Origin of the sequence: Trinickia terrae, assembly GCF_005144415.1 — a bacterium.
In the GTDB taxonomy this organism is placed as follows: Bacteria; Pseudomonadota; Gammaproteobacteria; order Burkholderiales; family Burkholderiaceae; genus Trinickia_A; species Trinickia_A terrae.
This window is the reverse complement of sequence record NZ_SWJE01000013.1, coordinates 1-54,913: the sequence shown is the minus strand read 5'-3', so window position 1 is coordinate 54,913 and position 54,913 is coordinate 1. Positions and strand designations below refer to the sequence as shown.

Sequence of the window (54,913 nt, the reverse complement as noted above, 5' to 3'; positions counted from 1 at the left end):
GATGTCGCCGTTGATCGACCCGAGGCGGGCACGGTGCGGCTCACGGTCATGTCTGCGAGAAACGATGGTGTCCCGGATCAGGCGCTGCTGGACGTTGTTCGCGTCAAGGTCTCGCCGGAGACGGTTCGTCCGCTCAACGATACGGTCTTGGTCGAGCCAGCAATCAAGGTCGAGTATGCGATCGACGCGCAGATCTATGTCGGAGGCGGGCCGGATCCGAGCATCGTGCTCGACGCTCGGCGAAAGGTGCTCGGCGGGGTGGTCGCGAAGTCTCGACGGCTTCGTGCAGGCATGCCGCGATCAGCTATCGAAGGGGCGCTGCACGCACCGGATAGCGGAGTCACGCGCATCGAGTTGCGTGTCCCTGTCGACAACATCGTTTGCGGCACGCGCGAGTTCGCGCACTGCACGGGCATCAATCTGGAGGTGAAGGTCGATGATGCATGAACCACTTCTACCGTCTAACCAGACACAACTAGAGGCGGCGCTCGCGCGCGTGATGCGACCGAGCGTCGGTCCCGAGATCTTGCGCGTGCTGTGGGACGCCGATCGATGCCCGACCGCATGGTTGCCGTGGCTCGCGTGGGCGTTCGCCGTCGATGGGTGGGAGCTGGCGGAATCCGAGGACGCGCGGCGTGCGCTGGTGAAGGGCTCGATGGCGCTTCACCGGAAGAAGGGTACGCCGTGGGCAGTGCGTGAGGTCATTCGCCGGTTGGGCTTTGGCGAGGTCACGATCATCGAAGGTCGCAGCGGTCGTCGACGTGATGGCTCGATCCTGCGCAACGGTGAACAACTGCACGGCAAGGCGAGTGCGTGGGCGGAATACATCGTGAAGCTTGGTGTGCCGATTACGCGCGATCAGGCAGACAAGCTCTGGCAGGCAATCGAGCGCTACGCGCCTGCGCGCAGCAAGTTGGCCGCACTCGACTATGCGGCCGTTCCGATTCGCCATAACCGCGTTGCGCGTCGAGACGGGCAATACACCAGAGGGAGCATTACAGTATGACGAACCTGATAGAGGCTGAGCGATGGGAAGACGGGGTCTATCAGCTTGAAACGTCGGACCCGGTAGTGGGTGGTCCGGACGGTATCGACAACCTGCAGGCGAAGCAACTCGCAAACCGCACGCGCTATTTGAAGAGGGCAATTGAGACCGGGCAAAGTGACTTGGAAGCGCACGTCGCGGCGGGCGACCCGCACCCCCAATATGCAACGCACGCGGATCTCGCGGAGAAGGTCGCCGCACTCGTTGCGCAGGCTCCCGAAACGCTCGACACCTTGAGCGAACTCGCGAAGGCACTCGGCAACGATCCAAGTTTCGCGACGACGATCACCAATGCGCTTGCGCTGAAGGCGGCGCTCGATTCGCCGGCGTTCGCGGGTACGCCGACGACACCGATGCCGCCCGTTGACGACGACAGCCTGATCGTGACGAACACCGCATGGGTGAAGGCGCAGAACTACCAGCCTGCGCTTGGTTTTACGCCCGTTCAGCAGGGGGGTGGAACAAATCAAGGCGATAACAAGGTCAAAATCGGATGGAGCCTCGACGGTTCCGGATTGAAATGCATGGTCGACGCGAACGACCTTGGGAACTTCGTGTTCGACGGCGCGGTGATCGGACAGATTGTGTTTGAGCCACGCACACAGGCGCGCGTGGGCTTCCTGAAGTGCAATGGCGCACTGATCAAGCGTACCGACTACCCAAAGCTTTGGGCCTATGCGCAGGCCAGCGGAGCGCTCGTTACCGATGCTGCATGGGCTGCGGGGAGCAACGGATGCTTTTCGCAGGGTAATGGTGCAACGACCTTTCGTTTGCCAGAGTTGCGCGGCGAATTTCTGCGTTGCTGGGACGATGGGCGCGGCGCGGATGCTTCGCGCGGGATTGGAACATGGCAAGGTAGTCAGAACGTGTTTCACGCACATGGCGCATCTTCTGGCGCAGCGGGCGCGCATGGGCATTCCGCGTGGACCGATACGCAGGGATGGCACGGCCATCACGGGGCAACTGCGGGCGCTGGCGCGCATAGCCACCAACTTGCCTACAACACCCCGCAACGCATGGGCGATGTCGATCGGGGCGGCAATAGCAGCGTGTTTTCGATCGATAACGAAGTACAACCGTGGACAAGCGTCGTCGGAGATCACGCGCACGTATTTGATACCGAAGGCGCAGGCAACCACGCTCACAACGTTGGAATCGGCGCTGTCGGCGACCATATCCACGCCATCACAGTGAACGGCGACGGCGGCAACGAAGCGCGCCCGCGCAACCTCGCATTACTGGCAATGATTCGCGCCTATTGAAAGGAGTTGGACATGTTTCTGCATCAGTACGACAGTCAGACCGGGCAATATCTGAACAGCTTCCTGGCTGATCCTGATCCGCTAAACGCCGGTCGGTGGCTTGAGCCGGCATTTGCTACGTCCGTGCCGTTGCCGGAGAGGCCGCGCCTCACGTGGCCGGTCTTCCGCGATGGCGCGTGGTCGTTGGTGCCGGACTATCGAACGCTGCGCCTCTATCGAAAGGACGACGGCGATGTGGCGGAAATCTTGGTGATCGGTATCACGCCGGACGAGGCCGGCTTGACGGATACGCCTCGTCCGTCTGACGAGCATACCTGGAGCGAGGTGACAAAATCTTGGGCAGTCGATCCGTCTATCGTCGCCAAGCGTGCTCGCGACGCCGCGATGGCCGCATTCGAGAAGCGACGGGCCGTCGCCGTGCAGAAGAATTTCGGGAAGGCGGACGCGTTTTCCGCTGGGATGATGACGGCGGCCGAGGTAGCTGTCTTCAAGGCGTGGGCGGCCTATCAAATGGCTTTGGTGCGCATTGTGAGCGCTCCGAATTTCCCGGACGACGTAGTCTGGCCAGATGAGCCGGATGAGGCGGTCACCATTGCGCAGGCGGAGGAAGCCGCCGCCGCCGTGAAGGCCCAACTGGAAGCTGATGCCGCAGCGCGACTTGCTGCGGCTCAGCCGCCGGAATCGGTCCCGGTTGAGAAGGTAATCGATGTACCAACGGATTGACGGTGGGCGGGGATTCGCCGGCCGGAAATCACGGGGATTCGCACAAAATTCCCCATCCGGAATCCGAGTGTCGATTCATCCGAATGTCAGGCCGCTCATCGAGCGGCCTTTTTATTTGTAGCTTTCTCGGAGATCTGAATGGCTGCTACTTCTTTCTTTCACGGCGTGACGACCGTGCTGGTCGACACGGGGCCGCGCACGATCGCGGTGCCGTCGACGTCGGTTGTCGGCATTGCCGACACGTACGCGCCGGGTGCGGGTCGTGCTCAGCCGAACGTGCCCGTGCGCATCACGAACGAGTATGACGCAGTCGCCGCGTTCGGCGAGACGAGCGCGATCACGCGCGCGATTCAAGGCATCTACAAGCAGAGCAAGACGGTCATGGTGGCGGTCGGCGTCGCGGCCGATCTGGCCGACGCCGAGCTGACGTCCGCGATCATCGGTGGCGTGTCGGCCGGAGGTGCACGCACGGGCATGCAGGCACTGCTCGATGGCAAATCGCTGTTCGACCTGAAGCCGCGGCTGCTGATCGCACCTGGACACACGGCGAAGCAGCCTGTCGCGACCGCCGCCGACGAACTGGCGGCGAAGCTGCGCGCGATCGCGATCATCGACGGCCCGAACAAGACCGACGAGGATGCGCTCGCGTACGCGAAGAATTTCGGCAGCAAGCGCCTGTACATGGTCGACCCCGGTGTCCGGTATTGGGATACGGCCGCGAACGCCGACGTCGATGCGCCCGCATCCGCATACGCTGCCGGCTTGTTCTGCCAGACCGATGCGTCGATCGGTTTCTGGGCGTCTCCGTCTAACAAGGAAATTGTCGGCATCAGCGGCACGAAGCGGCCGATCGAATTCCTCGACGGCGATGAAACCTGCCGTGCGAACTTGCTGAACAACTCGTTCATCACGACCATCATTCGCGATGGTGGCTATCGCCTGTGGGGCAACCGCACGCTGTCCGCAGATCAGAAGTGGTCGTTCGTGACGCGCGTGCGCACGCTCGACATCGTCATGGACGCGGTGCAGGCAGGCCACAAGTGGGCGGTCGATCGCGGTATCACGGCAACGTACGTGAAGGATGTCTCGGAGGGCCTGCGAGCGTTCATGAGCGATCTTCGTCTGCAGGGCGCCATCATCAACTTCGAGGTGTACCCGGACCCGAAGCTCAATTCGGCGTCGCAGCTTGAGCAGGGCAAGGTGTACTGGAACATCCGCTTCACGGACGTCCCGCCGGCAGAAAACCCGATCTTCCGCTTCGAAGTCACGAACGAGTGGCTGACGGAAGTTCTCGATACGCAATCGTAAGAGGTGATGCATGGTCCCGGAAACGCTTAACAACATGGCGCTGTACGTCGACGGGCGCGGCTTTGCCGGTCGGGCGCCGGAACTCAGCCCGCCGAAGCTGAAGATCAAGACGGAAGACTATCGCGCTGGCGGCATGGATGCGCCCGTCAAGGTAGATCAGGGCATGGAGGGTTTGCAGGCGGCTTTCTCGATGGGGAGCGTCGAGCGAGACGTGTTGAAATTTTTCGGTCTGGCCGATGGAAACGCGTTCAATGCGACGTTTCGCGGCGCGTTTCGCGATACGCGCGGCAAGGTGAAGTCGGTCGCGCTAGTTATGCGCGGGATGTTGTCCGAATACGACCCCGGCAGTTGGAAGCCGGGTTCGGTGTCGGAATTGAAGTACACGGCCGAACTGACGTACTACAAGGCCGAGATCGACGGCGCGGTGATTTGCGAAATCGATGTGCTCAACATGATCCGCATCATCGACGGCGTCGATCAGATCGCCGACGTGCGCAAGGCGCTCGGCATGTAAGCGCAGCGGTCGGCGGCAATGTCGACCAAAGTCACTTTTCGATTTATTTAGGGGCGGTCAGGAGACCGCCCTTTGTCATTTATGAGGTGCTGAATGGAAACCATGAAGGTAAAGCTGAAGTATCCCGTGGCATTCGACGGTGTTGTGCGCGACGAGCTGGTGATGCGGCGCCCGAAGGTTCGCGACATGCGTGGCGCGAGCAAGCAGGCGCAGGGCGACGACGAACTGCGCGAGATCGTGCTGTTCGCGGCGCTGGCTGGCGTGGCTCCCGACGACATCGAAGCAATGGACATGGTCGATTACGACGCCATGCAGCGTGCGTACGAATCCTTTCGATCCGCTCGTCCGGCTCCCCATCGCGACGGTGAAGGCGCTGGCCCGGCGGCTAATGAAGGAGTGCGGGACGCAGCCGCAGTCGGTTGATGACATGACGATCGACGATTTGCTGTGGTGGCTGACGGATTGAGCGAGGACTGACATGGCACGAGATATTGCACTTGGCATCGTCATCGGCGGTACGGTGTCGGCGACGCTCGGTAAGGCGTTCGCCGACACGAATTCGAAGATCGTCGGGCTGCGCAGGACCGCGAGCGAGCGCGGCATGTGGCAGCGGCAAATTGGCGAGACGATCAAGCTGCAGGCCGAGTTTCAGCGCCTGCACCGCTCGGGTGACAGTGCAGCGGACGGGATCCGGCGCAAGCTGGATAACAATCTGCGTTCGCTGCGCGATGCTGGCATCGAGGTCGACCGGCTCGATCGTGCCTATGCCCGGCTCGGCCGGACCGTGCGCGGTCTCGAACTGAAGGCAGCCGGTCACGAGCGTTTGGCGGCCGGCCGCGAGGGCATGCGCGATGCGGTCGGCGACTCGGTGAAGCTCGGGGCTGCCGTCGCGGTCCCGACCGCAGTCTCCGCGCAGTATCAGGCCATCATCCGCGATATCGCCATCAAGGCCGGCATCGCGCGCACCGGGCAGGAGCGCACGATGTCCGAGCGCATTCGCCGCGATGCGCTGGCGAACGGCATGGGACGCAACGAGCTGGCGGACGCGGTCAACCAGATGGTCGCTGGCGGGATGGATCTCGATCGTGCGATCAATTTCGGCCCGGCGGTCGCGAAGTTCTCTGTCGGGCAGGGCGCGTCGAGCGTCGAGACCGCGCAGATGATTCAGGCGCTGCAGCAGAACGCGGACATCACCGCCCCGAAGGAGATGACGAAGGCGCTGGAAGCGATCGCGTATCTCGGCAAGGAAGGGTCGTTCGAATCGGTCGACATGGCGCGTTGGTTTCCGGTGCTGCTGGCCGAGATGAAGAAGATCGGCATAACGGGGCAGGATTCGGTGACGCAGCTCGGCGCGATGCTGCAGGTCCAGATGAAGACGGCCGGGAGCGCCGATGAGGCGGCGAACAACCTCAAGAACTGGTTTTCGAAGATCGGTTCGGGCGAGACAGAGAGCAACTACAAGAAAGCCGGCGTCGACTACGAAGCCAAGATGAAGGAGGCAATCGGCAAGGGCTGGTCGACGCTGGAGGCGTCATTCGTGCTTGCTCGTGCCTACATCGAACGCGTCGACCCGAAGAAGGCGGCACAGCTCGCGGCGGTGGCGAAGCAGCTCAATAGCGAGCTGGATCCGGCCAAGCGTCAGGCGCAGATGCGGGCCTTCGAAGACACGATGAAGACCGGCGACCTGTTCAACGACATGCAGGTCAAGGCAGCGTTGACGGCCTACATGCAGAACGCTGATCTGTACCAGAACCTGAAGCGAAACGCGGCGCAGGCGAACGGGGAGATCGAGAAGGATCTCGCGGATCGGCGCGCAACGTCGAAACAGATCTGGAGCGAGGTCGTGCAGCAGTGGGACGACGCGATGCGCAGCATCGGCGACGCCCTGCGGCCGGTAACGGATCTCGCTGGCAAGGTGGCGAAGCGGGCGGGGGAAACGGTGCAGCACGCGTCGGACGCTGCGCCGCGAACGACTGCGGCAGTTGTCGGCGTCATTGGTGCCGCTATTGCTGTTCGAGGCGCCCGCGCCGCGTGGAACGTCGGTCGCGGGGTCTTCGACATTTTGCGCGGCGGTTGGATGGCGCGACGAGGGGGCAGTGTTGCGTCCGGTGGCGGTGCGGCCGGCGGGCGGCTTGGCAAGGCGCTCGACGCATTCAGCAGTGCGGCCGGGGGCGTGCAACGCGTGTTTGTGGTGAACCTGCCCGGCGGAGGGTTGGGCGGTGGCCTCGGTGGTGCGGCCGGTGATTTGCTCGGCGACCTGGCCGGGAGCGGTTCGGGCGGTGGTCGTGTTCCGCGCGGTCGGCTCGGGCGTGTCATCGGTGCGTTTCGCGCAGTCGCCGGCCGCTTTGCACCCTATGCCGGAAAACTGGCGGTCGCCGGCAGCGTCCTGAAGGTCGCATTCGCCGCCAAGGACGCGTATGCGATTGCACGGAGCGACCAGCCGATCGGACGGAAGGTCGAGGGGTACGCCGGCATCGGCGGCTCGCTTGCCGGGGGCGTGGTGGGCGCGAAGCTCGGGGCCGGGATCGGCATGCTCGGCGGGCCGATCGGCGCTGCTGTCGGTGGTGTCCTCGGCGGTGCAATCGGTACGTTCGCGGGTGGGAAGTTACTTGGGGCGATGGCTCGTTGGGTGACCGGATCGAAGGACGGCGACAGCGACAAGGCGAGAGTCGCCGCGAAGGCGGCGACGGCAGGGCCGGATTCGCCGCAATCGCGGCCGTTCAAGGTCGAGCAACAAAATTCGTTTGCCCCGGTATTCCACATCAAGGTCGAAGGCGGCACGGACGCGGAGATCGCGGACAAGCTGCTCGCGCGTATCAATCCGCTGATTCAGCGCACGATGACCGAGTCGATGGGCAAGAGCAACCGGTCGGCCATGTTCGACGCGCCGCACCTGTAAGGAGTAGCAGATGAATTTCATTTCCAGTGTGACGCAGGCGGCAACGCAGGCGAGCATTGCGTCCGAGCGCGTTCGGCACGTCGTGCGCGTGTTCGATCGGAACCGGAGCGCGAGTCAGAATACGGTCGAAACGTTGACGAAGCTCGCGACGGGGAATCTCACGTCGGCCGCCGACCTGCTGCGCGGGGCGACGAGTTTGCTGTCGGTGGCCGGCGATCTGAGTCCGCAGATCGGCACGGTGATGCGCAGCTTCTCGGCGACCGGCGCGGCCGTGAGCAGCGTGCTGAAGATGATCGGCGGAGTGAATCATCCGCTGATTCAGTCGGCCGCTCAGACGGTCATGGGCGCGTTGGGCGAAGCGAAGACACAGTTCACCGCACTCGTCGGCGAGCAGACGGGCGGGGCGTTGCAGTCGTTTGCGCAGACGACGGGCCTGAGTTCGGTCTTCTCCGGCCTGTTCGACAGCGCGAGGTCGTCTACCCCTCATCTGCTGACGCTTTCAACGGATGACGGGGATGCGTTCCACTTCGGACTGTCGACGGCGGCCTACGACAAGCTGCGGCGCTCGACGCGGTTCAAGATCGCTTCGCAGGAGCGTCTGAACCGTGAAGAGGCTCAGCAGCCCGTGAGTCAGGGCGGGGACTCGATCACCGTGTCCGGTGTCGTGTTCCCGTCGCTAGGCGCCGGCTTCCGCCAGTTGGAGGCGCTGCGCGCGATCGGTGCCAAGCTGAAGCCGGTTCAGTTGACGGCCGGCACTGGCGATGTGCTTGGGCGGTGGTATTTGCACAGCGTAGACGAAGAGCAGGAGGCGTTGATGTCGGACGGTGCGCCGCGCAAGCAAACCTACAGTTTGGAGCTCGGCCGCTATGGCGAAGACTTTAAGAACCTGTGACGGCGACATCCTCGACACGCTCTGCTACGCCCATTACGGGACGTTGAACGGCACGGTCGAGGCTGTGTACGAAGCCAATCCGGGTCTCGCGCGCGAGGCGCAGCCGTTCCGATCCGGCGTCGTGATCGTGATTCCGGATCTCGACGTGCCGCGAGACGAACCGATTCAGCTCTGGTCGTAAGGGAGGCGCGATGCGGGCAATTTTTCAGGTCGTCGCGAACGGCGACGACATCACGCGCGTGATTCAGGACCGCGTGTTGCGGATCCAGACAACCGATAAGCCGGGTCTCGAAGCGGACGAATGCGAGATCGAGTTGGACGACCGGGACGGCAAGGTCCGGTTCCCGCTGAAGGGCGCGACCCTGAAGGTCTCGCTCGGATGGGAGGGGCAGGGGCTGTCGCTGCTCGGCGAGTACGCCGTTGACGAGATCGTGTTGCGCGGGCTGCCCGCGACGATCGTCATCCGCGGCCGGCCGGCCAACATGCGGGCGACGTCGAAGACGCAGCGCAACGGGAGCTGGACGAATGTGACGCTGGCCGACATCGTCGGTGACGTCGCGCGGCGTAACAAATGGGCCGCTGCGTGCTCGGTCGACGTGGCGGTGCCGCGTGCGGACCAGTTCGGCGAGAGCGATCTGCACTTCATCACGCGGATCGCACGGCATTACGGCGCGACTGCGACGGTGAAGGCCGGGAAGCTGATCGTCGGCCCGATCGGTGGAGGCAAGAGCGCGAGCGGCAAGGCGTTGCCAACGATCATGTTGATACCGAGCGACCTGACCGACTACGAGATCTCGTTTCCGGACCGTGCGAGTTTCGCGGCAGTGCGAACGAAGGTGCACGACAAGAAGACCGGGAAGAAGATCGACCTGACGATTCCGAATCCCGATGCGCCGCCAGGCGCCGCAGCGGTTCACACGGAGCGCCACGCGTTCGCCAGTCCGGAGGCGGCCAAGGCCGGCGCGAAGTCGCGTCTCGCGAAACTGAATCGGCACACGGCGCGCAGCGTGCTGCGGATGAAGGGACGTGCGGATATATCGGCCGAGAAGACCGTGAAGCTGTCGGGTTTCAAGCAGGAGGCGGATGGCGAGTTTCTAGTCGATTCCGTGCGGCACACGTATTCGGGCAATGGGTGGGAGACGTCGGTTGAGCTGAACGCCGGCAACAAGGGGAAGGCGAAAGTCGGTCATGGCAAGAAGCCGACGAAGAAGGTCGATCTGGTCGTGGCGTCGCCGCCGAAGTAACGCGCGCGAGCGTCGATTGTGGCAGCCGCCTTGAGGCAACTCGGGCGGCTTTTTTCATTTTTACGGGGGTTTGATGGGTGACGAAAAGCAGGAGGGGCTGGCCGTCCAGATCGCGACCTTGACACAGCAGGTGCGGTCCGTCGCGGCGAGCGTCGAGGAGATCAAGCGATCGGTGCAGCCGGTGGCGGCGCTCGATCGGCGGCTTGCCGAGATGGCCGTGCGCGCCGAGACCATGCGCGAGGACGTCAGTGTGCTGTGGAGCAGTTCGCGGGCGGACGAGCTTGCGCGCAGTGAGTTGGGTGACGATATCGCCGACGTCGACCGGAAGGTCGATGCGATGAAGAACAAGGCGACGGGCGCGATGTGGGTACTCGGCGTGTGTTTGGGTTTGGTGCAGACGTTTCTGGTCGGCTCGATCGTCTGGGTCTTCACACACATCAACGAGGGCGATGCGCTCAACCGGCTGCAGCAGCAGCGCATCGATTTACTGGAACAGGCCATCGGCCGGGGAGGGAAGCAGTGAACGTTACTTCGAAGATCGACGCGCTGATTGGGCGCGAAGGTGGGTATTCGAGCGATCCGAACGATCGCGGGAATTGGTATCTCGGCAAGCTCGAAGGAACGATGTGGGGCGTGACGGCGGCCGAGGCCCGTTCGAATGGCTACATGGGACCGATGCGGGACATGCCGCGCAATACTGCCGTCGCAATCTACGAGGCGCGGTACTGGTCGAGGCCGAAGCTCGACCAGGTCGACGCGATCTCGCCGCAGCTCGCAGAGAAGCTGTTCGACATTGGCGTCAACGCGGGGCCGGCGACGGGCGTGAAGTTCATGCAGCGTGCGCTGAATGTGCTGAATCAGAACGGCAAGGCATTTCCGGACATTCGCGCTGATGGCGGAATCGGCACGATGACGCTTGGGGCATTGAATGCGTTTCTCACCGCGCGCGGTGCGGACGGCCATCGCGTGCTGTACGGAATGATCGCGGCACAGCAGTCGGTCTTCTATATCGAGCTGGCCGAGACTCGTCCTGATAATGAGAGGTTCGAGTACGGCTGGCAACTCAATCGCGCGTTGGGGGTGTAATCATGCTGGACATTCTGAAGACGGTCGCACCGTGGCTTGTGACGGCGCTAACGGGGGGCGTGCCGGGCGTCGCGGTCATGGCTGCGTCGGCTATTGCCGAGAGGCTTGGGCTTGGCGGTGACTCGGTCGAGGCCGTGAAGGCCGCGCTGACAGGCCAGTCGATGACGCCGGACCAGTTGCTCGAACTGAAGCAGGCCGATGCGGATTTCGAACTGAAGATGCGGCAGGCCGGATTCGCGCACGTCGAGAACATGGCTGGCATTCAGGTGCAAGCCGACAAGGTAGCCGCTGACGATCGGTCCAGCGCTCGGCTGTACGCGGCGACCGAACACGATCACACGGCACGGAACCTCGCCTATATGTACACCGTGGCGCTGTTCGTGGTGATTGGGCTGGAGTTCTATCTCGCGATCTGCGAGATCAAGATGCCCGACGTCGTGAAGAGCACGCTCGACACGCTGCTCGGCGTGCTCATCACGATGGTGATTGGCTCGAAGGAATATTTCTTCGGCTCGTCGTCGCGGGCAGACAAGCAGGCGGCGGCCATCACGAAGTTTGCGGTGTCGCCGGACATCACGGTCAGCTCGGACGGCAGGGGTGCGGCACCCGAGTCTGCGGCAAGGTCACTTTAATAGCGCATCGGCGCGTCTGAAGAAACAGGGCGACCGGGTGGATGTTCGCGCATCTTCCCCGGCCGCTTCAACACTGTCTGTGCCAGTGAATCAGCCAAGGCCCTGCTTACCTACGTAGGCGGGCCGGATTCTACACGAAGTTTAAAAACGGCTTTCACAATGGCAAATCCGATTATCCCGTGGATTGGCGGCAAGCGCCGTCTTGCGGATCAACTCATTCCACGTTTCCCGGCGCACGACTGTTATGTCGAAGTGTTCGCAGGCGGGGCGGCGTTGTACTTCCTGCGTCCGCCGGCGAAGGTCGAGGTTCTCAACGACGTCAACGGCGAGTTGGTCAACCTGTACCGCGTCGTGCAGCACCATCTGGAGGAATTCGTGCGGCAGTTCAAATGGGCACTTACGAGTCGGCAGGTGTTCGAGTGGCTCAAGCAGACGGTCCCGGAAACGCTCACCGATATCCAGCGTGCGGCACGGTTCTACTACCTACAGAAAAGTTGCTTTGGCGGGAAGCTGGAAGGGCAGACGTTTGGGACGGCAACGACAACGCCGCCCGGCCTGAACCTGCTGCGCCTCGAGGAGGAACTGTCGGCAGCGCATTTGCGTTTGGCGAACACGTTTGTGGAGCGCCTGGATTGGGCCGCGTGTATCGATCGGTATGACCGGCCGCATACGCTGTTCTATCTCGATCCGCCATATTACGAGACGGAAGGCTATGGTGTGGCGTTTCCATTTACCCAATACGAAACGATGGCGGAGCGGCTACGCTCGATCAAGGGGCGGGCGATCGTAAGCCTGAACGACCATCAGGACATCCGGCGCGTGTTCGACGGGTTCCATATCGAAACCGTTCCGGTGCAGTACACGGTCGGAGGCGGGAAGGGCGTCGACCGGAATGAGCTGATTATCTTCAGTTGGGATGATGCGGCGCAGCCGGTCGGGCTGTTCTGACGGGATCTCGCCGGTGCGGCTAGATGCTTGAGTATGTCGGCAGCAAATCTTGGTCGACGAGGCGAATCTCGATGCGATTTGCTGCTTCGACATGCTCGGGGTCGTCGATCGAGAACGGGGCATCGGTCACGCTGACGATGATCGTGCCGGTTTGCTTTCCGTCGGCGGGAACGGGGATGAGGGCGCGAGCCTCAGGCACTTGCTGTTGCGTGACGATCTTCGGCAAGTACAGCATCCAGCCGACGCCGGGCTTGTCGTCGAATACCTGCTTGTCGACGTACCCTTGCGGCTCGACGGTGACATAAGCGGGCGCGGTGATTTGGGCGACGGCGCTGACGACGGCGGCGGCCTGCTCAGCTGAAAATACGTGTTCGTCGTTGAAGTCCGCTTCGACTTTTTTCGGCCGCTCTTTCGTGGCAACGAGATAGCTCAACGTTGCGCCGGTTCGCTGGTCATCGCTGCCGTCCCATAGCGAGATAATCTGTGGGCGATGCTCCGCACCCTCAAACTCGGTTCGCAAAACTGCCAGCGCAGCGGCTGTCGGCTTCCAGCTTTCGAAGGCTGGATACAGGTGTGCTTCCTCTTTCGAGTCGCCGGTCAGAAACCATTGTGAGAACTGGTGCGCGTGCGCATGGATCGCCTCGGCGACCGACCCAAGCTGTTCGAACACGAGGGGCAGGTCAGATGCGTCGTGAAGCAGATCTCTGAAGCGGGACGTGATTTTCATATTCAACCAGTGACAACGTAGGGAATCCCGTTTTCCGCGAGCGTCGTGCGAAAGTAGGACGCGGTGAGCGGAGTCTGAAAATAGTATTTGAGCTTGGTCGGCGGATTGCCGTGTATCTTCATTGCCCGCTCTTCGATTTCCACTGCGATCTTATTGAGTCCGTTGAACCATGTGGCGGGCTTCTTCGTGTCAGAGTCGAAGAACTGATCATAGTCACCTTTCGCTTCTTGCAAGAGGCATTCCGGCTGCTGAAATCCGTCGAAGTCAGTACCGAGCCAAGCCCATTCCTCGCTCCAACCATCCTCGACGCTGAATGCCCGGCCGGTAACGCGGCCCTGATACTCGCGCGGCCCGCGATTCATGTGATAGTACCGGCGAGCGGCTGCGCCGGTTTGTTCCGGCGGGCATTGCTTGCATTTCTCGCCGGTGCGCGGGACCGCACGGACTGCAGGTGTCGCTTGGCTATCTTCTTTCTTCGTGTCAGCCGACAGAGTTGTTGCGCCTAGCAATGCCGAGCCAGCGGCCAACAAGGTTGGCCCAAATTCCACCGCTGCTCCCTCGATTAATGGAATCGCCAGTACGGCCATTCTTAAATCCTCCGCTGTACTCGGGATGTTCGATGCGCCATTTCATGACGCGAAGGTAATCGTGAAATCGTTCGTCGGCCGAGCGGCCCGGCCGGGTCAGCCATCTACGTGTTGCCGGTCTCGTGTAGAAGTCACGTTCATATGCCTCGAGTCTCAGAAACGCGTTGACGTTTTCGTCAGACCGGATGCAGAACTCGCGTGCGGCGACGTACGCCTTCCATAGGCGCATCGGCAGTGTGCCGTCGTTGCCGAAGGTTGGGTTCTCTTTCACGAGGTCTCGCCGGACGCGCTCGACATAGCCGCGAGCGTCGATCTCGGCAAGGCCGGTGACCTGTTCGGCTGTCAACTCAAGCATGGGGATGTACTCCCTTCAAGTGCCCATTCACCTCGACGAGCCAGTCGTACGTCGTCACAAAAAACCGCATGCGCTGCGTGAATTCCATGAGGGATGCCATGTCCGGCATGATGCGAGCGTCATAGAAGCGGAGGAGCGCCATGCGCCCGTCGGGCAGGCGCACGTCGAGGCGTCGGCGCAGTTCGTCAGCGAGCGATTCGATCGGATACGCACTGATCAGCCAGGAGACGCCTGTAGAGGAGGTTGCAAGGTTGTCGAGCGTGCTACGAATCAAGGTGGGAGCATGGGCATGGTCGATGAGCCACGGACCGGCATCGGCGATCGACGCATCGGGCGTACCGTCAAACAGCGCGACAGTTGCCGCCGAGCGCGCAAGCGGCGTGGCACTCTCGGCATCGCTGTAGAGCAAGCCATCGACGAGCGCGTACAGATGCACTTGCATGGGAATCTGCTGCTGACGCTGCGCGAAAAAAGTCTCGATCTTCGTCACGGCCATGCTCTACGCGCGTGCAATCATCGTTGCGGCGTTTTCGGCCGCAGCCTTCAGGCATTCGAGGCAAAGCGTAGAAGAAGGCGCGAGCGGCGTGGTAGCGGCAACAGCTCCTGCGCTGGTGGACGCCTCGCCCGAGCCGACATCGTCGAGCGACATCGAAGACTGAGATGCAATGAGGACGGCTCCGCATGCGGTTTTCATGCCGGCGACGGCCGTATCTCGCTCGTCGAAGCGGTGCGGATAGCGACGGCCAGTGTCGGGCAAGATCGGGAATTCGCCCTTGCAGAGCGGGCAAAGTACCTTGTGTCCAACGCCCGAAATGGGTTTTCCATCAAGCGTTGCGGACGGATTGCCCTCAAGCACGCGCCCACCGTGCGTCGTCGTGTCACCCACGCAGATCATCGATCGTTGCGCCATTTGCCCTTTCACGGATGCTGTTTCCGCGCGAATCTACCATTCCGGGAGACCTGTCTCCGAGCTGACAATTCAGACAGGTTGTGTGATCAGTTGAATCGAGGACATCAAGCGTGGGCCACCTGCCGCCGCGTTGCCGTGACTACACATAACTACACATTTCTCTTTACTTTGGGGTGGTGGTGTGTAGAATTACACACAAGACATGCGGAGGCACGATGAATTCATCAAAGCTAATCCGGATGCTCGAAGAGGATGGCTGGGCGTTGGTGAGGGTGACCGGCAGCCATCATCACTTTAAACATACCGTGAAGAAGGGGCTTGTGACGGTTCCTCACCCAAAGAAGGACCTTCCGATCGGGACGGTTAAGAGCATCCTGAAAACCGCCGGTCTTCAGTGACCGGCGGTTTTTCCCGACAGGGATGCAAAGTCAGTGGGCCGAAGGAGTAAGGACTTGACATGGAATTTCCCATCGCAGTGCATAAGGACGATGGGAGCGTCTACGGAGTGATCGTGCCGGATATTCCGGGCGTTCATTCCTGGGGCGACACCATCGATGCGGCTATAAGAAATGCAAAAGAAGCGATCGTCGGGCATGTTTCGACCCTGTTGGAGCTTGGTGAAGATGTCGGTTTCACCTGCTCTACGGTGGAAGAGCTGGCCGTAAGGTCGGAGTACGCAGGAGCGGTATGGGCGTTAGTGGACGTTGATCTTTCGAAGCTCGACTCGAAGCCGGAACGGATCAACATCAGCATCCCACGCTTTGTACTGTCCAAGATTGATGCCTATGTAGAAGCCCGGCACGAAACTAGAAGTGGCTTCCTTGCCCGTGCTGCACTAGAGGCACTGGCGCACGAATAGCCTTAGCTAACGATATTTCCGTTACCTAAGGTGAGTGCGGAGCCCGCAGCTCGCGTTGCGGGCTTTTTTTTTGGGGTATCCCTCTTCTGAGGCTGATTTGCCATTGTGCAGCGTAATGAAGGCAGTCGAGCACAAGTGGTTGCCGGGACGCTGCTCGCCGATGTGCTACCTAGGCTCGGCTCGGTTGCCGGTACCAGCTACTTGGTCCTGCAGGCTGCGCCGAGCCGCGCGATACTGGCGGAGAGCGCCGCCCAAGTGTACGCTTTGATCGGGCCGAGCATCTTTATGGGTATCCGGATTCTACTGTGGGTGAATGTGAGTCGAAAGGTGGTAAGTGGTTATTTCGGCTGGTTGATTGTGATATGTAATTGAAATATATGAATTTATCACGGCCTGCAAAGCCGTGTAGGCCGGTTCGACTCCGGCTCGCGCCTCCAGGAGAAAACAAAAAGCCCCGATACGTCGGGGCTTTTTGTTTATTCTGTGTCCTTGGCATTTCCGCACTGCGCGTTGCGCGCAATCCCATCCATGACCGAATCGAATCAGACTCCGCCCCTCGAGTTCGAATGGCGCTGGAAGCCGTTTGCCGAACTCACCACTCACGAGGTCTACGACATGCTCGCCGCGCGCAACGCGGTCTTCGTCGTGGAGCAGAACTGCGTCTATGGCGACATCGACGGGCAGGACGCGGGCGCTTGGCACCTGTTTGCCTATGCCGGTCAAGGCAACGACAAGCAGCTCGCCGGCTATCTTCGCGTCCTGCTACCTGACGAGCACGAAACCGACGTCCGCATCGGCCGCGTGCTGACGACCACGGCGTTTCGCGGCATCGGCCTCGGCAGCTCGATGCTCGAGCAGGCGCTCAAGCACATCGTCAAGCAGTGGCCCGACGCGGCCATCAGCCTGCATGCGCAGGCGCATCTGCAGGCGTTCTATGGTGCGTTCGGCTTCGAGCCGTCGTCGGAGATCCACGACGACGATGGTATTCCGCACGTCTGGATGCGCTCGGTATAAAAGCAAAAGGGCAGCTCGCGCTGCCCTTTTGCTTGTCGCTCAGCCCGCGTGCAACGGGCGCCGCGGCGGGAGACCCGCGTCGCGCCTGGCGCCGCTTCCCAAACGCTCGCCCCGCAAGCGCTCGCGCTCCGAGAGCCGCATCCAGTGGCGCAGCGCGATCAGTGCGCCGAATACGCTCATCATCGAGCCCGGAATCCACAGCAGCAAGCCGCCGATCTGCTGGTCGCGAATCGGGCTGATCCATGTGAACGCGCGGCCGCAGATCGAATAGATCGGATAGAGCTCGCGCGGCGTGAAGAAGATCAGCGCGCCGAGCACGATCTGCGGCGGAATCGCTGCGACGACCATCATGATGCGCCGTCCCGGCGCAAGCCGCGCGGGCGGCGCCGGCCGCGGATCGAGCACGAGCCACCAGAACATCAGGCCGTCGACGACCATGCTCCAGTTCATCACGCGATAGAGTCGCCAGTCGAGCATCGCCTTGAAGTGAATCGGCGACAGCAGCCAGAAGTAGATCAATCCGACGAACAGCACGACGGCGACGACCGGATGGAACAGCACGTCGAGTGCGATGCGCACGGGTCTGGCCGCGAGCGTCGGCCGTATGAAGCGCTGCCGCCAGCTCAACGGAATCCCCGCACGCAGCGCCGCGCCGGGATATGACCACGCGATAAAGAACGGCCCGAGGTGATGCAGCACGAGATGCTGCGCGCGATGCATGAAGAACTCATGCTCGAAGTAGTAGTCGAGTCGCGTATGCAGCGCGACGTAGAGCGCGACCAGCCCGAACCAGAACGATAGTTGCCGGCGCAACGACATCCGCGCTTTCTTCGCGCCGCGCGCGAACACCACGGCCGCGACGAGCGCCGCGACGGCGACCGTCGGCGATGGTTCCCAGGGTTCGAGCCAATACAGCAGGTTCATCGCGGCAGCTTACTTGGTTTGCGACGGGGGCTTGACGGCGAACGGCGCGTCGAGCGTTTCGCCGTCGGAGAATTCCAGCTTCAGGTGGACGGTGTCGCCCGGCGCGATCTTGTGTTTCGCGTCCATCAGCATGAAGTGGTAGCCGCCCGGCTTGATCGACAGCTGGCCGTGCGCGGGCACCGTCGCCTTGTCGACGTGCACCATCTGCTGCGTCGAGCCGTTCGACACCGTTTCGTGCAGCATCGCGTCGCCGTAGTCGGGGCTCGATACGCCGACGAGATCGACCGGCTTGTCGCCGTTGTTCGTGAGCGTCACGTAGCCGGCCGCAGGCAGGCCGTTCGGCAGCCAGCGCACCCACGCGTTTTCGGCGCTGATCGCTTGCGCGCCGGCGGCGGCAAACGCACCGGTGCTGAATGCAACAGCGATGACGGCGGCAACGGCTTTGAATTTCATCGACATGGCGGAATTACTCTTTCTAGTTGGAAGGTTCAAGTGGACGACTCGATCATCCGGCGCAGATCGTGGGCGATCGTGTCGGGCAAGTCGCTATCGGTGGCGAGGAGACGCGCGTGGCCTTCGGCGTCGAAGATGTAGACAGCCGAGCTGTGCGTCACCTCGTAGTTGCCGCTCGGGTCGCGCTTTTCCATCTGGTAGGCCACGCGATAGCGCTTCGCGAGCGACTCGATCTGGCCGTCCGTGCCGGTAAGGCCGCGCGCGTGCCCGGCGTCGAACGCGCCGACGTAGTCGTGCAGCGCCTTCGGCGTATCGCGCGCGGGATCGACTGTGATGAAGAGGATGCGCACCTTTTGCGCGTCGGGTCCGAGCTTTGCGAGCACCTGCATCAGCCGCGCCATCGTTTCCGGGCAGACGTCGGGGCAATGCGTGTAGCCGAAATAGACGAGGGTGGTGTCACCCTTGAAGGCGGACGCCTCCACCGGCTTGCCGTTGTCGCCTGTCAGGGAGAACGCGAGGTCGGGCAAGTGGCCGGAGACGTTCGTCAGTTGCCACGGCGGCTCGTTCTGCGAGCACGCGGCAAGAAGCACGGAGCAGCAGGCGAGGGCGGCAAGCGGCGACCAGCGGAAGCGCCGGCGCAGCGAGGGGCTGGGTTGCGCGGGCTGGTCCGGTGCGCCGCGCGGCGCACGGACGGCATGGAACAAAGGCAGCATCCGGAACTCAATTCAATGCAATACGGGAGCCGAACGGGACGTCACCCCTGGGGTGATTCACGCGCAGCGGCTGCGAATGTAGCGCAAATCGAGTTTGACTGCTGTCAAGCCAATGGGATGCGCGGGTAGTGGAGTCAATATGTCGCAGACGATGTAAGTTGGGCGTAACGTGATCGTTTCCTGTTTGAACGAAAGCGCGGTTTTCGAGGTTCCTCCCAGGCCTCGGACGGCTTTCTCGAAAAAATGACCCGCGCGCGGTAAGATGCGCAAACTTTTTCGGCGAAGCGGCCGTGGCAGGCCGCCTGACGCCGCAAGGCAACCACTCCGATGCAATCACTACCGGCATTCCTCTCTTTTCAAGAGACCGCATTCTTCTTCGATTTCGATGGCACGCTGGTCGAACTGGCTCCGACGCCAGACGGCATTCACGTCCCGCCGACAGTGGCCGAGCTGCTGGCCGACCTGAGGCGCCTGACCAACGGCGCGGTCGCAATTCTTTCCGGACGCGGCATCGACAGCATCGACAGCTTCCTCGGCATGCCCGACCTCCCGATCGCCGGCCTGCACGGCGCGGAGCGGCGCGACGCCAATGGCGATACGCAGCGCGTCGGCTTCAACGACGAGCGGCTTCTCTACATGGAGCGCGTGCTGGAGGAGGTCGTGCAGCAGAATCCCGGCATGCTGCTCGAGATCAAGGGCGCGGCGCTCGCGCTCCACTACCGGAACGCGCCGGAGCGCGAGAGCGTCGCGCGCGAGGCGACGCAGCGGCTCGTCGCCGACTACGCCGGTTCCTATGTGCTGCAGCCGGGCAAGATGGTCTACGAGATCAAGCCGAAGGATGTCGACAAGGGCCGCGCGCTGCGCGCGTTTCTCGACGAGCCGCCGTTCGCGGGCCGCACGCCGCTCTTCGCAGGCGATGATTTGACCGACGAGAAGGCGTTCGCTGTCGTCAACGAGCGGGGCGGCGTGTCGATCAAGGTCGGAGCGGGGGACACCTCGGCGCGCGCGCGCGCCGAGTCGGTCGGCGCGCTGTATGAGTGGCTGTCGTCGATCGTCGTTTCGGCAAACCGCGCCTCATGAGCCGCCTCATCATCGTTTCGAACCGTGTCGCACCGATTTCCGAAGGCGGCCCTGCGGCGGGCGGCCTCGCGGTGGGCGTCTACGATGCGCTGAAGGAAACCGGCGGGATGTGGTTCGGCTGGAGCGGCGACGTGCTCGCCTCCGGGCAGCCGCAGATCCAGCTCGAGGAGCGCGGGCCGGTGACCTTCGCGACGATCGGGCTCGTGCGCCGCGATTACGACCAGTACTACCGCGGCTTTTCGAACGCGACGCTGTGGCCCGCGTTTCACTATCGCGCCGACCTGATCCAGTACGACCGGCACGATTTCGAGGGCTACTGGCGCGTCAACGAATGGCTCGCGCAGCAGCTCGTGCCGCTCTTGCGCGAAGACGACGTGATCTGGGTCCACGACTACCACCTGATCCCGTTCGCGCAGGCGCTGCGCGCGCAGGGCGTGAAGAACCGCATCGGCTTTTTCCTGCATATTCCGTTTCCGGCCTCGCAGGTGCTGCTCGCGGTGCCGCCGCATCGGCTGCTCGTCGAGGCGCTATGCTCGTTCGATCTGCTCGGTTTTCAGACGGAGCCCGACTTGCGTGCGTTCTGCGACTACGTCGTGAACGAAGCCCATGGCGAAGTCGAGCATGCGGCGAAGGGGCCTTCGACGATCCGTGCATTCGAGCGCACGCTGCGCGCCGCGGCCTATCCGATCGGCATCTATCCCGACGAGATCGCGCAGCTCGCCAAAGCCGGCGCGCGCGGCAAGCTCGTGCGCACGATGAAGGCGACGCTGCATGAGCGCAAGCTCATCATGAGCGTCGATCGTCTCGACTATTCGAAGGGCCTCGTCGAGCGCTTCCGTGCCTTCGAGCGTCTGCTCGACCATGCGCCCGCGTATCGCAACAACGTGTCGTTCGTGCAAATCGCGCCGCCTACGCGCGCCGACATGCACGCCTACCAGGACATCCGTCTGCAGCTCGAAGGGGAGTCCGGCCGCATCAACGGGCGCTTCGCCGAGCTCGACTGGACGCCGATCCGCTACATCCACCGGCAGTACGAACGCCAGGTGCTCGCGGCGTTGTTTCGCGAGTCGCACGTCGGCTATGTGACGCCGTTGCGCGACGGGATGAATCTCGTCGCGAAGGAGTATGTGTCGGCGCAGGACCCGGACGATCCCGGCGTGCTCGTGCTGTCGTGCTTCGCGGGCGCCGCGCAGGAGCTGGAGGGCGCGCTGATCGTGAATCCGATCGATATCGACGGCATGGCCGAGGCGCTGGCGACCGGGCTCGCGATGCCTGCGGCCGAGCGCCGTGCGCGCTATCGCGACATGATTGCGCAATTGCGCGAGAACAACGTGTCGGTGTGGCGCGACAACTTTCTGCGCGATCTCCAGGGCGGCGGCGAGAAGCGGCGTGCGATGCGGGCCAAAAGCGCGCGGAAGACGTAACGCGCAAAAAAGCCGCTTCGTTTTTACGAAGCGGCTTTTTCATTCATCCGCGTATCAGGCGGCGGCACCCAACGCCGCCAGCCTCAGGCGACATGCTCGTCGAACTTCTTGCCGCCCAGATGCAGCTGCGGGCCCTTGCCGTGCTGCTTCGCCAGCAGATCGCGGTACATGCCCGGCCGGCCGCGCAGCTCCTCGGGCGAACCGTCGTCGATGACCTTGCCCGCGCTCATCACGATGATGCGGTCGAAGTTCTGCAGTGTCGACAGGCGGTGCGCGATCGCGATCACCGTGCGGCCCACCATCAGCCGGTCGAGCGCTTTCTGGATCGCCTCCTCCGAGGCGCTGTCGAGCGCCGAGGTCGCTTCGTCGAGCAGCAGGATCGGCGCATCCTTGAGGATTGCGCGCGCGATCGCGATGCGCTGGCGCTGGCCGCCCGAGAGCTTCACGCCGCGGTCGCCGACGATGGTGTCGAAGCCCTCCGGCATCGCTTCGATGAAGTCGGTGCAGCGGGCCTCGCGCGCGGCCGCGAGCACTTCCTCGCGCGTCGCGTCTGGCCTGCCGTAGGCGATGTTCTCGTAGACCGTGCGGTGAAACAGCGAGATGTCCTGCGGCACGAGCGCGATCGAGTGGCGCAGGCTGTCCTGCGTGATCGCGGCGATCTCCTGGCCGTCGATCTTGATCGCGCCGCCTTGCGTGTCGTAGAAGCGCTGCAGCAGCGCGAGCACCGTCGATTTGCCCGCGCCCGACTTGCCGACGAGACCAACGCGCTGGCCGGGCTCGATATGCAGGTCGAAGTGATCGAGGATCGAGCGGCGGCGCGGGTAGGCGAACGTGACGCCGTCGAAATCGACGCGGCCGCCATTCGTCTTGAGCTCGGTGGCGTCCGAGCGGTCCGGCATGCTGTGCGGCTCGAGCAGCGTTTGGACGGCTTCAGCGAGACGCGCGATGTGCTGCGTCACGTCGACGAGCGCCACGGCGAGATCGCGCGTGCCGTGCAGGATCGTGAAGCCGAGCGAGCTGACGAGCACGATGTCGCCCGAGGTTGCCTTGCCCTGGTCCCAGAGCCAAAGCGCCCAGCCGAGCAGCCCCGCCGACAGCATCGCCGTGATCACGGCGTGCAAGAGGCGCAGCTTCTCCAGATACAGCAAGCTGCGCTGGCGCGCATCCAACTCGGCCTTGACGGTCGCGCCGAAGCGCTTCTGCTCGCGAAACGTCATGCCGAAGGCGCGCACGAGGCTCATGTTGCTGATCACGTCGACGAGCTCGCCGTCGACGGACGCCGCCTTGGTCGCGAACTGATGGTGCCGCGACGAGCCGCGCTTGGCGAGCCGGAACAGCACCACCGAGAGAACCGCCGAGCAGGAAAGGAGACCGGCCGCCATGATCGGGTTCACGGTGATGATCATGACGATCGCGCCGAACACCGCGATGCAGGGCGGCAGCACGTTCCACGCCATCGTGTTCTCGGACGTGTAGACGGCGTTCGAGGTGGCCGTGATCCGGCTCGCGAGCATGCCGGGCTGCTTCTCGGCGTAGTAGGTGGGGGAGTGTCCGCTGAGGTAGGAGAACAGGTCGCGCCGCAGGTCGCCGGTCACGTTGACGAAGGCGTGCGCGGCGACCCAGCCGCCGATCCGCCACAGCAGGTTGTCGGCGGCGATCAGGCCGACCAGGATCGCGAACGCGGTCCACAGCGGCCCGGGATGATGGCGCCCGGCGCCGAGCACGTCGATCAGGTGCTTGATCGCATACTGCGAGCCGAGTGCGCAGCCGACCGCCGCGAACACGCTGGCGAGCACGATCGCGTGCGCCACCGGATGGCGCCGGATATAGATCAGCAGGAACGCGAGCGGCCGATGCGCATAGCTCGAAAGCTTCGCATTGCGGGCATTACGCTGGGCGACGGTGAGATGTTCCAATTCTTCGTGCGATCGACGCGAAACGGGTTGAGTCATGAAAAGAATAGTCTGCGGTGGACGCGTCGCGAGCCAATATCAAGATAACAGCGACTACACGGCGACATTGTAAACATGCACAGCGCGTGCCGGAGCGTGGTGTTGCAAGCGTGCTCGGCTTTGTCGGGTGCTTGCTGCACCCCAGTGGTGCGGGCGTAGCCCAACCCTGGGGGCAGAGGCGTTTGCCTGGGGCGACCGATTTATTTCGAGATAGAATTACGAATTCCATTCACGGTCGCGGGGTCGGCCGCGAGGATGTCAGCTGCGCCGGCGGGCGGGGCGCAGCTTCGGGGACCTATAGTCAGCAACGGCTTAATTTAGAACATTGTTAAAAAACAAAGGTTTGCGAAGTGTTTCGCCTTTGTAACAACGTAAAGACTTTGAAATGAAGCGCGGCGCCCGGCTTCCGGTGCCCCGATAATTGACCCCGGGTTAGCCCTCGGAAATTTGTGCTGATCCAGTCAACGGTTGTGAAAATTTTGCGTTAACCGGCCATGCCCGCCATAGACGCATCACATATCGTTCGGGCATTTTCTTGCCCAAGCGACCCACCGCAGGCTCATGGAACCGAATGCAGGACGGCCTGGCGGCACGCCAGCCGGCTGACACCGGAGCAGGCGATTCGCTTTTAACAAACAAGCAGTCATTTTTGCCTGAATTTTTACTAGGAGTTCATCTATGCGGATCGCTCAAATCGCTCCCTTGCACGAAGCGGTTCCCCCGAAGCTCTACGGCGGCACCGAACGCGTGGTGTCGTACTTGACCGAAGCCCTGGTCGAGATGGGACACGACGTGACGCTCTTCGCGAGCGGCGATTCGCAAACGTCGGCGAAGCTCGAAGCCGTCTGGCCGCAGGCGCTGCGCCTGGACCCGACGATCCGCGACACGATGGCTCCCCACATGCTGCTGCTCGAAGAAGTGCGCCGCCGCGCGGACGAATTCGACGTGCTGCATTTCCATATCGACTACTACCCGTTCTCGCTGTTCTCGCGCCAGCCGACGCCGCAACTGACGACGCTGCACGGCCGCCTGGACCTGCCCGAGCTGCAGCCGATCTTCAATACCTTCAACGACGTGCCGGTGGTGTCGATCTCCGATAACCAGCGCATTCCGCTGCAACAGGCGAACTGGCTGTCGACGGTCTACCACGGCCTGCCGGAAAACCTGCTCAAGCCGATTCCGGACGTGAAACCGAGCTATCTCGCGTTCCTCGGCCGCATCTCGCCCGAAAAGCGTCTCGACACGGCCATCCGCATCGCCGAGCAGGCCGGCATGCCGATCAAGGTTGCCGCGAAGCTCGACAAGGCCGATCGCGCCTACTACGAAGAAGTGATCAAGCCGCTGATGTCACTGCCGCACGTCGAGTACATCGGTGAAATCAGCGAAGCCGAGAAGACCGAGTTCCTCGGCAACGCACACGCGCTGCTGTTTCCGATCGACTGGCCGGAGCCGTTCGGCCTCGTGATGATCGAGGCGATGGCCTGCGGCACGCCGGTGATCGCGTTCAAGCGTGGTTCGGTGCCGGAAGTGATCGAAAACGGCGTGTCGGGCTTCGTTGTCGAAGACGAAATCAGTGCCGTGGCCGCCGTCAAGCGCCTCTCCACGCTGCCGCGCGCAAAGGTCCGCCAGGCGTTCGAAGATCGTTTTTCGTCGAAGGTGATGGCGCAGAACTACCTCAATTCGTACGAAGACCTGCTGCGCCAGAAGCGCCGCACCGTGCTGCGCGAAGTCGCGGCCGGCTAAGGTTCGTCAAAAGCCGACACGGCTCGGGCGGCCTTTCGCCGTCGGACCGTCTGCAACGCCCCGCATGCGGGGCGTTGTTGTTTTTGCGCCGCGCTTCTTTTTGCCAAGGCGCGCCGATCTCGCGATTTTGGCGCTTCAAGCGGCCCGTGCGCGTGAGCCCGCCTTGCAATGTCCCTATAATGGCCGCCGTGCCGCACTTTCGGGCGGCCCGCGTTCGGGCGGCCCGTGCGAGCCTGTCGTCGGCGTGAAATGAGCGTGAACAGGCCCTAGTCGATGTCAGGAGGACGTTTTGGCGAGAGCGAATCAAACGCGTGCGAATCCGGCGCCTGGCGCCGGAACGATTTTCGCGTTGCGCGCCATCGGTCTCGTGATCCTCGCGCGCTGGCTCTATTCGATGTCGCAAATGGGCTATGGCGCGTCGCTGTCGGTGATGACTTCCTCGCCGTGGGCCTGCATCAACGTCGTCTTCCTGTTCCTGCTCGTGGTCCTGCCGGGCGCGCAGCCGCGCGCCGAACGCCCGTTCCATCCGCTGCCGCAATGGCTGCGGCAGGCGCTGCGGTTTTTCGCGCTGCTTGGTTTCGCGTTCGCGATCTGGTCGGTCGGCGCCTTTGTCTGGGCCGCGGGCTGGCGCCGCGCGGTTCATGCGATCGCCGAGACGAATGGCTGGCTCGTCGTCGCACCCGGCCTCTATGCCGCGGTCATGTGGATCTGCCGGCCGCGCGCGCTGTGGCGCACGAACATCGCCGCCAAGCGCTTCGCCATCGGCCGCTATGCGATCTCGCTCGATGCAGGGACGCGCACCGTCGTCGTCTGGGTCGAGAGCCGCAAGGTCGGGCAGTACGACGCGCGCGAGCTGTCGGTCAAATGGCCGGCGGCGGGCGTCGAGCACGTCGTGACGCCGCTCGGAGACGTGCGCGCCGTCGAGACGGGGCTCCCGGGCGCCGCGCCCGTGGCGGTGTCCGCGCGCGCTCGAGCTGGCGCCAAGCGTTCGCGGCAGCGGGTCGAACTGCTGTGGGATTCGCCGGCCGCGGCCGGGCACAACCGGCAGACGGTGTTTCGCGTGCCGCTGGCCACTGACGGCGATCGCGAGGCGGCGCGGGCGCTCGATGCGACGCTGCGGCAGGTTTCGCCCGATATCGGTCCTGCGTCGCTCGCGCAGCCGTGAGCGGCGGCGGGCGGGCTTGGACGCTGTTCGCGCCCCGCGATCCGTATCACGAAGTGATATATTGAATTTCTCCCCAATCCTCGATTTGTCCGGCGGCGACGCGTCCCGGCGCGGCGTTCGCCCGCATCCAGGCGCCATGAAATCTTCCCAGATCGGCATCAGCAGGGCTTATGACCGTCCCTTGAACGGTAGCGGGGCGCGTTTTCTCGTCGATCGCGTGTGGCCGCGCGGTGTGACGAAAGAAGAGCTGCATCTCGACGGCTGGTTGCGCGACGTCGCGCCAAGCGACGAACTGCGCCGCTGGTTTGCCCACGATCCCAAACGCTGGCGCGAGTTCGTGAGCCGCTACCGCTCGGAGCTCGATTCGCATCCGGCCGTCTTGCAGCCGATCCTCGATGCCGCCGGGAAGGGGCCGGTCACGCTGCTGTTCGGTGCGCGTGACCCCGAGCACAATCAGGCGGTCGTGCTGCGCGATTATTTGCTCGCGAAGCTCGCACATCACTGAAATGAAACGTCCTCCGCGCGGCAAGCGCAAAGACTACTGACATCTTCTGTCACTGCATTTGATGAAAATAGCGAAGTCGGGCTTGCCGGCGTTGCTGGCGGAGATTCGCGCGTGCCGCGTCTGCGCGGATGCGCTGCCGCTCGGTCCGCGTCCGGTGTTGCAAGCGGGAAGCGCGGCGCGCGTGCTGATCGTCGGCCAGGCGCCCGGCGCGCGCGTCCATCAGACCGGCATTCCGTGGAGCGACAAGAGCGGCGAGCGTCTGCGCGCGTGGATGGGCATCGGCGAAGAGACGTTTTACGACGCGTCGCGCATCGCCCTCGTGCCGATGGGCTTCTGCTATCCGGGCAAGGGGCCGTCGGGCGACCTGCCGCCGCGCCGCGAGTGCGCTGAGCTGTGGCTCGAGCGTGTGCTGGCGCAACTGGGCCATGTCGAGCTGACGCTGCTCGTCGGCAGCTACGCGCAGCAACGGTTCCTGGGCGGCGAACGCAAGCCGACGCTGACCGCCACTGTCGAAGCATGGCGCGATTACGGCGGGGACCGGTTGCCGCTGCCCCATCCGTCGCCGCGCAATCAGGGATGGTTCAAGCATCATCCGTGGTTCGAGCGCGATCTGGTGCCGGTGCTGCGGGCGCGTGTTGCGGCGGCGCTGGAAGGCAACTAACCGGCGAATTGCGAAACCGGCGCCCGGGCGCCGGCACGCGGTTCGCCGTGCGACAACGTCCGCGCAAGCAGGGGACGTGGCCAGATTTACGTGCGCAATCCATTAGTCGCGCACGCCGATCAATCGGCCCGAAACGACGCGGCCGCGGCGCAAAACCCGCCTGAAAACGCGTGTTAGCGAGGCGCGCTGGGCGGGGCTATCATTGCACCCCCGGCGTCTTTTCCGGCCTCGTTTTTCAGCTTTGCATGAGGCGAGACGCGTCCCGACTCTCCCAGGCATTCGTAAAGGATCGTTCCCATGTCATCCGGCGTTATCCGCATCCGTGGCGCCCGTCAGCACAACCTCAAGAACGTCGATCTGGACCTGCACACCGGCGAAATGACCGTGGTGACGGGGCCTTCGGGCTCGGGCAAGTCGAGCCTCGTGTTCGATACGCTGTACGCGGAAGGGCAGCGGCGCTATGTCGAGACCTTCAGCGCCTACGCCCGGCAGTTTCTCGACCGCATGGACCGGCCGCAGGTCGACCGTGTCGACGGCGTGCCGCCCGCGATCGCGATCGACCAGACCAACCCCGTGCGCAGCTCGCGCTCGACGGTCGGCACGATGACCGAGCTGAACGATCACCTGAAGCTGCTATACGCGCGCGCGGCCGAGCTGTTCGACAAGGAGACGGCGCAGGCGGTGCGGCACGACACGCCCGAGACGATCTACGCCGAATTGCTCGCGCGCACGGCGGATGGCGATCCGCGGCTCGCCGTCACGTTCCCTGTCGAGCTGCCGGAGTCGGCGAGCGAAGCCGAGGTCGAGCAATGGCTCTCCGCGAGCGGCTACACGCGCGTGCAGGCGCAGCGCGAGGTGGCATCGCCGACCGGCACGCGCAAGCTGCTCGACGTGGTCGCCGACCGCTTCCGCTTGCAGAAGACCGACAAGGCGCGCGCAGTCGAGGCGATCGAAGCGTCGCTCAAGCGCGGCGCGGGACGCGTGAATGTCTACGTGCTTCAAGAAGCCGGCAGTGACGCACAAGCCGATGGCAAGCACGAAGCGCCGCCGCAGATCTGGCGCTTCTCGACCGGCTTGCACTGCCCCGACAGCGACCTGCGCTACGCCGATCCGCAGCCGGGCCTGTTCTCGTTCAACTCGGCGTATGGCGCCTGCGACGTGTGCCGCGGCTTCGGCCGCGTGATCGGCGTCGACCTGGGGCTCGTGATTCCCGACGAGCGCAAGACCTTGCGCGGCGGCGCGGTGAAGCCGCTGCAGACGCCCGCCTGGAAGGAGTGCCAGGACGACCTGATGCGCTACGCGGGCCGCGCGGACATTCCGGTCAACACGCCGTGGTCCGAGCTCAGCGCCGACCAGCGCGACTGGGTCATCAATGGCTCGCCCGACTGGAACGGCGAATGGCAGCGCCAGTGGTACGGCGTGAGGCGCTTTTTCAGCTACCTCGAGTCGAAGGCGTACAAGATGCACATCCGCGTGCTCTTGTCGAAGTACCGCAGCTACACGCCGTGCGAGACCTGCGGCGGCGCGCGCCTGAAGACCGAATCGCTGCTCTGGCGTCTCGGCACGAAGGCTAATGCCGATACCGTGCTCGCGCCCGGAGCGCGCTTCATGCCGCATGGCACGCGCTGGTCGCGCGCGCAGCTCGAAGCCTTGTCCGGGCTGACGGTGCACGACCTGATGCTGCTGCCGATCGAACGCATCCGGCGCTTCTTCGACGAGATCACGCTGCCGAGCGCGCTGCTCGACGACGCGCTGAAGCTCCTGATCGCCGAAGTCCGCACGCGCCTGAAATACCTCTGCGACGTCGGCCTCGGCTACCTGACGCTCGATCGCCAGAGCCGCACGCTGTCGGGCGGCGAGGTCCAGCGGATCAACCTGACGACGGCGCTCGGCACCTCGCTGACCAAGACGCTCTTCGTGCTCGACGAGCCGAGCATCGGCCTGCATCCGCGCGACCTCAACCGCATCGTCGAGGCGATGCAGCGGCTGCGCGACGCGGGCAATACGCTCGTGGTGGTCGAGCACGACCCGTCGGTGATGCTCGCTGCGGACCGCCTGATCGACATGGGGCCGGGCCCCGGCGAGCGCGGCGGCACGATCATCTTCGACGGCACGCCTGGCGACATCCGCGCGGCCGGTACGCTCACGGGCGACTACCTGAGCGGCCGCAAGCATGTTGCCGACGCCTCGCACTGGGCGCGCCGCGCGATCGACGCCGACACGCCGCGCATCGTCCTCGAAGGCGCGAGCCAGCACAACTTGCAGGACGTGACGGTCGAGATTCCACTGAAGCGTCTGGTCTGCGTGACGGGCGTGTCGGGCTCCGGCAAGTCGACGCTGGTGCAGGACGTGCTGCACCCGGCGCTCGCGCGCCAGCTCGGCAAGGCGACCGAAGCGCCCGGCGCGTACAAGCGCCTGTCCGGCGCGCACCGGATCAGCGACGTCGTGTTCGTCGATCAGTCGCCGATCGGCAAGACGGCGCGCTCGAATCCGGCGAGCTACGTCGGCGCCTTCGACGAGATCCGCAAGCTGTTCGCCAAAGCCCCGCTCGCCGCGCAGCGCGGCTACAGCGCGGGCACCTTCAGCTTCAACTCGGGCGACGGCCGCTGCCCGACCTGCGGCGGCTCGGGCTTCGAGCACATCGAGATGCAGTTCCTCTCCGATGTCTACCTGCGCTGCCCCGATTGCGACGGCCGCCGCTATCGCGCCGAGGTGCTCGACGTGAAGATCGAGCGTGGGACGCCGCCGCGCGCGCTGTCGGTGGCCGACGTGCTGGAGCTGACCGTCAGCGAGGCCGCGGCGTTCTTCGCGAAAGATGCCGAAGTGCTGCGCGTGCTGCAGCCGATCGTCGATGTGGGCCTCGAGTACGTGAAGCTCGGCCAGCCGGTGCCGACGCTCTCCGGCGGCGAGGCGCAGCGCCTGAAGCTCGCGGGCTTTCTCGCGGAGACCGCGCAGGCGCGCGGCAAGCAGGGCGCCTCGGACGGGCGGCTCTTCATGTTCGACGAGCCGACCACGGGCCTGCACTTCGACGACATCGCCAAGCTGATGCGCTCGTTCAACAAGCTGCTCGCGGGCGGGCACTCGCTGATCGTGATCGAGCACAACCTCGACGTGATCCGCGCGGCCGATTGGCTGATCGACCTCGGCCCGGAAGGCGGCGACGGCGGCGGGCGCGTGCTCGTCGCCGGCACGCCCGACGACGTGAAGGCGTGCGCCGAATCGCACACGGGCCAGGCGCTGATCCAGTACGACAAGGCGTTGGGCGAGCCCATCGACACCGGCGTGCCGCTGCAGGCCGCGCTCGCGGCGGCGCGCGCCCGCCGCGCCGTGGAAGGCGACGACGTCGTGCGCATCGTCAACGCGCGCGAGCACAACCTCAAGGCGCTCGACGTCGACATTCCGCACGGGCGCTTCAACGTGATCACCGGCGTGTCCGGCTCGGGCAAATCGACGCTCGCGTTCGACATCCTGTTCCACGAAGGCCAGCGCCGCTACCTCGAATCGCTGAACGCCTACGCGCGCTCGATCGTGCAGCCGGCGGGGCGGCCCGAAGTCGACGCCGTCTATGGCATTCCGCCGACTGTCGCGATCGAGCAGCGCCTCTCGCGCGGCGGCCGCAAGAGCACGGTCGCGACGACCTCGGAAGTCTGGCACTTCCTGCGTCTGCTCTATGTGAAGCTCGGCATCCAGCATTGCGTGAACGACGGCACGCCGGTCACCGCGCAAAGCGTCGAATCGATCGCGGCGCAGCTGCTGCGCGAGCACAAGGGCGAGCACGTCGGGCTGCTCGCTCCGCTCGTCGTCAACCGCAAGGGCGTCTATACGGATCTCGCGAAGTGGGCGAAGGCGCGCGGCAATTCTCATCTGCGCGTCGACGGCGAGTTCGTGCCTGTCGATCCGTGGCCGAAGCTCGATCGCTTCCGCGAGCATACGATCGAGCTGCCGGTCGCCGATCTCATCGTATCGGCCGATCGCGAAGCCGAGCTGCGCGCCGCGCTCGACCGGACGCTCGAACTCGGCAAGGGCGTCATGCATCTGCTCGCGCCGCTGGACGGTCTCGGCGACGCGCTCAACAACGGCGGCACGGCGCATGTCGGCACGGTGAAGGTGCTGTCGGTGAAGCGCGCGTGCGCGGTGTGCGGCACGAGCTACCCCGAGCTCGATCCGCGCATGTTTTCGTACAACAGCAAGCATGGCTGGTGCACGACCTGCGTCGGCACGGGCCTCGCGCTCACGCGCGAGCAGCGCGCCGCGTTCGACGACACGGTGCTCGGCGACGACGACCGCGGCCGCGAGCAGACCCTGCCGTCGGAGGAGCAGGAGCCGGACGGCGTCGGCGGCGAGCCGTGTCCGGACTGCCACGGCACGCGCCTGAATCCCGCCGCGCGCGCAGTCACGTTCGACGCGCAGTCGATCGTCGATGTCGCGCAGTGGACCGTGTCCGACACCCGCCGCTGGATCGATTCGCTCGAAATGAGCGGACGCGACGCGCAGATCGCGCGCGACGTCGTCAGCGAGATCCAGAGCCGCCTGCAGTTCCTCGAGGAAGTCGGCCTCGGCTACCTGAGCCTCGATCGCGCGGCGCCGAGCCTGTCGGGCGGCGAAGCGCAGCGGATCCGCCTCGCCGCGCAGCTCGGCAGCAACCTGCAAGGCGTCTGCTACGTGCTCGACGAGCCGACCATCGGCCTGCATCCGCGTGACAACCAGATCCTGCTCGATGCGCTCAAGAAGCTCGGCGACAAGGGCAATACGCTCGTCGTCGTCGAGCACGACGAGGACACGATCCGCCGCGCCGATCACATCATCGACATCGGTCCGGGCGCGGGCAAGCGCGGCGGGCGGCTGGTGGCGGAGGGCGGCGTCGGCGACCTGGCCGCGCGCGCCGATTCGCTGACGGGGCAGTTCCTCGCCAAGCCGATCGCGCATCCGCTGCAGCCGCGTCGCGAAGTCGCCGCGCAAACCAAGCGTGCCGAGGCCGTGCCCGAGCGCTGGCTGACAGTCCACGGCGGCAAGCTGCACAACCTGCGCAACGTGACGGCGGACATTCCGCTCGCACGGCTCGTCGCGATCACGGGCGTGTCGGGCTCGGGCAAGTCCACGCTCGCGCGCGATGTGCTGATGACGAACCTGCTCGACGCGGTGGGCCGCTCGGTGCTGTCGTCGCCGGCGACGAAGCGGGCGCGCAAGGCCGCCGAAGCGCGCGGACAAGCGGGCGTTTCAGCCGAGAAGCGCCGCACGAGCGTGCTCGCGCGCTCGGCGCCGCGCGCGACGCTCGATGTCGCGCACAACTGGCAAGGCTGCGATGCGATCACGGGCTGGGAGGCGATCGATCGCGTGCTCGAAGTCGACCAGACCCCGATCGGCAAGACGCCGCGCTCGTGCCCGGCGACCTACATCGGCGTCTGGGACACGATCCGCAAGCTGTTTGCCGACACGCTCGAAGCGCGGGCGCGCGGCTACACCGCCTCGCGCTTCTCCTTCAACACGGGCGACGGACGCTGCCCGGCCTGCGAAGGCCAGGGCGTGCGCACGATCGGCATGAGCTTCCTGCCGGACGTGAAAGTGCCTTGCGACGTTTGCCACGGCCAGCGTTTCAATCCCGAGACGCTCGCCGTGACGTGGCGCGGCAAGAACATCGGCGACGTGCTGACGATGGAAGTCGACGAGGCGGTCGAGTTCTTTGCGTCGATGTCGAACATCGCGCATCCGCTGCAACTGATGAAGGATGTGGGGCTCGGCTATCTCACGCTCGGCCAGCCTTCGCCGACGCTCTCGGGCGGCGAGGCGCAGCGCATCAAGCTCGTGACCGAGCTCTCCAAGGTGCGCGACGACGTGACGCGGCGCGGCCAGAAGGCGCCGCACACGCTCTATGTGCTCGACGAGCCGACCGTGGGCCTGCACATGGCCGACGTCGCGAAGCTGATCCGCGTGCTGCACCGGCTCGTCGACGGGGGGCATAGCGTGGTGGTGATCGAGCACGATCTCGACGTGATCGCCGAAGCCGACTGGATCATCGACCTGGGACCGGAAGGCGGCGTGGGCGGCGGGACGATCGTGGCGGCTGCCGATCCGGAGACGCTCGTGCAGGTGCGCGATAGCCACACGGGCGCGGCGCTTGCGCCGGTGCTCGCGCGTACGGATGGCGGCGAAGCGTCGCGCCGGACGTTGCGAACCGCCTGATAGGCAATTGATTTCGATATAAGCATTCAGAATGCTTTCTATCTCATTAATTTCCGTTTAATTATTAATCTTTACCTTGAAAGCCCTCTGCGGAAATCAACTTGGTTCGATTTCCGCAGAGCGGCCAGGGAATTGGCCCTGGGCTATTTTTTTGATCGTTCGCGCGAGCGCATCCATTCGAATGACGCCGCCGGGTTTTTCAAGGGAAGAAAATGAAAAAAACACGCATTGCAAGCGCCATTGTTTGCGCCATGGCATTGACGGCAGGGATGGTCGGTATGTCTAACGTAGTGGCGGCCGAACCTACTACCGCTGCCGCAGCGGCTCCTGCTCCCGGCAAGGCGGCTGCGAAGGATCTGCGCAAGCTGTCGAAGGAAGGCAGCAAGGCCTTCAACGACGTCAGCCAGGCGCGTCTCGCGCTCTTCGACGGCAAGCCGGAAGCCGCGGTCAAGCTCATCAAGGAGGCCCAGCAGTCGCTCAAGAAGGCCAAGGCCGACGATACGGCGTTCCTCAAGGCTGAGTCCGAAATGAAGGGGCCGGCTTCGGAAGCCGCAGCGGCCAAGGCTGCCGCTGCCGCGCCGGTGCAGTGGCTGCCGGTGGCGGGCGAAGTCTCGATTGGCGAAGACATCTCAAAGAATTCGGCTAAGGTCGACGCCGTGGACAAGGCCAACTCGCAGATGAAGTCCGGCGATCGCGATGGCGCGATGGAAACGCTGCGTCTGGCCGACATCAAGGTGATATACACGCTCGCGGCCGTGCCGCTGCAAAAGACGATCGCGGACGTCGACACCGTGGATGGGCTCCTGACCGCGAAGCGGTACTACGAGGCCAATCTGGCGATGAAGAGAGTGCAGGACGCGGTGCGCTACGCGTCGCTCGAAGAGACCGACAAGGTCGCGCCGCCGGCCAAGGCGGGCGGCACGGCGGCAGTGCCGGCGGAGCAAGGCGCATCGGCGGCGCAAGCCGCGGCTGCGGCGCCGAGCGCGCCGGCCAGCGCGGCAGCCGCAGCGTCCAAGGCCGACGCGCCGGCGAGCGCGGTGTCCGGCGCGGTGCAGAAGTAAGCTGTCAAGCAGCGCTGGGCAGTAAGCAGGCGCTAAAGCGAAAAGCGGGAAGCGGAGTCAATCCGCTTTCCGCTTTTTTGCGTTTCGGACCATCACGCGTTCTCGGCCAGATTCTGCTTGTCCGGCTGCGGCGGTGCGGCCTGGCCTTCGGCTGCGCCTTTCACGTGACCGACCCAGAGCAGTGCGAGCACGAGAAGCGCCACGGCCAGCCAGCCGTTGGTCCCGTAGCCAACGATTTGCGCTCCGGCCCCTTGCGAGAGCAGCAAGCCGCCGAGCCACGCGCCGCAGCCGGTGCCGAGCGCCTGCACCGCGCTGTTCGCGCTCAGGAACGCGCCGCGCTGGGCGGGCGCCGGCACCGTGGTGAGCAGCGCCTGCATCGGCACCATGCGGCCCGACATCGCCACCATGAAGAACGCGAAGAACACGATCAGGCCCGCTAACGGCAAGCCGCCGGGCAGGTGCGTGATGAACAGCGCCGGTAGCATCGACACCACGCCGAACACCCGGAACACCTGCATGCGCCCGTAGCGGTCGGCAAACCTGCCGATTGCGCGCGAGGTGAAGAAGGTCGCAGCGCCGCCCGCCATGTAGAGCCACGACAGCTGCGCCGGCTGCACGCCGTGATTGGCGACGAGCACGGGCGAGATGAACGGAATCACGAGCATGTGCGAAAGCATCATCGTGAACGTGAGCGCGAACGCCTTGAGGTGGCGCGGATAGGACAGGAGCCGCCAGAGCGCGGGCAGCACCTCGGCAAGCGGCGGCGCGTTGCGCGCGAGATGCTCGTCAAGCACAGGCACGATGCGCGAGCAACCGAGCCAGACCAGCGCGGACAGCGCGACGAGCAGCCAGAACGGCGCGCTCCAGCTGAAGTGGGCGCCGAGCACGACCCCGGCCGGCACGCCCGCGATCGCGGCGAGCGAGAACGCCGTCATGATGACGCCGGTCGCCGCGCCGCGGCGCGCGGCGGGGATCACGTCCGCGACGATCGCCATCACGACCGAGCCCAGCACGCCGCCCGTGATGCCGGCGAACGCGCGCGCGGCGAGCAGCATCGGAAAGCTGGTCGCGCAGGCGCAAGCGAGGTTCGAGAGCGCGAAGAGCGCATAGATCGCGAGCAGCAGACGGCGGCGGTCGAAGCGGTCGATATAGGTGGCCGCGAAGAGCCCGGAAAGACCTGAGCACCATGAATAGGCCGATACGGCCGTCGCGAACGCGGCCGGGGTGATCGCGAACGCGTGCATGATCTGCGGACCCAGCGGCATCATGACCATGAAGTCCATGATCAGGGTGAACTGGGTCAGCGCGAGCAGCCACAGCAGGCTGCGTTCGCGGCTGGAGGGAAGGGCGTACATAGGGTGTCGATGTCCTGTTGTATGTCGTGCTGTCCTTCGTGCGATCACCCGCGCAATCGATGGCGTGTTCGCCGACGGTCAGTCATCGATCGATTCGTGGACTGCCGAGTCGCCGCGCCGCCAATAGCTCGAGGCGCGGATGCGCGTCTTGTCGACGCCGCGCTCGGTGCACAGATGCTGGCGCACCGCACGGATCGCCGAGGATTCGCCGGCGGCCCACACATAGCCGTCGCCGCCGGGCAGGTAGGTGTCGCGCACCGCTTCCAGCAATGCGTTGCCGTTCGCGGCCGCGTCGCTGCGATGGCGCCAGACGACGTGCAGATCGACTGCCGTGGCGAATTCGATCTGGGCGGAAAGGTCGGCGACTTCGAGAATCGCGGCTACCCGCGACCCGGCCGGCAGTTCTTCGAGACGGCGGGCGATCGCAGGCAGCGCCGTGTCGTCGCCGATCAGCAGGTGCCAGTCGAAACCCGCCGGCACGACGAACGAGCCGCGCGGGCCGCCGACGCCGAGGTACTGGCCCGGCTGCGCTTGCGCGGCCCAGGTCGTCGCGGGGCCGGCGTCGTGCAGCACGAAGTCGATGTCGAGCTCGCGCGCGGCGCGATTGAAGCGTCGCGGCGTGTAATCGCGCATGGTCGGGCGCGGACGGTCGGCCGGGAAGACGGGACCGTCGGGGCCCGCCGCCGGTACGACCGGCTTGTCCGCGCCAGGCTCGGGGAAGAACACCTTGATGTGATCGTCGAAGGATGCGGTTTCGAAATCCGCGAGGTCGTCGCCTGTCAGCGTGACACGCTTGAGGTACGGCGTCAGCGCCTTGACGCGCTTGACTTGCAGCAGACGGAACTTGAGCGGGTGACGCACGCGCGTCACGGTGAGTTCAGGGTTGCTCTGCATGAATTTTTTCCCGGGAAGAAGGTTCAGGGGGTTTGAGCGGCGCTGTCGTCGCCGGCCGGCTTGCCGCCTTCGATCTCGGCGGCGGCGCGCAGCAGGATCGCGGCGATGCGCTGCTGCTCCGCCGTGGACGCGCCCGCGTGGCGGATCAGCGCGCGCTTGAGCGCTTTCTTCGCTTCGTGGAGCTCGGGCAGCCAGCCGCCCGGTTCCGCCTCGCCCGCTTCCTCGCCGGCATAGGCGCGCCGCACGGAGTCCATCCGGTGGGCGATGTGGGCGAGCTTCGCAAGCATCATGTCGACGCGCTCGCGATTCTCGGCGAGGTGCTCGCGGCCGGGCTCGGCGAGCGCGTAGCGCTTGCGGTTGCCTTCGGCCTGAACCGTCACGTAGCCCAGCTCTTCGAGATAGGTCAGCGCCGGATAGACCATGCCGGGGCTCGGCGCGTAGAAGCCGTTCGAGCGCGCTTCGAGCGCCTTGATCAGCTCGTAGCCGTGGCGCGGCTCTTCGGCGATCAGCGCGAGCAGCAGCAGTTGCAGATCGTCGCCTGTGAATTTGCGGCCGCGCGGCAGGCCGTCGCCGTCATTGTCGAAGCCGCCGCGGCCGCCCCAGAAACCGCCGCCGCCTCCGCGATGGCCGTAGTCGCGGCCGATCGCGTGCCAGAGGGCGTGGAGCGAGAAAGCATCCGCGAACATGGGGGCGCGGCCCCCGAAGAAACGAGTGTGGTGATGGTGACGCATGTTGGGTGCTCCGTATTCTGTTGTATCGGAAAACATGTCTTAAGATATATATCGAAAGATATGTTGTCAACCCGAAATTGAGCGTGCCTTGCGTCGGCCTTTGGTGACGGGGGAAAGCGGACCTATTTCGTCTGGGCGATCTGCCGCAGCTCGTCGAGCAGCTTGACGGCGGGGCCGGGGAGGATGCCTTGACGGCGGCGAAACGCGGTCAGCGTGCGCGTGGCGGCGAGGCCCGGAATGTCGAGCGCGCGCATTACGCCGGCCCGGCTTTCCACGTCGTACATCGTGTCGGCCATCCACGACAGGAAACCGCAATGCTCGACGAGGCTCTTCAACACGGTCACCGAGCGCGTCTCGGCCGCGACGTTGGGCAGCCCGAGCCCGTGAGCAGCAAATGCCGCCTGCATGTGCTCGAACGGCGCCGTGCCGCGCGGCGGAATCGCCCAGCGCTCGGCGAGCGTATCGGCAAGCTGGAGCGTCTTCTTGCGGCGCAACGGATGGTTGCAGGCCGCCACGACAAAGCTGTCGTCCTGCCAGCGGCACTCGGGGACTGCGCAGATCTCGCCGGTATCGGGCGCGGCAGTGCTGAGCGCGAGGTCGATCTCGTGCGTGAGCAGTCCCTCGGCGAGACGATCCCATACGCCTTCGATGATCTGCACGCGCAGGTTCGGCCACTTGTCGAGCACGCGGCCGATGGCGAGCGGGAGCACGAGGCTCGCAATGCTGCCGACGGCGCCCACCTTGATCGTGCCCTTCGCGAGCCCGCGCATCGCGTCGATCTCTTCGCGCGCGTGCTCGGCTTCGCGCAGCAGCAGCATGGCGTGCGGCAGAAGCGCGCTGCCGATCGCGGTGAGTTGCATGCCTTTGGTGTGGCGCTCGAAGAGCGGGGCGCCGAGATGGTCTTCGAGGCGCTTGATGGTGCGGCTCAGGGCGGGCTGGGTCAGGTGCAGCTCGGCGGCCGCGCGGCCGAGGCTTCCGCAGTTGACGATCGTGGCGAAGGCGCTCAGTTGCTGGAGATTCAACGTCATTTTTTGCGATGGAGAAGAAAAGGTGAGGGGAGACCGTGGCAGGGCCCATGGAGGCGCAAAGGCATACCAAAAAGTAATGCCTTTGGCACGAGAAATCAATTTTCAAACATGGGCTGCTCTCGGATACTGCCCCGACACTCAACTGCGCCCTCGGCCGAGCGGCGCTCAGAACAGCAAGGAATGCTCATGAATTCCTCGTCGACGCACGAACCGGGCGCGCCAGGCGGCGTGACGGTCCGCGGTGCCGTGATTGACCTGCTACGCCGCCTTCGCATTACCTCCCTGTTCGCCAATCCCGGCTCGACCGAGCTGCCGATGTTCCGCGATTTCCCCAGCGATTTCCGTTACGTGCTGGGCCTGCAGGAAGCGGTCGTGGTGGGCATGGCCGACGGCTACGCACAGGCGAGCGGCAACGCGGCGCTCGTCAACCTGCATTCGGCGGCGGGCGTCGGCAACGCGATGGGCAACATCTTCACGGCGTACAAGAACCAGACACCGCTCATCGTCACGGCGGGCCAGCAGGCGCGCTCGATCCTGCCGTTCGATCCGTTTCTGGCGTCGAGAGAGGCGACCGAGCTGCCGAAGCCCTATGTCAAATGGAGCATCGAGCCGGCGCGCGCCGCCGACGTGCCGCTCGCGCTCGCGCGTGCTTATCACATTGCGATGCAGGAGCCGCGCGGTCCGGTGTTCGTGTCGATCCCGGTCGACGATTGGGACCAGCCTGCGCAATACGTCGGGCCGACCCAGGTCAGCACGGCGGTGCGGCCCGATCCGCACGCCTTGCAGCAGTTCGGCGATGCGCTCGATGCGTGCCGGCGGCCGGCGTTCGTCGTCGGTGCCTCGGTCGATCGCGCGGGCGCTTGGGACGGCATCGTCACGCTCGCCGAGCGGCACCACGCGCGCGTGTTCGTTGCGCCGATGTCCGCGCGCTGCTCGTTTCCCGAAGACCACCGCCTGTTCGCGGGCTTCCTTCCGGCGATGCGCGAAAAGATCGTCGCGGCGCTCGCCGGGCACGACTTGATCGTGGTGCTGGGCGCGCCCGCGTTCACTTATCACGTCGAGGGCGATGGGCCGCACGTGCCGGACGGCGCGACGCTGTTCCAACTGACCGACGACCCGTCGGTTGCCGCGTGGATTCCGGCGGGCTCGTCGGTGGTCGGCAATCTGCGGCTCGGCATCGCCGACCTGCTCGCACGCGCCGCGCCGAAGCCGCGCGAGGCGCCGGCACCGCGCTCCGCGCGGCCGCAGGCGGAGCCATCGCCACGGATGTCGGTGGCGTACGCCCTGCAGACGCTCGCCGAAGTGCGCGACACAGCGGACATCGTCGTCGAGGAGGCCCCGAGCTCGCGGCCTGTGATGCAGGACTACCTGCCGTTCACGAAGAGCGGCACCTTCTACACGATGGCGAGCGGCGGTCTCGGCTATGGGATGCCGGCCGCGGTGGGCGTTGCGCTGGCGCGCCCGGGCGAGCGCGTGATCGGCTTGATCGGCGACGGGTCGAGCATGTACTCGATCCAGGCGCTCTATAGCGCGGCGCAATTGAACTTGCCGATTACTTTTGTGATCCTCAATAACTCGCGCTATGCGGCGCTGCAGGATTTCGCGCCGGTGTTCGGCTTCGCGAAGAACGATCCGGTACAGGGCACCGACCTGCCTGGTCTCGACTTCGTCGCGCTCGGCGCGGGCATGGGCTGCGGGGGCGTGCGCGTCGCCGATCCGGCGCAGTTGAAGAGTGCGCTGACGGCGGCTCTGGCGTCGCGCAAGCCGGCTGTCGTCGAAGTGATCGTCGCTTGATGCATTGAATGCGCTGAACGTGCTGCGATGCGGTTCGCGGCCGTCCAACCCCAAACGACCCCAAGGAGACACGTACATGCACCAGGTTTCGATGCTGATCGGCGGCGAGCGCGTGCAGGCCGGCAACGGTGCGACATTCGAGCGTTGTAATCCGCTCGACGGTGCGACGGCGTCGCGCGCGCCCGCCGCGACGCTCGAGGACGCGCGCCGCGCCGTGCGGGCCGCCTCCGCGGCATTCGCCGGCTGGGCCGCGATGGGCCCCACCGAGCGCCGCTATCTGCTGACGCGCGCCGCCGGCGCGCTCGAAGCCAGAGTCGACGCGTTCGCCGCGGCGATGGCCGCGGAGACGGGCGCCTCGCGCATCTGGGCCGACTTCAACGTCCATCTCGCGGCCGAAGGGCTGCGCGAGGCCGCGGGGCTGACGACGCAGATCGCCGGCGAAGTCATTCCCTCGGACGTCCCCGGCAGTCTCGCGATGGCGGTGCGCCAGCCCGCGGGCGTCGTGCTCGGCATCGCGCCCTGGAATGCGCCGGTGATACTCGCGGTGCGCGCGCTCGCGCTGCCGCTCGCCTGCGGCAACACGGTGGTGCTCAAGGGCTCGGAGCTGTGCCCGGCGACGCATGGGCTGATCGCCGAGGCGTTGCAGGAAGCCGGGCTGCCGAAGGGCGTCGTCAACTTCGTGACGAACGCGCCCGCCGACGCGGGAATGATCGTCGAGGCCTTGATCGCTGAGCCGGCGGTCAGGCGCGTGAACTTCACCGGCTCGACGCGCGTCGGCAAGATCATCGCGGCGAACTGCGCGACGCACTTGAAGCCGGCCGTGCTGGAACTGGGCGGCAAGGCGCCGTTCATCGTGCTCGACGACGCGGATCTCGACGCCGCCGTCAACGCCGCCGCATTCGGCGCGTTCGCGAATTCCGGGCAGATCTGCATGTCGACGGAACGGATCATTGCCGCGAGCGCGATTGCCGATTTGTTCGTCGAGCGGCTTGCGGCGAAGGCGCGAGCCTTGCCGCTCGGCGATCCGCGCAAAGGGCCCGTGGTGCTCGGCTCGGTCGTCGACATGACGACGGTCGCGCGCTGCAACGCCCTGATCGACGACGCGCTCGCGAAGGGCGCGCGGCTCGTCTGCGGCGGCAAGGCTGAGAGCACGCTGATGCCGGCCACGCTGCTCGACCACGTCACGCCCGCGATGCGCATCTACACGGAGGAATCGTTCGGTCCCGTGAAGCCGATCGTGCGCGTGAAGGACGACGACGAAGCGGTCGCCTGCGCGAACGACAACGAATACGGGCTGTCGTCGGCGGTCTTCAGCCGCGACCTCGCGCGCGCGATGCAGCTTGCCAGGCGGATCGAATCGGGGATCTGCCACATCAACGGGCCGACCGTTCACGACGAAGCGCAGATGCCGTTCGGCGGCGTGAAGTCGAGCGGCTTCGGGCACTTCGGCGGCAAGGCGGGCATCGCCGAGTTCACCGACCTGCGCTGGATGACCGTGCAGACCACGCCGCGCCAATACCCCTTCTGACGAGGACTTTGCATGACGACAAACATGAAGATCGCCGTGCTCGGCGCGGGAGCGATGGGTTCCCTGTTCGGCGGGCTGCTCGCCGAAAGCGGGCAGCATGTCACGCTGCTCGACATCGACGAAGCGCACCTGGACGCGATTCGCCAAGCCGGACTGCGCGTGCAGACGGACCAGGGCGACCGGCGCGTGACGAACCTCGAAGTCCGCAGGCCCGAAGCGCCGGGCGCGGAGCCCGACCTGCTGATCGTGTTCACGAAGTCGCTGCATACGCGCGGGGCGCTGTCGGCGCTGCGGCACCTGATCGGTCCGGAGACCTTCGTGCTGACGCTGCAGAACGGTCTCGGCAACGTCGAGGCGTTGAGCGAGTTCGTGGCGCCGCAACGCATCCTGATCGGCGTCACGACCTGGCCATCCGACCTGGTTGCTCCGGGCCACGTCAGCTCGCACGGCGAAGGGCAGATCCGGATGATGAGCGCGGACGGCGTCCTGCGGCCGGAAGTCGAGGCGACGGCGCGCGCACTCGACGCCGCAGGACTGAACTGCGAGATCGACCCGCAAGTCTGGACCTCGATCTGGGAGAAGGTCGCGTTCAACGCGGCGCTGAACAGCCTGTGCGCCGTGACCGGCTGCTCGGTCGACGGGCTCGGCGCGGTGGCGGACGGCCGCGCGCTCGCGTCGCAGATCGTCGGCGAAGTGCTGGCGGTGGCGCGTACGCAGGGCGTCGACATCGATGCGGAGCGGTGCCGGGCCAAGGTTGCGCACGCGATCGCGAATCATCGCGGGCACAAGCCGTCGATGCTGCAGGATATGCTCGCCGGGCGGCGCACCGAGATCGAGGCGATCAACGGCGCTGTCGTCGCGAAGGCTGGCGAGTGCGGCGTACCCGTGCCGCATACCGAGATCCTGCTGCAGCTCGTGCGTGTCGCGGAGGCCCGGCGGCTCGGTGAGGTCGCGCGTTCTGCTATGCCGGATGCTTAGCCTGTCGCGGCGATTTACGCCGTGACAGAACGTGGCTCATCTTTTCATCTTTTCAACATGCGGTTTCTTGCCGCTCATCGCAACGTCATAAGAGCGCTAGCTGCACCGAGGCGCCGTTCAGAGAAGGAGACTATGAATGACACATCGCGCACCAAATGATTTAGCCGCCGGAATTTCAGTGGAAGGACAGAAGGCATCGCAACGCCCGGGCATCGAGCTGCCGCCGACGAGCGCCGCCACGCTCGACATCGGGCGTGTGCTCGACGACGGCCCGTTCACGCTCGTGCAAAAGATCGCCGTGATGCTGGCGGCGCTGTCGATCGTGCTTGACGGCTTCGACGGCCAATTGATCGGCTTTGCCATCCCCGTGCTGATCAAGGAGTGGGGCATCACGCGCAACGCCTTCGCGCCCGCGGTGGCGGCCGGTTTGATCGGAATGGGCATCGGCAGCGCGCTCGGCGGCGTTTGTGCCGACCGCTTCGGGCGGCGCTGGGCGGTGATCCTGAGCGTGCTCACGTTCGGCACGGCGACCTGCGCGATCGGCCTCGCCAACAACGTCGCGACGATTGCGGGGCTGCGCTTTATCGCCGGCCTCGGCATCGGCGGCGCGCTGCCGACTGCAACGACGATGACCGCCGAATTCACACCGGCGCGCCGCCGCACGCTGGCCGTCACCGCGACGATCGTATGCGTGCCGCTCGGCGGCATGTTGGCTGGTTTGTTCTCATCCCACGTGCTGCCGCATCACGGCTGGCGCGCGCTGTTTTTCATCGGTGGGGCGCTGCCGCTCGTGGTGGCGGTGTTGCTGTTCGCGACGCTGCCCGAATCGCCGCGCTATCTCGCACGCGTGCCAGCGCGCTGGGACGAGTTGCGCGCGTTGCTTGCGCGCATGTCGCGGCCGTCCCAGGCCAGCACGCGCTTCGTCGACGCCGCCGAGCAGCGCGCCGAGGCGCGCGCCGGCTTCGGTGCGCTGTTCGAGCCGGGGCGCGGGCGCGACACGATCGCAATCTGGTGCGCGTTCTTCATGTGCCTGCTGGCGGTCTACAGCGCGTTCAGCTGGCTGCCGACGATGCTGGCCTCCGAGGGGCTCGACGTGTCGGTCGCGGGGACGGGGCTGACCGCCTACAACCTCGGCGGCGTGCTCGGCGCGCTGTGCTGCGCGGTGGCGATCACGCGCTTCGGTTCGCGCTGGCCATTGCTGCTGTGCGCGGCGGGCGGCGCGGCGACGGCGTTCCTGCTGCGCGAGGTCAACGCGGCGGAGCATACCGGCTGGTTCGTGCTGGGCCTCGGTTTGCACGGCTTGTTCGTCAACGCCGCCCAGTCGACGATGTATGCGCTTTGCACGTACGTGTATCCGACGCTGGTGCGGGCGACGGGGACGGCGGCGGCGCTTGCGTTCGGCCGACTCGGGGCGATTCTCAGCGCGTTTGCCGGGGCCATGGTGATTACCGCGGGTGGGGCGCCGCTTTATCTGGGGATGCTGGGTGTGGCGATGTGCCTGGTTTGCGTCGCGCTCATGCTGGTCAAGCGGCATATCGCGCCGCTGCGGGGGGAGGCAGCGAGTGCTCGGTGACGGACATGCGATGCTTGATTTTCTTGTCGTTTGCCGAGCGATTGGAGATTAAAGAAGGTTAGAGGCTCGACCGGCTTATTCTTGAGGTGCATTTTTTGCGCTTGGAGGGTATCCGCCGGTCGGGTGCGCAAAAAAAGAAAAAGGCCCTCGGCTTTCGCCAGAGGGCCTTTATTCTTCGGGTTTTACATACCCATGATTCTGGTGGGTAGTACTGGGATCGAACCAGTGACCCCTGCGGTGTGAAGGCGCAGTTCACCATTGGGAAGTAACTCACCATCGTGCCTCCATTGAGCAGGGGATGCAGTCATCACTCTCTCCCCGAAACCCGACAGGATGCAAATAAAAATTTCCCCAGCAAACTCCATTGACGACCGCAAAATCACCGGCGCGACGCGCCTGAGTCAAAATTTTATTTTTCTGTAACGCCATTCTGTTTTAATCGTACTCGGTGAGACAGGCCAGTATCGCCATCCTATTAAAGTTGCAGATCCTTTAAACAAGAACGATTATGACAGCTTACACAGTATCCAATCCCGTGCCGATGAGCGCCTTGCCGACTACCAGCGGAGTGGTGCAGCAATTTCTTGTCGGTACCACCAATACAGGCAGTTCGACCTTTGCGCCTGACGGGCTCGCCGCAGCCCCGATTTTCGGCTTGGGCGGCGCACAACTACAAGGTAGTGAGATTGTCGCCGAGGGCATCGCGACCTTGGTTTCATACGTTGGGTCGTTGCTCAATTCAGGCAGTCTATGCTGGGTACTATTCGGCTGCACTGGGGGCGCGGAACAGGTTGGAACGGGTACCGGCAGCCAGCAGGCAGCCACGGTCGGCCAGATTCAGACGGGTTCGCTGATCGGTGCCGCTGCGGCTGGAACCGCTAATGCGCTAACGGCAACGATCGCGTCGACGTTAACTTCGCTGACGAATGGTCAACCACTGATGATCGTCGCGGCAGCCGCCAATACTGGTGCAGCGACGCTGACTTTGACGCTCGGCAGCACGGCGCTTTCGGCGTTGTCGATTGTCAAAGGCGCTAACCAGCCCTTGAATGCGGGCGACATTCCTAGCGCGGGTTATCCGATCGAACTCAATTACAGTTCCACGTTCGGCGCGTTTGTGATGCAAAACCCGGCGACAGGGATATCTCAGACACTGGGCCTAGTGGGAGCGGTCAGTAACGCGAAGATGAGCGTGACGACAGCATCCGCCAGCGCCACTCTTACAGCGGACCAGATTATTGTCGGCACGGCGTTAAACGGTATGCAGTACCTGTTGTCGAACTATAGCGAAACTATCAATCTGGCGACAACCGGCGCTGGCGGCATGGACACCGGATCGGCACCTGCCAGCGGGTACGTTGCGCTGTATGCGATCTACAACCCAGCGACCGGTGCTATTAGCATATTGGCGACCAATGCCACCTCTGCCGTTGCGCCGAATGTATATGGCGGTTCACACATGCCGAGCGGTTATACCGCTTCTGCGCTGCTCGCAGTTTGGCCCACGACCAGTGGCTCTCTATTTGGGATCGGTTATTGGTCTGGCCGACGATTTAGTTTTGTAATGGCTACGGTATTGTCGACCACCACGGTCCAATCCAGTTTCACATCGTTGTCGATTAGCGGTGCAGTGCCGCCCAATGCCAAAAGTATCGGCGGCACCGTTACGACGAATAATTCAGCCGCATCGACGAGCGTTCTCAGTGTTGCGGCATCGTCCGCAGGTATCGGCCAGCAATATGTCGATGTGGCAAGTTCTGCCGGTGCTGTTTCGGGAGCTACATCCTTCTCATTACAGCTGGCAACGGCGCAAACTATCTACTACTCGTCAAGCGCCAACGCCGGTTCTTGCACGTTTGTGGTGCAACTAAGCAGCTACACTATCTGAGGTTTTCTGATCGTCATTTCGTGATCAGCTGCAAGCACCTTCCTGCCGACTCTGAGCGCGAAGGTGCCTCCCATGGGGAGCGGGGCGGATATCCGCGAGAGGGTGCATTGATTGGTCGAAAAAAAGCCCCGACGAATCGGGGCTTTCCTGAGAAACTCAATGTGTTCAGGCGACTTTTTTCTGCAGCACATACCCCAGCGACTCGGCACGGCGAGTGAGATTGTTTAAGACCCGCTGACGGTAGCGTTCCTCGTAATATGCGGCGCCCGGATCGACGTACTCCATGCCATAGCGCAGCGTGTTGTAGAAGAGAACGGCAATTTTGCGAGCGGTGGCGGTAACAGCCTTGGCCTTGCCGATTCGGGCTGACAGGCGCCGGTAGAAGCCACCCAGAGCCGTGTCCGTCCTGCCCACTGTCGTCGCGGCCAGCCGCAGTGCGGCGGCCGCTTTGCTGGACGAGCGGCGCGTCTTCGATGAGAGGATCTTGCCGCCCGAGATCTTGTTGCCAGGCGCGAGGCACAACCACGACGTGAAGTGCTTCACTGTCGGCCAGCGCGACATGTCGTTACCGCATTCGGCGACGAGCTTGAGCGCAACGTAGGGCCCCAGGCCGTGAATCTGGGTCGGGTCGACGCCGAGCATGTCGTACAGCGCGGCACGTACGTCGAAGGCGAAGCCATTCGGCTGTTTGGTCCGATGTCGCGCCGCGGGCATGGGGGCTGTGGGCGGTTCGACTCCAGTCTGCAGGTGTCGAACCGCGACTTCAATTCGCTCATCACATTGTGCGACCTGGGTTTGGTAGAAATCGTAAAGTGCGAGCGCCTGCGTGAGCTCGAACACGTGCTCCGCTTGGTAGTGGCCGATCAGGGAGTCGCGGATGGTTTCGACGGAGGCCTTGCAGCGCACATCGCGATACTTGGCGAGGTCATCGGCATTGCGTTCGCCGGCGACGATGGCGCGGATGATCTTCATGCCGGTGGCACCGGTCACGTCCTCCACCACTTGATGCAGTTGAACGTTCATCAGCGTCAGCGCCTTCTGCATGTGCTGGATGTGGGACGCTGCGTATTCCAGCAGACGCTCGCGCTGCCGCAGATAGGAGCGCAGCGTCGCCACGTCGTGGCTCGGACGGAAACTCGCTCGCAGCAGCCCGTAGGAGCGCAGCTTCTGCAGCCACTGTGCATCGTTCACATCGGTCTTGCGCCCCGGCACGTTCTTCGCGTCCCGGGCGTTGACGAGGACCACCTCGAAACCGCGTGCCTCCAGGATCTCGAACACCGGAATCCAGTAGACGCCAGTCGACTCCATCGCCACCGTGCGAATTCCGAGCTGCTTGAGCCAGTCGGCAAGCTCGTGAAGCTCTTTCGTGAAACTGCGAAACGAACGTACGGGTTCAGCATCGCGTTCGGGGCCGACCGCGACCACATGAAACTGCGCGCCGATGTCGATCGCTGCCGCGTGCGGGTGAACCACGGAAATTTGCGCCGCGCTGCTGGCGCGTCGGGACTTCGTTGCCGGCATATTCGCCCTCCGCCATCAGAATGGTCAGGTCGAAGGGCGGGACAGCGGATTTGATCACCTTCCTGAACGGGATCGCCTTGCGGCGTCACCAATGCTGGGTCCGCATCGGTCCCTGGACCACGTTTTTTAACGGGATGACTCACCAAAAAGCGAACGGCCGCTCGCCGTCGGTGGTGATGCTCGTTTGACAACTATTCAGAAGGGCTTTCAGGCGGCATGCGACCGTGCAGGCATTGAGGATTTTCGCGTGCATGACCTGCGGCACACCTTCGCGTCTTGGCTGGTAATGGCGGGTGTCTCGCTGTATGTCGTAAAGGAGCTGCTTGGCCACTCCTCGATTACCGTGACTGAACGGTATGCACATTTAGCGCCGCATGTGGGGCGGGCGGCAGTGCAGCTGCTGCTCGATGTCTAGGCGGTATACGCTGTGTGGCATAACGAGTTACAATGCAGATGTAATCTGGCTTGTTGTGTCTAGCCATTTCGACACCGCTCGCGGTGTCTGTCGATTTGGGAGAGGACCATGGGTCAATTCAACGATACGCTGCACACACTGCTCGAACAAGCTCAAAAGACCCCGTTTCCCAAAGAGGCTGGCCGCATGTACGCCATTGCATTTGACCTAGACACTGACGCGCTGAAAAGCTCTTACGGCAAGCCTTCTTGGCAGAATGCCTACGGTGAAATCAAGGCGATTCTTGTGGATAAGGGGTTCGCGTGGCAGCAAGGAAGCGTGTATTTCGGCAATAAAGACATGACCGCTGTCCAGTGCGTCCTGGCTGCCCAAGAAGTTAGTCGGACGCTGCCTTGGTTCAAGACGGTGGTTCGAGACATTCGGATGCTCCGGATTGAGGAGTTGAATGACTTGGGTCCAGCGTTGTAACCTACCAAGCGAAAACCACCATATAGAGGCCCGCAATGCGGGCCTTATTTTTGTCGGATGTCGAACGTAGTTCTGCCGTGGTAGCGTGCAAAGACATCGCGGCTTGGACAGGAACAGATCAAGATGATTTCGCATGTTTTCGTGGGCGTTAATGACTTTGACCGGGCCTTCAGATTCTATTCGGCCCTCATGAGCGAGCTGGGGCATAAACTGAAATTTTGTGAGCCTGATAAACCATGGGCGGGTTGGATGGCTGAGGACATGCCGCATCCGCTCTTCCTTATCGGCAGGCCATATGATGGCAACTCAGCAGAACACGGAAACGGTCAAATGGTGGCGTTGCTTGCGCCTAATCGTCGTTCAGTCGACAACGCATACGCTGGCGCGCTGGCAAACTCAGGTTCTTGCGAAGGTCCTCCCGGCTTACGAGCACACTACCACCCGAACTATTACGGAGCGTACTTCCGGGACCCGGAGGGAAACAAGATTTGCGTTTGTTGTCACGACAGTGATGAGCCGTGGGTGAGTGGTGATGATGCGCAGTTGGGGGAGAAGCTTCAGCTCAGTGAGGCTCAAGCCACTGGACTACGGAGGAGGATCAAAATACTAAGGCGGTTTGTGTCCGGGGTGAAAGTGCGCAACCCAGGCTTTGATGTGGCGTCTAGTTTTGGGTTTGGCGCCAAAGGCTCAAATATCTTTCGAAAGCTGGATATAAGAGTTGAGGATGGAAAATCGTCCATTCTCACCCTGGTTGACGCCAAAGATCTTTATGATCGTGATACGGGGCAGGAAACTGTTTTCCTCTTCTTCATCCTGGACCAGATTCAAAAGCAATACGTCACAGATGATGAAAACGATGATAGGTCAAACTTGGCAAAGAAACTGAGCGATCCCTGGCGTGACATCGCCTTCGAATCCATTCATATTTGATAAAAGTTTGTGAGTGGCAGTCGATGGCCGCTTGCGTTCTTGACTTTTCGACGATGAGTCTTGTATTCGTTCGATTCGGGCGGTTCTCTTACCAGATCGAACAGTGCCTTTTGAAATCACGAGAGCGAGAAGGGAGGGGGAGTGAATGCGAGTCCAGTCACATTGTCTGCGATCATTGGGGCGTTGGCATCTGGTGGCTTCGCATTGCTGGGCGTAATAATCACATCTGTTTTAGCCAAACGGCGTGAACATGAGGCAGATTGGCGCAAAACAAAGGTGGAGCACTATCAGGAATTTGTGGCGGCGCTCTCGGGAATCATTTCTGGGCGCTCAACGCCTGCAGCTCAGGAGCGTTATGCTGACGCCGTTAATGCGCTTGCACTCGTCGCATCAACGGCAGTGTTGAACGCAGTGCACACATTTCAAAACGAAATATCCTATCGAAATACTTCCCGCAGCGACGAGCGGCATGATGCACTTCTTCGTGGCGTTTTGCTGGCTATGCGCGTTGACGTTCAACCCGTTACCACTGGAGAGGAATCGTTGGCATTTCGGTTCCTCGCCCCGCCTCCGCTCGACGCCGGGGCGTCTTAACCAAACCGGATTTATTCGAACGAGCCGTGCGATGCCAATGGATGGACGAGCGCAAAAAGAAAAAGCCCCGACGAATCGGAGCTTTTTCTTTACTACGCTAGCAGAAGCTTGCTGCTGGCCGTATGAGCCGGTCGAACCAGCTCAAGAGGCGTTTCAGAAGTCTTCGGCCAGAAATCTGGTGGGTAGTACTGGGATCGAACCAGTGACCCCTGCCGTGTGAAGGCAGTGTGCCACTGGTCGGCGGCATGGGCGGTATTTGGCGATGCTGCGAACAAGCCCGCCGCGATACCAAGGGCCAGTGCCGCAGTCAACCCGGCAGCTCGCAGGTTCCCCAGCGCCCGATCCCATACTGAGCGATGGCCTGCGTTCAGTTCCTTTTCTACTTCTGCCAGCGTTTCGAAGATCGGTAGTTCCGCCATTTCAGCAAGCATCGCGACTTCCGTCGCGTTCGGTTTGCTCCGGATAGCGCGCCAGTTCGAGAGAGTCGATTGGCTGACACCTAATTGGGCCGCAACGCTTCCGAGCGAGCCCTGCTTGCGCTTTGCAGCGTCTAAAAGCTCTGCAATATTCATACGAAAACTCCTTGACAGATTTCAAGATTCTTGAAATCATTCGTTTCAAGAAATTTGAAATATTTCATGCATCTTGTACCGTTGGACGGACTATAGCAGGTTCGGCGGCAGTTGTACCCAATGGGTACATTCTTTCGCATGCGAAAGGTTTCAACCGCGCTGTTGCCTCCCCCTCGGATAGCGGTTGCTTTGCATGGCGGGCTCGTATAGCCGCCTGTCTTTTTGAGGGGCAGTGGCGTGGATGAGAATGAAACGGGGTGTGCAGTGGCCAAGTGTTCGCAAGACTTTGTGACGCCGGATCTGTTTAGCGGCCAAGTGTCGAGGCCCGCCCTAGTCATGCCGGTGGATGTGCGCCGTCGGGATGTTCGATCGGTGCCGGTCGAGCTGGTGAGCGAGCTGTGCGAGTGGTGCGGTGTGGATCGCGCTGGTGGCTGCGGCGCGTGTAGCGATTTGAGGGGAGAGGTAGATGATGTGCACGTATAAGCCGTCTTCCGATGCAAACGTGGTCATGTTGTGGCCCGGCGCTAATGGGGCGGACGAACCGACGTTGATGCGCGGTTATGAGGCGGTGCGCCCGTTGTTGGTGGCGGCGGGTGGGGAGCCGGAATTGTGGCTTGGACGAAGTGAAGGTTTTGGCCTGTACCTGTGCGTTTTGAGCGGGGGCGGTCCGTTGGATCGTCGGGAGCTGGTGGGGGCGTGGGCTTCGGTTGTGTCAGGCGGGGTAATGGTGAAGCGAGTTGTTCGGGCTCGGGCGTTGAAGTACCTGGAGGAGTTCGAACCTTTTGTCGAGCCGCCGGTGTCTGTGCTGGTGGGCACTACGACTTTGACGCGTAGAAGCCTTGAAGCGTCAGATAGTGCTCAAAGTCTTGGGTCGTTTCGATTGTTGTAAAAGGCAGTCTAGCACGCGGGTAGTTGTGGTTCGTGTAGTGATGATGGAGTTGTAAAGCGCCAAGTGCGCGTTCTTTCCCGACATGGGTTTAATCATTGTGAGTAGTAGTACTAACCTGAAAGGATTCGATCATGAATAAGCAAAAGCTGAGCATTCTTCAAGTCATCAAGCGTAGTGGTGTCTCGAAGCGTACTGGTAACCCGTGGGAGATTCACGCGGCGCAATGCGTGTTGGAACAAGACGTCGAAGGGGAAAAGCAAATCCTCGTGGGGACTATCAATATGCCGAACCATCTGAAAGATGTTCTGGCGGGCGACTACCTTGCTGAGTTCGCCTTTGCGCAGTCGATTGAAGGCAAGCTCGAACCGCGCATCGTGTCGTTGCAACCGTTCGGCATGCCGAGCGCTAAGCCGAAGCCCGGCGCTGGCGTGGGTGCGTCTGCCTGACGGCTAAGAGGCGGGCCGTGTCTTGTGGTGCGGTCCGCTTTTTCGCATGCGAAAACGTGAGGGGGCGGGGATGGTGACAAGGCGGAAGAAAGCGGCGGTCCAGCCGTTGAACGGGGATATGTTTCCGGCGTCGGAGGGGCCAAGGTTGCAGTTCGTGGCGCTGCCTGCGATTGACATCAATGACCAGGTGCGCACGCAGTTTGATGAGGCTTCGCTGCTTGAGCTGGCGGCAGACATCAGGGCGCAAGGGATGTTACAGCCGGTGCTGCTGTGTCCGTTGGCTGAGGGGCGGTACCTGTGCATTGCGGGTGAGCGCCGCATTCGTGCCGCACGGATAGCAGGGCTTACTGCGGTGCCTGCGCTGGTTGGCGAGGTCACTGAAGAGCACGCGGAGGATATGCAGCTCGCGGAAAACATTCAGCGAGAGGATTTGAGCCTGACGGATGAGGCGAACGCGATTCGCCGTCTGTATGACCGCCTTGGAAAAGTCGAGTTGGTGGCGGCTCGCGTAAAGAAGTCGGCGGCTTGGGTGTCGAAGCGTCTCGCCGTGACCTATGGAGAGTTCGATTGGCGCGCGAAGAAGCTGCTCGAAGACGGCGTAACTGAGGATATCGAGCTGCTTCAATGCGTGGTGAAGGTGGCGGCGCTGAATCAGTCTGAGGCGTCAGCGCTGGATCGGGCTATCCGCGATGGCAAGGCCGGACGGAAGGAAGCACGGGCGGTCCTGGCGAGGTTGAAGAAACCGGATGCACGTAAGTTGCCGAGTCGGGTCAAGGCGAGTGCGCCTGATGCCGGTGAGCGCAATGGCAATGCGGCTTCGGTGTCGCGGACTGACGCGCGCATCTCATTGGCCGGACTGGTGGACATGCTGCGTAGCGAGGAGTGTGGGCCGATTCCCGAGCTTGTATCGACGGTGCATGTCGAGCTGCAAGCGCTGATGCTGGACGTGTGCCGAACGGACTACACGCGCGGAGCGGAGTGCTCTGAATGTGAGCTTGGCGAGGTGCTTCTGCGGCTGTCACGGTTGCAAGCTGCGGTGTCTTTAGAGGATTGGACCATCCCTATGTTCGCGATGGGCGTGCGTGAGGTCCCGCTGACGCTGGAGAACGTGCTGACGGAGGTCCGGCGTGCTGTCCAGCCTGACGAAGTTTCGCATGCGAAAGCCGGTGAAGGCGAGAGGGTTTCGCAGGACGACTAGCGTTAGGAGTGTCCCGCCTTGGCCGAAGCGATGTAGAGCGACTGCGGATCTGCGGAGTGCAACGGTTATCGCCCTCCAGGCGACCTGCGGGACCGAGTAGCGGGTATCGGCACTGCGGCATAACGAAGGCTGCACGCCGAATCAAGCCACCCTCTCACTGCAAAACTGCTTTTAGGGGAGCGTGAATGTCCTATACGTGCCGATGTGTCGAGTGCGCGGGTTATGAGCCTGAGCCAGATTACTTGCGCGGCTGGTTGCTTCGAACGATAGCGGCGTTTCGTCTCGTTCCTGCTGATGCTGAAGATCGGTGGGTAGTGCGGATGGAGGTTCAGCAGCGTTTGCACGAGCTGGGCGGTCTTCTTGGAGATTGGTGATGGAAAGTATTCCGTTGGATGCGTTGGACCGGATCGCGGTGCAACTGATGTTGTTGAACGCGATGTTGTTCGTGTTCCTGGTCTGTAAGGGTGTGGATTACGCGTCGCGTGCGTTCTTCCGGCGCGATCCGCCCAAGAGGTTGATTCGTTCGAAGCTGGCCCAGTCGGACGAATCCTAATCGGTGGGCTAAATCAGGGAGAAAACAAGATGGATATGAAGAAGCTGGTTGCAGGTGTGAAGGGTGCCGCGAAGCGTGCGGCGGTGGGTGTGGTCGTTGCCGGTGCCTCGGTGGCTGCGTTCGCACAGACGTCGAGCTCGTCGACCGTGGTCGTGGATGTCAGCTCCACTGTTTCCGTGATCTCCGGCGTGGTTTCGGCGGTGACGGCGATTGGAGCGGCGGTCCTGTCGGTCGTGGTGGTGGCGTGGGGCTACAAGACGGTCCGGGGCTTCATCGGTCGCTGATCGAGGGGGCACAAGCGTTCGAAGGCGTCTGGGCAACCGGACGCCTTTTTTCCTGGTGGGGAACGTGATGGCGGTGTCGGCAATCGTGTGTGGTCCGGGTGGCGTGGCAGGTGTCACGTATGCGTTGTCGAGTGGGCGGCAGATCGGTTGCGGGACTGATACGGCGGGCAACACGCTGTACTTGCAAGTCTCCACGTTGTCGACCGATCAGCCGGTGTCGGGCGGTGAGGTGGCGGGCGCTCAGGTTGGCGGGGCGGTGCTGCTCGTGCTCGGGGCTGCGTGGTGCGTGCGTGCTCTACGCGATTTCTTGAATTCGACGTGCGAGGGTTAGCGATGACGTGGTTCTACGAGTCGTTCGGCGTTGTGGTGGCGACCTGTTTGGTTGCCGGTTACATCATCTTCGGGTGA

General features: G+C 63.6%; 55 protein-coding genes and 1 pseudogene (1 of these 56 cut by a window edge). 40 read left to right on the top strand and 16 right to left on the bottom strand.

Annotated features, from left to right (window positions below):
- The 15 genes from FAZ69_RS22640 to FAZ69_RS22570 all read left to right on the top strand — a co-directional run.
- On the top strand, positions 1–447 hold the 3' end of the coding sequence (locus tag FAZ69_RS22640; RefSeq protein WP_136897337.1) for a baseplate assembly protein. The gene continues 447 nt to the left of window position 1, outside the view; 447 of the gene's 894 nt are visible here — the last part of the coding sequence; its start codon lies beyond the left edge, outside the window; the stop codon is at positions 445–447.
- Positions 440–1,006 carry a phage tail protein I gene (locus FAZ69_RS22635; RefSeq protein ID WP_169708738.1) on the top strand — a complete coding sequence of 189 codons (567 nt, stop codon included), beginning with the start codon at positions 440–442 and terminating at the stop codon, positions 1,004–1,006. Before FAZ69_RS22640 ends, FAZ69_RS22635 begins: the two co-directional genes overlap by 8 nt.
- Positions 1,003–2,307, top strand: coding sequence for a phage tail protein (locus FAZ69_RS22630; RefSeq protein WP_136897335.1), 1,305 nt, complete (start codon positions 1,003–1,005; stop codon positions 2,305–2,307). Before FAZ69_RS22635 ends, FAZ69_RS22630 begins: the two co-directional genes overlap by 4 nt.
- A 12-nt stretch (positions 2,308–2,319) precedes the next feature.
- Complete coding sequence (locus FAZ69_RS22625; protein WP_136897334.1) at positions 2,320–3,030, top strand: tail fiber assembly protein; 711 nt, start codon at positions 2,320–2,322, stop codon at positions 3,028–3,030.
- Between the two features lie 138 nt (positions 3,031–3,168).
- On the top strand, positions 3,169–4,338 hold the full coding sequence (locus FAZ69_RS22620; RefSeq protein ID WP_136897333.1) for a phage tail sheath subtilisin-like domain-containing protein: 1,170 nt from the start codon (positions 3,169–3,171) through the stop codon (positions 4,336–4,338).
- Positions 4,339–4,348: 10 nt separating this feature from the next.
- Positions 4,349–4,852, top strand: a complete 504-nt coding sequence (locus FAZ69_RS22615) for a phage major tail tube protein (RefSeq protein ID WP_136897332.1) — start codon at positions 4,349–4,351, stop codon at positions 4,850–4,852.
- Positions 4,853–4,945: 93 nt separating this feature from the next.
- Positions 4,946–5,275: a phage tail assembly protein gene (locus FAZ69_RS22610; protein ID WP_136897331.1), complete on the top strand. Its 330-nt coding sequence runs from the start codon at positions 4,946–4,948 to the stop codon at positions 5,273–5,275.
- A gap of 55 nt (positions 5,276–5,330) precedes the next feature.
- On the top strand, positions 5,331–7,751 hold the full coding sequence (locus FAZ69_RS22605) for a phage tail tape measure protein (protein ID WP_136897330.1): 2,421 nt from the start codon (positions 5,331–5,333) through the stop codon (positions 7,749–7,751).
- Positions 7,752–7,761: 10 nt separating this feature from the next.
- Positions 7,762–8,643, top strand: coding sequence for a phage tail protein (locus FAZ69_RS22600; RefSeq protein ID WP_136897329.1), 882 nt, complete (start codon positions 7,762–7,764; stop codon positions 8,641–8,643).
- Positions 8,618–8,824, top strand: coding sequence for a tail protein X (locus FAZ69_RS22595; RefSeq protein WP_136897328.1), 207 nt, complete (start codon positions 8,618–8,620; stop codon positions 8,822–8,824). The genes FAZ69_RS22600 and FAZ69_RS22595 overlap by 26 nt, the downstream gene beginning before the upstream one ends.
- A gap of 10 nt (positions 8,825–8,834) precedes the next feature.
- Positions 8,835–9,887 (top strand): phage late control D family protein, encoded by a 1,053-nt coding sequence (locus FAZ69_RS22590; protein WP_136897327.1) that lies wholly within the window; start codon positions 8,835–8,837, stop codon positions 9,885–9,887.
- A gap of 73 nt (positions 9,888–9,960) precedes the next feature.
- Complete coding sequence (locus tag FAZ69_RS22585; RefSeq protein WP_136897326.1) at positions 9,961–10,410, top strand: hypothetical protein; 450 nt, start codon at positions 9,961–9,963, stop codon at positions 10,408–10,410.
- Positions 10,407–10,973: a glycoside hydrolase family 108 protein gene (locus FAZ69_RS22580; RefSeq protein WP_136897325.1), complete on the top strand. Its 567-nt coding sequence runs from the start codon at positions 10,407–10,409 to the stop codon at positions 10,971–10,973. Before FAZ69_RS22585 ends, FAZ69_RS22580 begins: the two co-directional genes overlap by 4 nt.
- A gap of 2 nt (positions 10,974–10,975) precedes the next feature.
- Positions 10,976–11,605, top strand: a complete 630-nt coding sequence (locus tag FAZ69_RS22575) for a hypothetical protein (RefSeq protein ID WP_136897324.1) — start codon at positions 10,976–10,978, stop codon at positions 11,603–11,605.
- 159 nt (positions 11,606–11,764) lie between these two features.
- Entirely contained in the window at positions 11,765–12,553 is a 789-nt protein-coding gene (locus tag FAZ69_RS22570) for a DNA adenine methylase (RefSeq protein WP_136897323.1), read from the top strand.
- Positions 12,554–12,572: 19 nt separating this feature from the next.
- Here the strand turns inward: FAZ69_RS22570 and FAZ69_RS22565 are convergent, their stop codons facing one another.
- The 5 genes from FAZ69_RS22565 to FAZ69_RS22545 are packed head-to-tail and all read right to left on the bottom strand — an operon-like array spanning position 12,573 to position 15,132.
- A complete protein-coding gene (locus tag FAZ69_RS22565; RefSeq protein ID WP_136897322.1) occupies positions 12,573–13,280 on the bottom strand; it encodes an immunity 52 family protein in 708 nt (235 codons plus the stop codon).
- A 2-nt stretch (positions 13,281–13,282) separates the two neighbouring features.
- Positions 13,283–13,867 carry a restriction endonuclease fold toxin 5 domain-containing protein gene (locus tag FAZ69_RS22560; RefSeq protein WP_136897321.1) on the bottom strand — a complete coding sequence of 195 codons (585 nt, stop codon included), beginning with the start codon at positions 13,865–13,867 and terminating at the stop codon, positions 13,283–13,285.
- The gene (locus tag FAZ69_RS22555; protein WP_136897320.1) at positions 13,761–14,222 is read right to left on the bottom strand and encodes a hypothetical protein; all 462 of its coding nucleotides are present in this window, start codon (positions 14,220–14,222) and stop codon (positions 13,761–13,763) included. Before FAZ69_RS22555 ends, FAZ69_RS22560 begins: the two co-directional genes overlap by 107 nt.
- Positions 14,215–14,718 carry a DUF4123 domain-containing protein gene (locus tag FAZ69_RS22550; protein WP_136897319.1) on the bottom strand — a complete coding sequence of 168 codons (504 nt, stop codon included), beginning with the start codon at positions 14,716–14,718 and terminating at the stop codon, positions 14,215–14,217. The genes FAZ69_RS22555 and FAZ69_RS22550 overlap by 8 nt, the downstream gene beginning before the upstream one ends.
- Positions 14,719–14,721: 3 nt before the next feature.
- A complete protein-coding gene (locus FAZ69_RS22545) occupies positions 14,722–15,132 on the bottom strand; it encodes a PAAR domain-containing protein (protein ID WP_136897318.1) in 411 nt (136 codons plus the stop codon).
- 215 nt (positions 15,133–15,347) lie between these two features.
- Between FAZ69_RS22545 and FAZ69_RS22540 the strand changes: the two genes are divergently transcribed.
- The 3 genes from FAZ69_RS22540 to FAZ69_RS22530 all read left to right on the top strand — a co-directional run bounded on the left by FAZ69_RS22540 (position 15,348) and on the right by FAZ69_RS22530 (position 17,005).
- Positions 15,348–15,530 (top strand): type II toxin-antitoxin system HicA family toxin, encoded by a 183-nt coding sequence (locus FAZ69_RS22540; RefSeq protein WP_136897317.1) that lies wholly within the window; start codon positions 15,348–15,350, stop codon positions 15,528–15,530.
- A 59-nt stretch (positions 15,531–15,589) separates the two neighbouring features.
- Positions 15,590–15,991 carry a type II toxin-antitoxin system HicB family antitoxin gene (locus tag FAZ69_RS22535; RefSeq protein WP_136897316.1) on the top strand — a complete coding sequence of 134 codons (402 nt, stop codon included), beginning with the start codon at positions 15,590–15,592 and terminating at the stop codon, positions 15,989–15,991.
- Between the two features lie 528 nt (positions 15,992–16,519).
- Positions 16,520–17,005, top strand: coding sequence for a GNAT family N-acetyltransferase (locus FAZ69_RS22530; protein WP_136897315.1), 486 nt, complete (start codon positions 16,520–16,522; stop codon positions 17,003–17,005).
- A 39-nt stretch (positions 17,006–17,044) separates the two neighbouring features.
- On the opposite strand, the gene FAZ69_RS22525 is transcribed toward FAZ69_RS22530, so the two are convergent.
- The 3 genes from FAZ69_RS22525 to FAZ69_RS22515 are packed head-to-tail and all read right to left on the bottom strand — an operon-like array spanning position 17,045 to position 19,095.
- Positions 17,045–17,929, bottom strand: a complete 885-nt coding sequence (locus FAZ69_RS22525; protein WP_136897314.1) for a cytochrome c oxidase assembly protein — start codon at positions 17,927–17,929, stop codon at positions 17,045–17,047.
- A 9-nt stretch (positions 17,930–17,938) separates the two neighbouring features.
- Positions 17,939–18,382: a copper chaperone PCu(A)C gene (locus FAZ69_RS22520; protein WP_439654792.1), complete on the bottom strand. Its 444-nt coding sequence runs from the start codon at positions 18,380–18,382 to the stop codon at positions 17,939–17,941.
- 35 nt (positions 18,383–18,417) lie between these two features.
- Positions 18,418–19,095, bottom strand: coding sequence for an SCO family protein (locus FAZ69_RS22515; RefSeq protein ID WP_136897312.1), 678 nt, complete (start codon positions 19,093–19,095; stop codon positions 18,418–18,420).
- A 327-nt stretch (positions 19,096–19,422) separates the two neighbouring features.
- On the opposite strand from FAZ69_RS22515, the gene otsB reads away from it, so the two are divergent.
- Entirely contained in the window at positions 19,423–20,175 is a 753-nt protein-coding gene (gene otsB, locus FAZ69_RS22510; protein WP_136897311.1) for a trehalose-phosphatase, read from the top strand.
- Complete coding sequence (gene otsA, locus FAZ69_RS22505) at positions 20,172–21,599, top strand: alpha,alpha-trehalose-phosphate synthase (UDP-forming) (RefSeq protein ID WP_136897310.1); 1,428 nt, start codon at positions 20,172–20,174, stop codon at positions 21,597–21,599. Before otsB ends, otsA begins: the two co-directional genes overlap by 4 nt.
- 83 nt (positions 21,600–21,682) lie before the next feature.
- Here otsA and FAZ69_RS22500 read toward each other — a convergent pair whose 3' ends face one another.
- Positions 21,683–23,551 (bottom strand): ABC transporter ATP-binding protein, encoded by a 1,869-nt coding sequence (locus FAZ69_RS22500; protein ID WP_169708733.1) that lies wholly within the window; start codon positions 23,549–23,551, stop codon positions 21,683–21,685.
- A 678-nt stretch (positions 23,552–24,229) separates the two neighbouring features.
- Between FAZ69_RS22500 and FAZ69_RS22495 the strand changes: the two genes are divergently transcribed.
- From FAZ69_RS22495 to FAZ69_RS22470, 6 genes are all read left to right on the top strand, one after another.
- Positions 24,230–25,294 carry a glycosyltransferase family 4 protein gene (locus FAZ69_RS22495; RefSeq protein WP_136897308.1) on the top strand — a complete coding sequence of 355 codons (1,065 nt, stop codon included), beginning with the start codon at positions 24,230–24,232 and terminating at the stop codon, positions 25,292–25,294.
- Positions 25,295–25,583: 289 nt separating this feature from the next.
- Positions 25,584–26,459 (top strand): hypothetical protein, encoded by an 876-nt coding sequence (locus FAZ69_RS22490; protein WP_136897307.1) that lies wholly within the window; start codon positions 25,584–25,586, stop codon positions 26,457–26,459.
- A gap of 136 nt (positions 26,460–26,595) precedes the next feature.
- Entirely contained in the window at positions 26,596–26,964 is a 369-nt protein-coding gene (locus FAZ69_RS22485) for a DUF488 domain-containing protein (protein ID WP_136897306.1), read from the top strand.
- A 61-nt stretch (positions 26,965–27,025) separates the two neighbouring features.
- The gene (locus FAZ69_RS22480) at positions 27,026–27,625 is read left to right on the top strand and encodes a uracil-DNA glycosylase family protein (protein WP_439654790.1); all 600 of its coding nucleotides are present in this window, start codon (positions 27,026–27,028) and stop codon (positions 27,623–27,625) included.
- A gap of 297 nt (positions 27,626–27,922) precedes the next feature.
- The gene (gene uvrA, locus FAZ69_RS22475) at positions 27,923–33,805 is read left to right on the top strand and encodes an excinuclease ABC subunit UvrA (RefSeq protein ID WP_136897304.1); all 5,883 of its coding nucleotides are present in this window, start codon (positions 27,923–27,925) and stop codon (positions 33,803–33,805) included.
- Between the two features lie 278 nt (positions 33,806–34,083).
- Positions 34,084–34,866: a YfdX family protein gene (locus FAZ69_RS22470; RefSeq protein ID WP_169708732.1), complete on the top strand. Its 783-nt coding sequence runs from the start codon at positions 34,084–34,086 to the stop codon at positions 34,864–34,866.
- 92 nt (positions 34,867–34,958) lie between these two features.
- On the opposite strand, the gene FAZ69_RS22465 is transcribed toward FAZ69_RS22470, so the two are convergent.
- The 4 genes from FAZ69_RS22465 to FAZ69_RS22450 form a co-directional block, all read right to left on the bottom strand.
- Positions 34,959–36,221: an MFS transporter gene (locus tag FAZ69_RS22465; protein WP_136897302.1), complete on the bottom strand. Its 1,263-nt coding sequence runs from the start codon at positions 36,219–36,221 to the stop codon at positions 34,959–34,961.
- A gap of 78 nt (positions 36,222–36,299) precedes the next feature.
- Entirely contained in the window at positions 36,300–37,115 is an 816-nt protein-coding gene (locus FAZ69_RS22460; protein ID WP_136897301.1) for a siderophore-interacting protein, read from the bottom strand.
- A gap of 23 nt (positions 37,116–37,138) precedes the next feature.
- Complete coding sequence (locus FAZ69_RS22455) at positions 37,139–37,846, bottom strand: PadR family transcriptional regulator (RefSeq protein ID WP_240702424.1); 708 nt, start codon at positions 37,844–37,846, stop codon at positions 37,139–37,141.
- A gap of 122 nt (positions 37,847–37,968) precedes the next feature.
- Complete coding sequence (locus FAZ69_RS22450) at positions 37,969–38,874, bottom strand: LysR family transcriptional regulator (protein ID WP_136897299.1); 906 nt, start codon at positions 38,872–38,874, stop codon at positions 37,969–37,971.
- A 186-nt stretch (positions 38,875–39,060) separates the two neighbouring features.
- Here FAZ69_RS22450 and mdlC point away from each other — a divergent pair, with 186 nt between their 5' ends.
- The 5 genes from mdlC (at position 39,061) to FAZ69_RS34030 (ending at position 46,635) form a co-directional block, all read left to right on the top strand.
- Entirely contained in the window at positions 39,061–40,668 is a 1,608-nt protein-coding gene (mdlC, locus tag FAZ69_RS22445) for a benzoylformate decarboxylase (RefSeq protein WP_136897298.1), read from the top strand.
- Positions 40,669–40,744: 76 nt separating this feature from the next.
- The gene (locus FAZ69_RS22440; RefSeq protein WP_136897297.1) at positions 40,745–42,196 is read left to right on the top strand and encodes an aldehyde dehydrogenase; all 1,452 of its coding nucleotides are present in this window, start codon (positions 40,745–40,747) and stop codon (positions 42,194–42,196) included.
- A 24-nt stretch (positions 42,197–42,220) separates the two neighbouring features.
- Entirely contained in the window at positions 42,221–43,174 is a 954-nt protein-coding gene (locus FAZ69_RS22435; RefSeq protein WP_136897456.1) for a ketopantoate reductase family protein, read from the top strand.
- A 178-nt stretch (positions 43,175–43,352) separates the two neighbouring features.
- Positions 43,353–44,747 carry an MFS transporter gene (locus tag FAZ69_RS22430; protein WP_439654789.1) on the top strand — a complete coding sequence of 465 codons (1,395 nt, stop codon included), beginning with the start codon at positions 43,353–43,355 and terminating at the stop codon, positions 44,745–44,747.
- Positions 44,748–45,255: 508 nt separating this feature from the next.
- Positions 45,256–46,635 (top strand): hypothetical protein, encoded by a 1,380-nt coding sequence (locus FAZ69_RS34030; RefSeq protein ID WP_240702422.1) that lies wholly within the window; start codon positions 45,256–45,258, stop codon positions 46,633–46,635.
- 165 nt (positions 46,636–46,800) lie between these two features.
- Here the strand turns inward: FAZ69_RS34030 and FAZ69_RS22420 are convergent, their stop codons facing one another.
- Positions 46,801–48,156, bottom strand: coding sequence for an IS110 family RNA-guided transposase (locus FAZ69_RS22420; protein ID WP_136897295.1), 1,356 nt, complete (start codon positions 48,154–48,156; stop codon positions 46,801–46,803).
- Positions 48,157–48,340: 184 nt separating this feature from the next.
- Here FAZ69_RS22420 and FAZ69_RS22415 point away from each other — a divergent pair, with 184 nt between their 5' ends.
- The 4 genes and pseudogenes from FAZ69_RS22415 to FAZ69_RS22400 all read left to right on the top strand — a co-directional run bounded on the left by FAZ69_RS22415 (position 48,341) and on the right by FAZ69_RS22400 (position 50,563).
- On the top strand, positions 48,341–48,571 hold the full coding sequence (locus FAZ69_RS22415; RefSeq protein WP_136897294.1) for a site-specific integrase: 231 nt from the start codon (positions 48,341–48,343) through the stop codon (positions 48,569–48,571).
- Positions 48,572–48,679: 108 nt separating this feature from the next.
- Positions 48,680–49,039, top strand: a complete 360-nt coding sequence (locus FAZ69_RS22410) for a virulence factor (RefSeq protein ID WP_240702421.1) — start codon at positions 48,680–48,682, stop codon at positions 49,037–49,039.
- A gap of 123 nt (positions 49,040–49,162) precedes the next feature.
- Positions 49,163–49,546: pseudogene (locus FAZ69_RS22405) on the top strand (VOC family protein); the annotation flags it as partial.
- A 585-nt stretch (positions 49,547–50,131) separates the two neighbouring features.
- A complete protein-coding gene (locus tag FAZ69_RS22400; RefSeq protein ID WP_136897293.1) occupies positions 50,132–50,563 on the top strand; it encodes a hypothetical protein in 432 nt (143 codons plus the stop codon).
- A 92-nt stretch (positions 50,564–50,655) separates the two neighbouring features.
- Here the strand turns inward: FAZ69_RS22400 and FAZ69_RS22395 are convergent, their stop codons facing one another.
- Positions 50,656–51,135 (bottom strand): helix-turn-helix domain-containing protein, encoded by a 480-nt coding sequence (locus FAZ69_RS22395; protein WP_206171231.1) that lies wholly within the window; start codon positions 51,133–51,135, stop codon positions 50,656–50,658.
- Between the two features lie 330 nt (positions 51,136–51,465).
- Positions 51,466–51,645, bottom strand: coding sequence for a hypothetical protein (locus tag FAZ69_RS22390; protein WP_136897292.1), 180 nt, complete (start codon positions 51,643–51,645; stop codon positions 51,466–51,468).
- 510 nt (positions 51,646–52,155) lie between these two features.
- On the opposite strand from FAZ69_RS22390, the gene FAZ69_RS22385 reads away from it, so the two are divergent.
- The 5 genes from FAZ69_RS22385 to FAZ69_RS22365 all read left to right on the top strand — a co-directional run bounded on the left by FAZ69_RS22385 (position 52,156) and on the right by FAZ69_RS22365 (position 54,836).
- A complete protein-coding gene (locus FAZ69_RS22385) occupies positions 52,156–52,470 on the top strand; it encodes a cellulose synthase (RefSeq protein WP_136897291.1) in 315 nt (104 codons plus the stop codon).
- 154 nt (positions 52,471–52,624) lie between these two features.
- Positions 52,625–53,668, top strand: coding sequence for a ParB/RepB/Spo0J family partition protein (locus FAZ69_RS22380; protein WP_240702430.1), 1,044 nt, complete (start codon positions 52,625–52,627; stop codon positions 53,666–53,668).
- A 373-nt stretch (positions 53,669–54,041) separates the two neighbouring features.
- Positions 54,042–54,221, top strand: coding sequence for a hypothetical protein (locus FAZ69_RS22375; protein WP_136897289.1), 180 nt, complete (start codon positions 54,042–54,044; stop codon positions 54,219–54,221).
- 29 nt (positions 54,222–54,250) lie between these two features.
- On the top strand, positions 54,251–54,505 hold the full coding sequence (locus FAZ69_RS22370; RefSeq protein WP_240702420.1) for a major capsid protein: 255 nt from the start codon (positions 54,251–54,253) through the stop codon (positions 54,503–54,505).
- Between the two features lie 73 nt (positions 54,506–54,578).
- A complete protein-coding gene (locus tag FAZ69_RS22365; protein WP_136897288.1) occupies positions 54,579–54,836 on the top strand; it encodes a hypothetical protein in 258 nt (85 codons plus the stop codon).
- Positions 54,837–54,913 lie beyond the last annotated feature (77 nt).

What these genes read in the sequence shown, in the direction of transcription:
- FAZ69_RS22635 (WP_169708738.1), top strand. Translation starts at nt 440, where the DNA reads ATGCATGAACCACTTCTACCGTCTAACCAGACACAACTAGAGGCGGCG.
- FAZ69_RS22630 (WP_136897335.1), top strand. Translation starts at nt 1,003, where the DNA reads ATGACGAACCTGATAGAGGCTGAGCGATGGGAAGACGGGGTCTATCAG.
- FAZ69_RS22625 (WP_136897334.1), top strand. Translation starts at nt 2,320, where the DNA reads ATGTTTCTGCATCAGTACGACAGTCAGACCGGGCAATATCTGAACAGC.
- FAZ69_RS22620 (WP_136897333.1), top strand. Translation starts at nt 3,169, where the DNA reads ATGGCTGCTACTTCTTTCTTTCACGGCGTGACGACCGTGCTGGTCGAC.
- FAZ69_RS22615 (WP_136897332.1), top strand. Translation starts at nt 4,349, where the DNA reads ATGGTCCCGGAAACGCTTAACAACATGGCGCTGTACGTCGACGGGCGC.
- FAZ69_RS22610 (WP_136897331.1), top strand. Translation starts at nt 4,946, where the DNA reads ATGGAAACCATGAAGGTAAAGCTGAAGTATCCCGTGGCATTCGACGGT.
- FAZ69_RS22605 (WP_136897330.1), top strand. Translation starts at nt 5,331, where the DNA reads ATGGCACGAGATATTGCACTTGGCATCGTCATCGGCGGTACGGTGTCG.
- FAZ69_RS22600 (WP_136897329.1), top strand. Translation starts at nt 7,762, where the DNA reads ATGAATTTCATTTCCAGTGTGACGCAGGCGGCAACGCAGGCGAGCATT.
- FAZ69_RS22595 (WP_136897328.1), top strand. Translation starts at nt 8,618, where the DNA reads ATGGCGAAGACTTTAAGAACCTGTGACGGCGACATCCTCGACACGCTC.
- FAZ69_RS22590 (WP_136897327.1), top strand. Translation starts at nt 8,835, where the DNA reads ATGCGGGCAATTTTTCAGGTCGTCGCGAACGGCGACGACATCACGCGC.
- FAZ69_RS22585 (WP_136897326.1), top strand. Translation starts at nt 9,961, where the DNA reads ATGGGTGACGAAAAGCAGGAGGGGCTGGCCGTCCAGATCGCGACCTTG.
- FAZ69_RS22575 (WP_136897324.1), top strand. Translation starts at nt 10,976, where the DNA reads ATGCTGGACATTCTGAAGACGGTCGCACCGTGGCTTGTGACGGCGCTA.
- FAZ69_RS22570 (WP_136897323.1), top strand. Translation starts at nt 11,765, where the DNA reads ATGGCAAATCCGATTATCCCGTGGATTGGCGGCAAGCGCCGTCTTGCG.
- FAZ69_RS22565 (WP_136897322.1), bottom strand. Translation starts at nt 13,280, where the DNA reads ATGAAAATCACGTCCCGCTTCAGAGATCTGCTTCACGACGCATCTGAC.
- FAZ69_RS22560 (WP_136897321.1), bottom strand. Translation starts at nt 13,867, where the DNA reads ATGGCCGTACTGGCGATTCCATTAATCGAGGGAGCAGCGGTGGAATTT.
- FAZ69_RS22555 (WP_136897320.1), bottom strand. Translation starts at nt 14,222, where the DNA reads ATGCTTGAGTTGACAGCCGAACAGGTCACCGGCCTTGCCGAGATCGAC.
- FAZ69_RS22550 (WP_136897319.1), bottom strand. Translation starts at nt 14,718, where the DNA reads ATGGCCGTGACGAAGATCGAGACTTTTTTCGCGCAGCGTCAGCAGCAG.
- FAZ69_RS22545 (WP_136897318.1), bottom strand. Translation starts at nt 15,132, where the DNA reads ATGGCGCAACGATCGATGATCTGCGTGGGTGACACGACGACGCACGGT.
- FAZ69_RS22540 (WP_136897317.1), top strand. Translation starts at nt 15,348, where the DNA reads ATGAATTCATCAAAGCTAATCCGGATGCTCGAAGAGGATGGCTGGGCG.
- FAZ69_RS22535 (WP_136897316.1), top strand. Translation starts at nt 15,590, where the DNA reads ATGGAATTTCCCATCGCAGTGCATAAGGACGATGGGAGCGTCTACGGA.
- FAZ69_RS22530 (WP_136897315.1), top strand. Translation starts at nt 16,520, where the DNA reads ATGACCGAATCGAATCAGACTCCGCCCCTCGAGTTCGAATGGCGCTGG.
- FAZ69_RS22525 (WP_136897314.1), bottom strand. Translation starts at nt 17,929, where the DNA reads ATGAACCTGCTGTATTGGCTCGAACCCTGGGAACCATCGCCGACGGTC.
- FAZ69_RS22520 (WP_439654792.1), bottom strand. Translation starts at nt 18,382, where the DNA reads ATGAAATTCAAAGCCGTTGCCGCCGTCATCGCTGTTGCATTCAGCACC.
- FAZ69_RS22515 (WP_136897312.1), bottom strand. Translation starts at nt 19,095, where the DNA reads ATGCTGCCTTTGTTCCATGCCGTCCGTGCGCCGCGCGGCGCACCGGAC.
- otsB (WP_136897311.1), top strand. Translation starts at nt 19,423, where the DNA reads ATGCAATCACTACCGGCATTCCTCTCTTTTCAAGAGACCGCATTCTTC.
- otsA (WP_136897310.1), top strand. Translation starts at nt 20,172, where the DNA reads ATGAGCCGCCTCATCATCGTTTCGAACCGTGTCGCACCGATTTCCGAA.
- FAZ69_RS22500 (WP_169708733.1), bottom strand. Translation starts at nt 23,551, where the DNA reads ATGACTCAACCCGTTTCGCGTCGATCGCACGAAGAATTGGAACATCTC.
- FAZ69_RS22495 (WP_136897308.1), top strand. Translation starts at nt 24,230, where the DNA reads ATGCGGATCGCTCAAATCGCTCCCTTGCACGAAGCGGTTCCCCCGAAG.
- FAZ69_RS22485 (WP_136897306.1), top strand. Translation starts at nt 26,596, where the DNA reads ATGAAATCTTCCCAGATCGGCATCAGCAGGGCTTATGACCGTCCCTTG.
- FAZ69_RS22480 (WP_439654790.1), top strand. Translation starts at nt 27,026, where the DNA reads ATGAAAATAGCGAAGTCGGGCTTGCCGGCGTTGCTGGCGGAGATTCGC.
- uvrA (WP_136897304.1), top strand. Translation starts at nt 27,923, where the DNA reads ATGTCATCCGGCGTTATCCGCATCCGTGGCGCCCGTCAGCACAACCTC.
- FAZ69_RS22470 (WP_169708732.1), top strand. Translation starts at nt 34,084, where the DNA reads ATGTCTAACGTAGTGGCGGCCGAACCTACTACCGCTGCCGCAGCGGCT.
- FAZ69_RS22465 (WP_136897302.1), bottom strand. Translation starts at nt 36,221, where the DNA reads ATGTACGCCCTTCCCTCCAGCCGCGAACGCAGCCTGCTGTGGCTGCTC.
- FAZ69_RS22460 (WP_136897301.1), bottom strand. Translation starts at nt 37,115, where the DNA reads ATGCAGAGCAACCCTGAACTCACCGTGACGCGCGTGCGTCACCCGCTC.
- FAZ69_RS22455 (WP_240702424.1), bottom strand. Translation starts at nt 37,846, where the DNA reads ATGCGTCACCATCACCACACTCGTTTCTTCGGGGGCCGCGCCCCCATG.
- FAZ69_RS22450 (WP_136897299.1), bottom strand. Translation starts at nt 38,874, where the DNA reads ATGACGTTGAATCTCCAGCAACTGAGCGCCTTCGCCACGATCGTCAAC.
- mdlC (WP_136897298.1), top strand. Translation starts at nt 39,061, where the DNA reads ATGAATTCCTCGTCGACGCACGAACCGGGCGCGCCAGGCGGCGTGACG.
- FAZ69_RS22440 (WP_136897297.1), top strand. Translation starts at nt 40,745, where the DNA reads ATGCACCAGGTTTCGATGCTGATCGGCGGCGAGCGCGTGCAGGCCGGC.
- FAZ69_RS22435 (WP_136897456.1), top strand. Translation starts at nt 42,221, where the DNA reads ATGAAGATCGCCGTGCTCGGCGCGGGAGCGATGGGTTCCCTGTTCGGC.
- FAZ69_RS34030 (WP_240702422.1), top strand. Translation starts at nt 45,256, where the DNA reads ATGACAGCTTACACAGTATCCAATCCCGTGCCGATGAGCGCCTTGCCG.
- FAZ69_RS22420 (WP_136897295.1), bottom strand. Translation starts at nt 48,156, where the DNA reads ATGCCGGCAACGAAGTCCCGACGCGCCAGCAGCGCGGCGCAAATTTCC.
- FAZ69_RS22410 (WP_240702421.1), top strand. Translation starts at nt 48,680, where the DNA reads ATGGGTCAATTCAACGATACGCTGCACACACTGCTCGAACAAGCTCAA.
- FAZ69_RS22395 (WP_206171231.1), bottom strand. Translation starts at nt 51,135, where the DNA reads ATGAATATTGCAGAGCTTTTAGACGCTGCAAAGCGCAAGCAGGGCTCG.
- FAZ69_RS22390 (WP_136897292.1), bottom strand. Translation starts at nt 51,645, where the DNA reads ATGACCACGTTTGCATCGGAAGACGGCTTATACGTGCACATCATCTAC.
- FAZ69_RS22385 (WP_136897291.1), top strand. Translation starts at nt 52,156, where the DNA reads ATGAATAAGCAAAAGCTGAGCATTCTTCAAGTCATCAAGCGTAGTGGT.
- FAZ69_RS22375 (WP_136897289.1), top strand. Translation starts at nt 54,042, where the DNA reads ATGGAAAGTATTCCGTTGGATGCGTTGGACCGGATCGCGGTGCAACTG.
- FAZ69_RS22370 (WP_240702420.1), top strand. Translation starts at nt 54,251, where the DNA reads ATGGATATGAAGAAGCTGGTTGCAGGTGTGAAGGGTGCCGCGAAGCGT.